Genomic DNA, 57,671 nt, shown 5'->3' with positions numbered 1-57,671 from the left:
GCTGGAGGATGCGGGCCTCCCGGCCGGCGTGCTGAACGTGATCACGACCTCCACCTCCGGGAAGGTCTCCGGGCCGATCATCGCCGACCCGCGCCTGCGCAAGCTGTCGTTCACCGGCTCGACCGAGGTCGGCCGCTCGCTGCTGAAGCAGGCGTCGGAGAACGTCCTCCGCACGTCGATGGAGCTGGGCGGCAACGCCCCGTTCGTCGTCTTCGAGGACGCCGACCTCGACAAGGCCGTCGACGGCGCGATGCTGGCCAAGTTCCGCAACATCGGCGAGGCCTGCACCGCCGCCAACCGGTTCATCGTGCACGAGGACGTCGCCGACGAGTTCGCCCGCCGCGTCACGGAGCGCGTCAACGGGATGCGCGTCGGCCGGGGCACCGAGGAGGGCGTGACGATCGGCCCGCTGATCGACTCCGACGCCGTCGACAAGGCCGCGGCGCTCGTCGCGGACGCCGTCGCCCGGGGCGCCTCCGTCCTCACCGGCGGCTCGCGGGTGGAAGGGCAGGGCACGTTCTACCAGCCCACCGTCGTCACCGACGTGCAGGCGGGCAGCGACATCCTGCGCCAGGAGATCTTCGGGCCGGTGCTCTCGATCGTGCGGTTCTCGACCGAGGACGACGCCGTGCGCATGGCGAACGACACGGAGTTCGGGCTCGTCTCCTACGTGTTCACCAAGGACCTCGCGCGCGGGCAGCGCATGATCGAGCGGTTGCAGACCGGGATGATGGGCCTGAACGTGGGCGTCCTCTCCAATGCGGCCGCGCCGTTCGGCGGCGTCAAGCAGTCCGGTCTCGGGCGCGAGGGCGGCCTCGAGGGCATCCACGAGTACCTCAGCACGAAGTACACGCTCACCCCGGACCCGTTCGGAGCCTGACATGCCGCGCAGCGAAGCCGTCATCGTCGACGTCGTCCGCACCCCGTCCGGCCGCGGCAAGCCGGACGGGGAGCTGTCGGGCATCCACCCCGCCGACCTGCTCGCCGGGGTGCTGATGGAGCTCGTCGCCCGCACCGGGATCGACCCGGCGATCGTGGACGACGTCATCGGCGGCTGCGTCACGCAGTCGGGCGAGCAGGCCGCGAACATCACGCGCACGGCGGTACTGAGCGCGGGATTCCCCGAGAGCGTGCCCGCGGTCACGATCGACCGGCAGTGCGGGTCGAGCCAGCAGGCCACGGCCTTCGCCGCCCAGGGCGTGATCTCGGGCGCGTATGACGTGGTCATCGCGTGCGGCGTGGAGTCGATGAGTCGGGCGCCGCTCGGCTCGAACGTCGGCAGCGCCTCCCGCGGCGGGGCGCTCATGCACGCCCGCTACCCGGAGGGGCTCGTCGGGCAGGGCGTCTCGGCGGAGCTGATCGCCGAGCGCTGGGACATCTCCCGGGCCGAGCTGGACGCCTTCGCGGTGACCTCGCACCAGCGTGCGGCGGAGGCGGCGGCGAGCGGGGCGTTCGAGGGCGAGCTCGTCCCCGTCCCGACGCCGGACAGCGGAAGCGTCGTCGCCGACGAGACCATCCGGCCCGGTACGACCGCCGAGAGGCTCGCGGGCCTCTCGCCGGCGTTCCGCACGGACGAGCTCGCCGCGCGCTTCCCCCAGCTCGACTGGCGGATCACGCCGGGCAACTCCTCCCCGCTCACCGACGGCGCCTCGGCAGCGCTGATCATGAGCCAGGAGGCCGCGGCCCGGCTCGGCCTGCGCCCCCGCGCCCGGTTCCACTCGTTCGCGGTCGCCGGGAGCGACCCGCTCTTCATGCTGACCGGCATCCTGCCCGCCACCCGCAAACTGCTCGACCGCAGCGGGGTGCGCTTCGGCGAGATCGACGCCTACGAGGTGAACGAGGCGTTCGCCTCCGTCCCGCTGTTCTGGCAGCGCGAGTTCGACGCGGACCCCGCCCGGCTCAACCCGCGCGGCGGGGCCATCGCCCTCGGGCACGCGCTCGGCTCCTCGGGTACGCGTCTGCTCGGGACGCTGCTGAACGAGTTGGAGGCGACCGGCGGCCGGTACGGCCTGCAGACCATGTGCGAAGGCGGAGGGACCGCCAACGCGACCCTGATCGAGGTGCTGCGCTGACGCGCGCACCGGAAGGAGAACCATGCTGATCGACGGATGCTCGGCCCTCGTCACCGGAGGCGCGAGCGGCCTCGGCAACGCCACGGCGCGCGCGCTCACCGACGCGGGCGCTCGCGTCGTGCTGCTCGACCTCCCCAGCTCGCAGGGGGAGAAGGCCGCGACCGCCCTCGGCCCGACCGCGCGGTTCGTGCCCGGGGACGTGACCGACGGCGACCAGGTGCAGGTGGCGGTCGACGCGGCGTCCGAGCTCGCTTCGCTCCGCATCGTCGTCAACTGCGCCGGTATCGCGACCGCCGCCCGCATGCTCGGCCGCGACGGCGTCCTCCCGCTCGAGGACTTCGAGCGCGTCGTGCGCGTGAACCTGATCGGCACCTTCAACGTCACGCGCCTCGCCGCCGCGGCCATGGTGACCACCGAGCCGCTCGAGGGCGAGTTCGGCCCGGAGCGCGGCGTCATCGTCAACACCGCCTCCGTCGCCGCGTTCGACGGGCAGATCGGCCAGCCCGCCTACGCGGCGTCCAAGGGCGGGGTCGCGGCCATGACCCTCCCGATCGCCCGGGAGCTCGCCCGCAGCCTCGTGCGCGTCGTCACCATCGCCCCGGGCATCTTCGAGACCCCGATGATGGCGGGCCTGCCGCAGGCTGCGCAGGACTCGCTCGCCGCCCAGGTCCCGCACCCCTCCCGCCTCGGCAAGCCCGCCGAGTATGCGGCCTTGGTGCGTCACATCGTCGAGAACGCCATGCTCAACGGCGAGACCATCCGCCTCGACGGCGCGATCCGCATGCAGCCGAAGTAGCCCGCGGCCGGCTTGCCGCCGCGCCGCCGCGCGACTGCGGCCCCGCGGTACGACTGCACTCGCTCGCCGGCGCGCAAACGTACCCACGCACCGCAGTCGCGGCCGCCGGCGCTACGCCCCGGAGTGCTGCTGCAGGAACCGGTACACGTCCGAGTCGTCGACGCCCGGGAACGAGCCGGACGGCAGCGGCGACAGGATGTGCGCGTGCAGCCGGGCGCTGGGCCACGCCTTGCCCGACCAGCGGCCCGACAGCTCGGACGGCGCCCGCTTGCAGCACGATTCGTCCGGGCAGCGGGACTCGGCCCGCACGGTCGTCTCGCGCCCGCGGAACCATTTGGCCTGGTCGAAGGGCGCGCCGACACTGATCGAGTAGCCGCCCTCGGCGGTCGAGCCGACCTGGGTCGCGCACCAGTAGGTCCCGACCGGGGTGTCGGTGTACTGGTAGAGCTCGGTGGTCCGGTTGGTGTGCGTGAACGCCCCGCGCGCGCCCCACTTGCGGCAGACGACCTGCCCCTCGATGGAGCCGGTGACGTCGGTCGGCAGCGGCAGGCCGTCGTTCTCGTAGCCCTTGTAGAGGGCGCCGTCGTCGCCGACCCGCAGGAAGTGGAGGGTCATGTCGAGGTGGGCGGTGGCGAGGTTCGTCAGGCGCAGGGCCGCCGCCTCGTGGGTGACGCCGAACGCGTCGCGGAAGTCCTCGACGGCGAGGTCCTTCTCCTTCTTGGCCTCCGCGAGGAACGCGACGGCGGCATCCCGCGGCATGAGGCAGCAGGCGGCGAAGTAGTTGATCTCGAGCCGCTGCCGCAGGAAGTCCGCGTAGCTGTCCGGCCGCTCGTGGCCGAGGAGGCGGTGCGCCATCGCCTGCAGCGCCATCGACCGCAGCCCGTGGCCGCCCGGGATGGAGGCCGGCGGCAGGTAGATGCGGCCGTTCTCCAGGTCGGTGATGGAGCGGGTGGAGCGCGGGAGGTCGCTGGCGTAGATCAGCTCGAAGCCCAGCTGCTCCGCCATCACGCTCACCTCGCGGTGCGTGAGGGCGCCGCGGGTGTGCCCGGAGGCGCGCACGCGCTCCTCGGCGAGCTCCTCGATGGCGGGGATGTAGTTGTTCTGGGCGCGCATCCGCTCCCGCAGCTCGGTGTTGGCGCGGCGGGCCTCCTCCGGGGTGGCGATCGCCTCGGACGCGCGGCGGGAGAGCTCGCGGTGCAGGCCGACCAGGGCCTCCAGGGTCTCGGTCGGGGTGCCCTTGGTCGGCTTCACCGCGGGCAGGCCGAGCGAGCCGTAGAGGGTGCCGCGCTGCGCCCGGGCGAGTTCGATCTCGAGGGCGGCGCGCTCGTCCGGCGGCTCGGCCGACAGCAGATCGGCGAGCTGGACGCCCAGGGCGTTCGCGAGCGTGACGAGCAGCGTGACCCGCGGTTCGCGCTTGCCGTTCTCGATGAGGGAGAGCTGGCTCGGCGCGACACCGACCTCCGCCCCCAGCTCGTCGAGCGTGAGCCCGCGGTTCGTGCGGAAGTGGCGGATGCGGTGGCCGAGGGTGGCGATGTCGGCGCCCGATTCGGCGGTGAACGGCTCCATGCGTTCACGATAGCGAAAGAATCGCGATTCTTTCCACCCTTTCGACCCGCTCGACCCCCAGAAGGTCGCGGAAGCTGGATTCACAGCACTTCTTTCCGACCGAGAGGACGACGGGAATGACCATCGCCGAGCTTCCGCTGACCGAGACCGGCCGCACCGACGCGGACCGCGACGCCATCCGCGACGACGCCACGTACGACGCCACCGCCGGCCTCGCCGCCCTGCACGCCTGGGTGGCCGACATCGCGGCGCTCACCGAGCCGGAGGAGATCGTCTGGTGCGACGGCTCCCTGGGGGAGGCCGACCGCCTCACCAAGCAGCTCGTCGCCGAGGGCAAGCTCATCCGGCTGAACCCGGAGTGGCGCCCGAACAGCTTCCTCGCGCGCACAGACCCCGGCGACGTCGCCCGGGTCGAGGACCGCACGTTCATCTGCTCGGTCGACGAGGCCGACGCCGGCCCCACGAACAACTGGCGCGAGCCCGAGGGGATGCGCGCGGAGCTGCGCGACGTCTTCGCCGGCAGCATGCGCGGCCGCACGATGTACGTCGTCCCGTTCTCCATGGGCCCGGTCGGCGGCCCCATCTCGCAGGTCGGCATCCAGCTCACCGACTCGGCATACGTCGCGGTCAGCATGGGGATGATGACCCGCGTCACGAACACCGTCCTCGACCTCATCGCGGCCGGGCAGCCGTGGGTGCCGACCGTGCACAGCGTGGGTGCTCCGCTCATCGACGAGGCCGGTCACCGCCGCGACGACGTCGCGTGGCCGTGCAATGAGACCAAGTACATCGTGCAGTTCCCCGAGACGCGCGAGGTCTGGTCGTACGGTTCCGGCTACGGCGGCAACGCCATCCTGGCCAAGAAGTGCTTCGCCCTGCGGATCGCCTCGGTCATGGCGCGCGACGAGGGCTGGCTGGCCGAGCACATGCTCATCGTCAAGGTGACGTCGCCCGAGGGGCGCGCGTTCCACTTCGCCGCGGCCTTCCCGTCCGCGTGCGGCAAGACGAATCTCGCCATGCTGAAGCCGAGCATCCCGGGCTGGACGGTCGAGACCGTCGGCGACGACATCGCCTGGCTGCGCCAGGGTCCCGACGGCCGCCTGCGCGCCATCAACCCCGAGGCGGGCTTCTTCGGCGTCGCGCCCGGCACCGGCGAGCTCACCAACGCGACCGCGGTCGAGACGCTCTGGGGCAACACGATCTTCACGAACGTGGCGCTCCGCGACGACGGCGACGTGTGGTGGGAGGGGCTGACCGAGGAGCCGCCCGCGCACCTGATCGACTGGGAGGGCAACGAGTGGACGCCCGAGTCCGGTCGCCCCGCGGCACACCCGAACTCGCGGTTCACCGTGTCCGCCGCCCAGTGCCCGGCGATCGCGGACGACTGGGACGCCTTCGACGGCGTGCCGATCGACGCCATCCTCTTCGGCGGGCGCCGCGCGACCAACGTGCCGCTCGTGGCGCAGGCCCGCGACTGGAAGCACGGGGTCTTCATCGGCGCGACGATCTCGTCCGAGCAGACCGCCGCCGCCGAGGGCGCGGTCGGCGAGCTGCGCCGCGACCCGTTCGCGATGCTCCCGTTCTGCGGTTACAACATGGCCGACTACTGGGGTCACTGGCTCGAGATCGGCGAGAAGCTCGGCGCCGACGCCCCGGCCGTGTTCCAGGTCAACTGGTTCCGCAAGGGCGAGGACGGCGGCTTCCTCTGGCCCGGGTTCAGCGAGAACGCCCGGGTGATCGAGTGGATCGCCCGCCGCGTGGAGGGCAGTGCCGGAGCCGTGGAGTCTCCCATCGGCCGCCTCCCGCGCATCGACGAGCTCGATCTCGACGGACTCGACCTCCCGGCGAAGGACGTCGAGGCGCTGTTCGAGGTCGACCGCGACAGCTGGCTGGCCGAGTGCGACCTCACCGACGCGTTCTTCGACCGCTTCGGCAACCGCGTCCCCGCGGCCCTGCACGCCGAGCTCGCCTCCCTCCGCTACCACCTGCGCGCCTAACCCGCCCCGCCAGCCGCCGAGCACAGGAAAAGGGTCCGTTTCGATCGTCGAAACGGACCCTTTTCCTGTGCTCGGCGGCTGCTGGCCGCGGCGTGAGTCGGGTTAGACGAGGAGTTGGTGCTTGGCGAGGTCGCGGTAGAGCGGGGTGCTGGCGACCAGCTCGGAGTGCGTGCCGACGCCGACGACCCGGCCGTGGTCGAGCACGACGATCTGGTCGGAGTCGACGACGGTGGAGAGCCGGTGCGCGATCACGAGCAGGGTGCGGTCCTCCGCGACGGCGTCGATGGCCTCCCGCATCAGCTGCTCGTTGCGGCCGTCGAGGCTGGAGGTCGACTCGTCGAGCAGCAGCACGGGCGGCGCCGCGAGCAGGGCCCGTGCGATCGCGAGACGCTGGCGCTCGCCGCCGGAAAGCATGATCCCGTCCTCGCCGACCGGGGCCGCCAGTCCGAGCTCGCTGCGCTCGAGCACCTCGGTGAGGTTGACCGCGTGCAGCACATCGATGCAGGCCTGGTCGGTCGCGTACGGCGCCGAAAGGGTGAGGTTGTCGCGCAGCGAGCCGGCGAGCACGGGGGCGTCCTGCTCCACGTAGCCGATCTGCTCGCGCAGGGGAGTGCGCTCCAGGCTCCGCACGTCGAGGCCGCCGAACCGCACCTCGCCCGCGTCGACGTCGTAGAAGCGCTCGATCAGCGCCAGGATGGTCGACTTGCCCGCACCGGACGGCCCGACCAGCGCGGTGCGCTTGCCGCGCGGCACGGTGAAGCTCACGCCGTGCAGCACACCGCCGTGCGGGGCGGCCGACTCCCCATCGGCCCCGGCGCCCGCGGCGACCTCGGCCTCGGCGACGACGTCCACACCGCCGAACGCCTCCACGGCGACGCGCTCGACCGACTTCGGAGCGGAGGCGGGCGACCCGGCGTCACCCGTCGTCGCCTCGTCGTGCTCGGGATACGCGAAGTGCACGTCCGCGAACTCGATGGCCGGGGCCTCCGGAGCGAGGCCTTCGTTCGCGGCTCCGACGGTCCAGGCCAGCGGCGCGATCTCGCGGTCGCGCTGGTCCTCGGTCGGCAGGTCGAGGATCTCCTGGATGCGTCCCAGCGCGCCGAGGGCCGAGTTGACGGCGGCGATGGCGCCGAACGCCTGGCCGAGCGGCAGGATCATCATGAAGAGGAAGAGGATGAACGCCACCAGGTTCGCGACCGTGATCGCACCGCTGGCGACGCGGAACCCGCCGACGCCGAGCACGACCAGGAACGACACCTGCATGGCGATCCCGGCGACGGGCACGACGAGCGCCGAGATCTTCGCGACCTGGATGCCCATCTTGTAGGCGCCGGTGGCGTTCTCGTCGACGGCGGCGATCTCCCGGTCGGTCGCGTTGGCCGCGCGGATGGTCCGCACCGAGCTGATCGCCCGCTCGACCGCCGCGGCCAGGTCGCCGACCTTGTTCTGCGCCTTCTGGCTGGCGACCCGGATGCGGCCCGAGAGCAGCGTGACGACCACGATCGACACCGCGACCACGAGCACCGTGAGCCCGAGGAGCACCGGGTCGATGATCAGCATCGCGATGAGCGCGCCGACGAAGGCGAGCGCCCCGCCGATCGCCTCGACGAGGCCCTGGGTCAGCACCGCGCGCAGGAGGGTGGTGTCCGAGCCGACCCGGGAGACGAGGTCGCCGGTGCGGCGGGTGTCGAACTCGCTGATCGGCAGGCGCAGCATCCGCCCGACGAGCTTGCGGCGGGAGGAGAGCACGACGCCCTCGCCCGTGCGCTGGAGGAGGTAGTGCTGGTAGCCGGAGATCAGGCCCGAGACCACCACGAGCGCGACCAGGCCCCAGACGATGCCGCCGAGGGCCTGGCCCTTGCCGACGATGTCGATCACCTGGCTGACGAGCAGCGGCTGGGCCAGGCTCGCCGCTGCGCCGAGCACGCTCAGCACGACGACGAACGCGAGCACCTTCTTGTGCTCGAGCAGGTACGGGAGGAGCTGGCTGAAACGGGCGCGGGGGCCGGCGTCGTCGGGGCGCCGGGAGAAGGGGGAGCGGCGTCGGGGGGACGCGGTGGGCTGCTCGGTGGTCATGGTCTTCCGTTCGGGGTGCTTCGGTTGCGACGAGGGGAGGGCAGACGGGTGGCGGTCTACATCCGACCGTACTTCTTGTGGACTGCCTGTTTGCTGACACCGAGGGCCAGGGCGATGAGCTGCCAGGTGGCGTTGGCGTTGCGTGCGCGCCGCACGGCGACCGCCTCGATCTGGTCGAGTTCGCGGTGCATCCGGGAGATGGCGCGCAGGGCGACGATCGGGTCGTCGGACCCGGCGTCGCCGGCGAGGGTGCGGAGGGTGCTGCTGTCCATGCGGTCAACCATAGTTGACGTCGGCTCCATCGTCAACCTAGATTGACTCCCTTGGATCGCCGGGATGTCCCCGGCCGGGGCTACAGTGCTGAACTATGCCGACGCCCGTCATCACCGCCACCGACCTCGTCAAGACGTACAGGGACTTCCCCGCGGTCGACGGCATCAGCTTCCAGGTGGAGGCGGGGGAGTCGTTCGGGCTGCTCGGCCCCAACGGCGCCGGCAAGTCCACGACGATGCGGATGGTGGGCGCCGTCTCCACCCGCACGGGCGGCGACCTCAGCATCCTGGGGCTCGACCCCGACCGGTACGGCCCCGAGATCCGCTCGCAGCTCGGCGTCGTGCCGCAGGCGGACAACCTCGACACCGAACTGCGCGTGCGCGACAACCTCATCGTCTACGGCCGCTACTTCGGCCTGCCGTCCGCCCGCGTGCGCCGTCGCGCCGACGAGCTCCTCGAGTTCGCCCAGCTGGAGGACAAGGCGAAGGCCAAGGTCGACGACCTCTCCGGCGGCATGAAGCGGAGACTGACGATCGCGCGGGCGCTCATCAACGACCCGCGCATCCTGCTGCTGGACGAACCGACCACCGGCCTCGACCCGCAGGCGCGGCACATCCTCTGGGACCGCCTCTTCCGCCTGAAGGAGCAGGGCACGACGCTGGTCCTCACCACGCACTACATGGACGAGGCCGAGCAGCTCTGCGACCGGCTGGTCGTCGTGGACAAGGGCAGGATCATGGCCGAGGGCTCGCCGGCCGCCCTCATCCGCGAGTACTCGACCCGCGAGGTGCTGGAGGTGCGGTTCGGCTCCGAACGCAACGCCGAGGTCGCCGGGCAGCTCGGCGGCATCGGCGAGCGGGTGGAGGTGCTGCCCGACCGCATCCTGGTCTACAGCGAGGATGGCGAGGCCGAGCTCGCGCGGATCACCGACCGCGGCCTCCATCCCCTCACGAGCCTCGTCCGCCGGTCGAGCCTGGAGGACGTGTTCCTGCGGCTCACCGGCCGGAGCCTGATCGAATGAGCGCCGAGACCGGTGTGGGAACGTCCGGCGACGCGCGGGAGGCGCTCGCCGCAGCCGTGCGTCCGCGGCGGTTCGGCGCCTGGTACGTGGCCGAGCACCGCTTCCGTGTCATGCGGTCGTACCTGCAGACGCTGCTGGTCACCGGCTTCGGCAACCCGCTCGTGTACCTCTTCGCGATGGGCGTCGGCCTCGGGAGCCTGATCAGCGCGAACACCGGGCCGAACGCCATCGACGGCGTCAGCTATCTCGCGTTCGTCGCGCCCGCGCTGCTCTGCACCGCCGCGGTCACCGTCGCGAGCGAGGAGTTCACCTACCCGGTGATGCTCGGCTTCAAGTGGAACCCCACCTTCTTCGGCATGAACGCCGCTCCGATCGCCCCGGGTCAGATCATCGACGGCATCGTCATCTCCGTGATCGCGCGCCTGCTCGGCACGAGCATCGTCTACTACGCGTTCATGCTGCTCTTCGGCGCCGTCCCCGGGCCGTGGGGGTGGGTGACCGTGTTCGTCGCGACGCTCGCCGGCCTGGCTTTCGGCGCCCCGGTCATGGCCTACGTCGCGACCCTCGAGCAGGACACCGGCCAGATCGCCATGCTGATGCGCTTCGTGCTGCTGCCGATGACGCTGTTCTCCGGCACCTTCTTCCCGCTGACCAACATGCCCGACTACCTCCAATGGATAGGCTGGATCTCCCCGCTCTGGCACGCCACCGAGCTCTCCCGCGTGTTCGCCTACGGCTCGCCCGAGCCGCTGTGGCTCACGATCGTGCACGTCGTCTACCTGGCCGCGCTCGCGGTCGTGTTCTGGCTGTGGGCGCGCCGGATCACCGGGCGGAGGCTGAACAAATGACCGCGACCGACGACCGGATGACGGCGACCGTCTCCCGCTCCCGCCCGCTGCGCGCCCTCTACGCCGGCAACGCGACCTCGGTGATGCAGCGCGGCTGGCGCGCGACCCGCAGCACGAACTGGCTCGTCATCGTGTCCGGCTTCTTCGAGCCGATCTTCTACCTGCTCTCGCTCGGCATCGGGCTCGGAAAGCTCGTCGGCGACGTGCACACCTCGACCGGGCAGCCGGTCTCGTACGCCGCCTTCATCGCCCCGGCCCTCCTGGCGACCGCCGCCATGAACGGCGCGGTGTACGACTCCACCTGGAACGTCTTCTTCAAGATGCACTTCGCCAAGCTGTACGAGGGGATGCTCTCCACCTCCCTCGGGCCGCTCGACGTCGCCCTCGGCGAGATCCTGCTCGCACTCGCCCGCGGTGCCCTCTACGCCCTCGGCTTCATGCTCGTCATGCAGGCGCTCGGCCTCAACCTGTCGTGGTGGGCGCTGCTCGCGCTCCCGGCCGTGCTCCTCATCGCCTTCGGCTTCGCCAGCTTTGGGATGGGCGTCACCAGCTACATGAAGACCTTCCAGCAGATGGACTGGATCAACTTCGTGCTGCTGCCGATGTTCCTGCTGTCGGCGACCTTCTACCCGATCACGGTCTACCCGGAGGCGATCCAGTGGGTCATCCGCTGCCTCCCGCTCTGGCACGGCGTCGAGCTCGTCCGCGGGCTCACGACCGGAGCCGTCGACCTCGGGATGCTGTGGCACGTCCTCTACTTCGTGGTGATGGTCGTCCTCGGCCTCATCCTCACCACGCGACGACTCCGCGCGCTCTTCCTCGACTGAGGATCGCTGCGGGACGCTGTCGGTCCTCCGCGTCAGAACGCCCGGTCGATCGCGCGCAGATCCGTCGCGCTCTGCTGGTCCGCTCCGAGCAGATCGTCGACGGTCGCGACGATGGCGTCGGAGGTGCTCTTCATCAGCGACGCGACCGACGGCAGCGTGTTCGCGATCGCGCTCGTCGCGTCGTTGAACGCCCCGTCGAAGTCCTCCGTTCCTTCTACGCCGGCGGCGATACCCCCGGGGAAACGCGTCGCCGACTCCCGCACCAACGGCAGGGTGTCGGCGATTCCGCTCGCCGCCTCCGCCGCCGTGCGGCGATCAGCCGTGATCCGCCTCATGCCCGCGCCTCAGAACTTGTCCAGCGCCGACATGCCGTCGGGCAGGAGGAAGCAGGGGGACCAGGCATCGATGGTCAGTTTGGTCAGGTCCTTCGAGGCGGGCGCGACGAGATATCCCTCGCCGTCGACACCCGTGAGGTCCACGCGGCGGTACCCGGAGGGATTCTTGCCGATCGAAACGGTGAATCTTGAATCTTTGTAGTGCTCGGCGATCGAATCGACCAGTTCGTCGGTGTCACGGGGGGACGTGAACGTCAGGGAGGTCAGCCCCATCCAGGAGTAGGCGTCACTCGGCCCGCACTTGCGAACGTGCGATACCTGCTCGGTCGAGCGTTTCGCGATCCAGTCCGAGGGGATCAGGCCGACGAGTTCGTCCTGCATCTCCAGCGACTGGGCCTTGCCCTCCTGCGGCGTGCGCGCCGAATCGAATGTCTCCATCGGTGTCAGACCCTTTCCTGTGTTGCCGGTGCAAGCAGTCATGGTGGTGGCAAGCACGAGAACCATCAGTAGTTTCGATACGCGTTTCATCACCCGAAGATCTCCCACCTGACGTCGTTCAGAAGGGACTTGTTCGCTTGCGAGTCCGTCGTGATCAGGTTGTGGTTGCCGAAGAAGTCGAACGCCGAAGGTGCTTCGTAGTACGGGTCGTAGGAGAAGCCGCTGTCCGGTCGGCGCGGGACGTGGTTCTCACCGACGACGCCGAACTCCTGCGCGTACTGGAGGATGTCCGGGTAGGAGTAGTCCCGGTACGTAGTGGACGGGTCAGGGGTCCATCCCTTCGGCATCCAGGCGCCGGAGAGGGAGATGACCTGGTCGTAGTGCGCTCCCGCCTCTTCCGAGGCGGTGATGTTCGCCAGTCCCCAGCTGTGGCCGATGGCCGTGGCCTGCGCGTACGTGTACTGCGGATTCGCGGTGACGCCGCGTTGCAGCGATGCCAGCCGTTCCGCGGTCGTCGTGGTGGATGTCGCCGAGTTCGCTTCCAGGATGCGCGTCATGTCCGGTTCACCGAGGTTCGTGTCGTTTTCGCCGGGGAAGGCGCCGTCCTTGGTGACGAAGACGAGAGCTCCCGGATGGTCCTGCACGAGCGACCCCGCCATCGCCTGCACCCCGCCCTTCCAGAAGTCCGGCATCCCGGTGAACGTCCCGGGGTTGTAGTAGATCACGTTGGTGGGCGTCTGCGAGAGATCGCCGACCACTTCGATCACCCGCGAAGCGTCGCGGTCGTAGAGGTACAGCTGCACCGAGCCGTCGACCGCGCGCTTCAGGTAGTCGTTCTCCGTCTCGAGCAGGGCGATCTTGTGAGTGTTCTCGGGGCTTCCGGGAAGCGCGCGAAGCCGAGCCAGCTCCGCTTCGTTGGCCGCCAGATCGGTCCCGGCATTCGTCCGGTTCGCCGCCACGCGCACCGCCGGCGGCAGCCCGTCGAGCCGGCCGAGGAACGGGGCGAGGTGTGTCAGGAACGTGGCGCGCTGGGCGTCGCTCAGGGTGATCCACCATCCCCAGACCTTGTCCGGGTCTTTCGACAGCATCGCAGCCAGCCGGATCTGCTGGGCCGTCGACAGCGCTGCCAGCTGAGCGGGTGTGAGCTGACTGAGCGCGCGCAGGCCCCCGGGAGCGTTCGCCTGGCCCGCTTGGGTCGTGCCAGGGAACGAACCCGACGACAGGTCCGCGACCAGCGGTTTCAGCTCCGCCGCCAGAGCGCGCAGCTCCTTCACGACCGCCGTGTACGCGCGCTTGGCATCCTGTTCGTTGGAGCGTTCGAGCGCGGCCTTCGCCGCAGCCGCAGCTTCGGCGCGCATCGGCGGCGCCGTGCGGGCGCCGATCTCGTTCGCGACACGGCGTGCATGGTCGAGTTGGTCGTTCGCCCGGGTGATCAGTGCCGGGACCTTCGACGCCCCGTCGGCGATCGTGATGAGCGCCCGGCGGCGGCTCTCCAGCAGTGACTCGGCGGCGTGCCCCGCCTCTCCGCTGAACCCCACATCCGAGCGTGCGCGTTGCGCTGCGTGAGCGACCTCCCCGAGAGCCTCGCCGGCCTTCGTGAACGCCGACCCCATCCCGTATCGCGGAGCGCCCGCGAGCGCCGCGAGCTTTGCAACGTATTCCCCCATACGCCCCGACGATACCGACGCCCGGAAGCTCCCACCACCGTGCCCGCACCCTATTCCGGCCGCCCTCGGTGGCCGATTGCGATCGTGCCGTCCGGGCGGTCTTTCGGAAGCGTCCGCGCGCTCGTCCTCGATTGAGCCCGGTTGGTCCGCTCCATGATTGGCGGTAGACGAACCATCCGTGATACTTGTGGGTGGAGTCTCGGGGGATGCCGCCGGCGCCGACGCTGCGAGACCCGAAAGGCAGTGGCCGCACGGATGCGCGGTGTGCGCGACGGTTGCAGGATGGGGTGCGATGAAGTCGAGGGGAGCCCTGCGGGGCATGTTCGCGGGCGTGCTCGCTGTGGCGTTGGCGACGGTTCCTGCGGTTTCGGCGATGGCCGATACCGGGTCGAGCTGGTGGTACGACTTCTACAAGGTCGGCCAGGTCCAGTCCGAGGGGTGGACGGGCAAGGGGGTGAAGGTCGCGGTGATCGACAGACAGATCAATCCGGACCTCCCCGTGTTCCAGGGAACGTCGTTGACCGTCTCCGACGCCATGTCTTGTGCGTCGCCGGTGACCACGACGACGGTGACCAGTAACTCCCGGCACGGCACGAACATCACCTCGCAGCTCATCGGCAACGGGCAAGGTCCGAGCGCGGTGAAAGGCATCTCCCCGAAGGCCGACGTCACCTTCTATGGTCTTGGCGACGGACAGAAATGCTCCACGGAGGTCGTCGACGGACGTGATCTGAGCGACTTCGGTCAGGCGCTTCATGCGGCCGTCGCCGATGGGAACAGCATCGTCACCACCTCCGTCGCCTGGGATTCGCTTACCTCGGGCGACGTCACGGAGCTTGCGAAGGCGATTGCGCATGGGGTCGTCGTCGTCGGCTCGACCAACAACGATCCCAGCCAGAACACCGCTTTTCCGGCAGCCTCGAACGGGGTGGTCGCCGTGAACTCGGTCACCAGCACAGGCGCAATCCAGCCATCGGAGAACAATCCGAGCGTCCCCAACATCGTCGACGAGGTGACTGTTGTCGCTGCAGGCGAGGGGCTTGCAGGAATCGGCGACGTCGAAGCCGGCAGCTGGACTGCGACCTCGACGTCGGGCGCTTCTCTCGCGACTCCTATCGTCGCGGGCATGTTGGCGGTTGCGAAGCAGAAGTATCCGAAGGCGACGGCGAACCAGTTGATCCAGTCGCTGATTCACAACACGACGCCGGAGGATCACCCGCTCGCGCGGGACGAGACGGGCGGGTTCGGCTACGGGCCGGTCTCACTTACTCATCTCTTGGCGGTGGACCCGTCGCAGTATCCGGACAAGAATCCGCTGCTGGACAAGGCCTCGGGTGAGCCGACGGCGAAGCAGATCGCGGATGCGGGCACGGCGGCGACGGCTGCCCCGTCGGCGACACCCGGGGCGGCGGTTCAGCCGCAGAGCGGCGGCGGGGTTTCTGTCCCGCTTATCGTGGGGATCGTGGTCGGTGTGCTCGTCGTCGCGGGTGTGATCGTGGTGGTGGTCGTCCTCGGCGGCCGACGCAAAAAGAAGACAACAGGGGGTATCGCATGAGCAACGGAACCTGGGAGACACGCCTTCGCGCGCTTTCCACGACGGCGACGGATGTCCAGCTGCCAGCAGCGGACCGGATCAGGCAGCAGTTCGACGATCTGAAGTCGGCGTTGGATAAGGCGGCGAGCCAGAGCGGACTCCAGGGGCAGGCCGATGAGGCGGCGACTACGGCGCTGTCGAGCGTGTCGACCAGGGCCGCCAACGTGAGCGCGTCTCTCGAATCCGTCCAGAACGCGGTCGAGCACGCAAACGAGCGACGGCGTGATCTGGCCCACCACGAGATCAACTCTCTCGATCAGAAGGCCCCTGCATCGCTGTCGGGCACCGAGGCGAACATCCTCCAGTCCGCGGTGAGCGGCGCACTTTTCACCTTCGGTCCGCTGTCGATCGTGGCCGGGGCCGGCGCAGTGGGGATCGTCAACAACTTTCTCGCTGCGAACCGCGAGAGCCACGCGCGAGAGGCGGTCCAGCGCATCGGCGAGGTGATGGACGACATGGCACCGGAGCCCCCGGCCCGAGTCCCGGCGCCCGAGAACAATCGCGACAAGGACGGGACGTCTTCGAGCTCGTCGACATCGCGCGACAGCACTGGTGGCGGCCCCCGCGGCGGCATCCCCGCCGGCGGCTCCTTCAGCACCTACCCCGGCGCGCACATCGAGCCGCTCTCGCAGGTCGACACCGGCGGCGTCATCAGCTTCCCGCACACCGGCGGTTCGACCGGTGGCGGGCACACCGGGACCGGCGTGACGCCGGGTACCGGCATCGACGGCTCCATCACGCCGGACGGTCCGATCTCGGGCGGTTCGACGACGCCCGGGTTGGGTTCGGGTGGCAGCGGCAGCGGTCTCGGCGGCGGCAACGGCGGCGGTCTCGGCTCGACTCCTGGCCTGGCGGCCGGTGCGGGCGGGGCGCTCGCGCTCGGCGGGGCGAAGCTCGTCGCCGCGCGCGGTGGATCGATGCTCGGCTCGGGTCTCAACGCCAAGGTGGGCTCGCTCGGCGCCGGTGGCGCGGGCGGCAAGCTCGGCGGTCTGAGCGGTGCGGCGGAGTCCGCTGCGGCGCGCTCCGGCTCGCTCGCGGGCGCGGGACGCGCCGGAACCGGCGGACTGCTCGGATCCGGTTCGGGCTCGGGCGCTGCCGGAGCGGCAGGCGAAGGGGCCGCCGCGCGCGGTGGTGCCGGCGCGGGCATGATGGGCGGCGCGGGCGGGGCGGGCCGATCGGACGAGAAGCGGCAGGGCCGCGGGCTCGGCGGTCCCATCGCTCCAAAGATCGACGAGGACCAGGAGCGCGGACCCCGGTCGGCGTCGGCCGGTCCCGGCGGCCGCGGCTGAGCCGCGGACGTCGACCGACCAGGTGCTGAAGGATGCGGGCGTGAACACGATCTCGACTGAACCGTGCCGACGGGCGTGACCGAGCGGCGTCGTCTCGCGATCGTCGACGGTGCACGCGTGCACGAGATCGTCGTCCCCGCGGGCACGCTGCTCGAGACGGCGCTCGACGGGATCGGCCTCCGCCTGCAGGCCGGACAGCAGGTCCTCGTGGAGCGCACGGGACGCGAGGTCGCCATCGACCAGCCCGCGTGGCGCCTCGACGACGGCGCGCTCCTCTCGGTGGTCGACCTCCGTGACCGCCCGCAGCCGGGCAGACGCAGCGCTACCGCCTCCGGCGCCGCCGTCACGACCGAGACGGTCGCCTGGTGGATTCTCGGCGCCGTCGGCGTGCTGGTCAGCGCACTCGTGCTCGGGGGTGCGGACTCCCTCCCGGCCGGCATCCGGATCGGCGGCGCCGTCGGGCTCGGGGTCGCCGCCCTGATCGTCGGGATCACCTGGTCCGTGCGCACGCGGGACGACCTCGCCGACCCGAAGGCGACCACGACCGCTTCCCCCGCCGCCGCACTCGGACCGCTCGCACTCGCGTTCGCGGCCGGTGCCGCGGCCATCCCGGCCTCGGCTCACAGCATCCCGCTCGTGGTCCTCACCGGCCTCGCGGCGGCCGCGGTGCTCGCCGCCGTCATCGCCCTCGTGGCCTCCTCCGAGCAGGTAAGGGACTCCGCGGGCGCCGCCGCCGTCGTGCTGCTCATCCTCGGGGCGATCTGGGCCCTGGCTCTGCTGCTCGGGATGCCCGCGCAGGGCGCCGCGGCGATCACCCTCGGCGCCGCGCCCGTCGCGCTGCGCGCCCTCCCGACGATGCTCCTCGACGTGCCGCCCGGGATGTTCATCGACTACCAGCGCTATCAGTCGACCCGCTGGGCCGTGCGCGAGCGCGTGCCCGAGCCGGGGGAACCCGTCACCCTGACCGGTGCGCGTCGCATCGCGGGCCAGTCGACGGCACGCCTGCGGACGGCGACGGTCCAGATCGCCGGGATGGCGGCGATCTCCGCCCCGGTGGCGCTCATCCCGCTCCAGCCGGCCGATCCGCTGCGGTTCTGGGGCCAGCTCGTCCTGGCCGCGACCGCCTCCCTCGCCCTCGTGCTCGGCGCCCGCCGCTCGTCGGTGCGGCTGCTGCGCTGGGTTCCCCGCGCCTCGGCCGCCGTGGTCGTGCTCTCCGTCGTCGTCGCGGCGATGCTCGCGTCCGGCGCGCTCGGCCTTAGCGTCGCCGCGGCCGGTCTGCTCCTGATCGGGATCGCGACCTCGGCCGTGCTCGTCGCGGTCGGCCGCGGGGCGAGCTCGCTGTTCTGGTCCCGCCTCGCCGATCTCGTCGAGGCGCTGTGCGTGGTCTTCGCGCTTCCGGCCGGCCTCGTCGCCGCCGGCGTCATCGACCTGATGAGAGGGGTGATGGCGTGATGAGCGCTGTCTCGTGCTGGAACTGCGGGCAGACGCTTCCCGACGGGACCGCCCGCTGCCCGTCCTGCGGCGTGCCGCAGGACCGCCGCCCGTCCGCGCCCGCCCCGGCAGGCGCACCTGCCACGGGAGACGTGCCGGCCGTGGGCGCGCTCCCCACGGCATCTCGCGTCGTCGCCCGTGACGCGTCCCCGCTCGGCCCGGAGTTCGCCGGCAACCCGGCAGCCGTCGGCGCTCGACTCGCGGCCTTCACGATCGATGTCGTCGCGGTCGCCGTCGTCGCCGTCGTCGTCGCCGCGCTGACCCGCTCCGCCGTCCTGACCGCCCTCGCCGTCGTCGAGCTCGCCGCCGGGCTGCTCGTCCTGCAGGCGCGCACCGGCCTCGGCCTCGGGAACGCCCTCCTGCGCCTGCGCGTCTCGCGCAGCGACGCCCCGTTCTCCCCGGGACTGGGTCGCGCGTTCGTGCGCTCCTTCCTCGTCGGCGCGGGCTCGCTCGCCCTGGGGGTCGGCGCGTGGATCGTCGAAGCATCGTCGGCCTGGGACCGGGGTGCGAAACGCCGCTCCTGGGCGGACCGCGCCGCGGGCACCGTCGTGGTCGCCGTCCCGCGCCGCGTCGCAACGGAGTCCGCTGCCCCGGCCGCGCCGTCGATCGTCGCGCCTCCACTGCCCGGAGGCGTCTCCTTCGATCTCTCCGAGCAGGTGACGGTGCTCCCCGGCGCCGCGCCGACCATCGCTCCGGCGCCGCCGGCCGCCCCTGCGGCGCCGTCCGCGCCCGTCCTCGCACCGCCCCAGGTCATCCCGTCCCGCGACGTGCGCGGTGTCGTCGGCGACACCGGCCGGTCCGCAGACACGGGCACCGGGACGGGAACGGGGACCGGCACACCGGGTGCACCCGGCCCCGTGCCGGTGGAGGCGGCAGGAGGCGTCGTCGGCGGCGAGACCGGCGGCGAGCTCCTCCTGATCTTCGACACGGGGCAGCGGGAGCAGCTGCCCGTCCCGGTGGCGGTCAACCTCGGCCGTGCCCCCGCGGGAACCGATCCCGGCGATCGTCTCGTCGTCGTCCGCGACCCCGAGCACACGGTGTCCAAGACGCACGCGCGCCTCGAGCACTCATTCTCGGGCACGTGGATCACGGACGGCGGATCGACCAACGGCACCGAGCTCCTCGACGAGACCGGAGCCTCCCGGCGCCTGGAGCCCGGCGTGCGGACCCTCGTCGAGGACGGCGTCCGCGTGCAGCTCGGCAACCGCGTCTTCACCATCAGCAGACTTCTCGGAGGTGCGTCATGAGCGCTGGTCCCCGGCTCGCACCCCCGCGCGTCCCCGGCGGCAAGATCGTCGTGCAGGCTCCACCCGAGCTCGTCCCGAGCGAGAGCGGCGGCCTCATCACGTCGCTGCTGCCCATGCTCGGCAGCATCGGCGCGATCGTGATGGTCACCATCTCGAACGCCGGCCCGACCGGCTTCATCACCGGCGGCATGTTCCTGCTCTCCTCCCTCGGCTTCGTGGCCGTGAACGGCTGGCGTCAGCGGTCGCAGCGCACGTCGCAGGTGCTCGGGAGCCGGCGGGAGTACCTGGCGTACCTCTCCGAGCTGCGCGACACCGTCCGCACGGCGGCCCGTCAGCAGCGCCGGTACGGCAACTGGGTGAACCCGGCCCCGTCGGCGCTCCCGTTCATCACCGAGGACCGCACGCGCGTGTGGGAGCGGATCGCCTCCGACGAGGACTTCCTGCTCGCCCGCATCGGCGTCTCGGACCAGCCGCTGTGCGTGACGCTGGAGGCCCCCGAGCTGCCGCCGCTCGCGCAGCTCGACCCGGTCGCGGCCTCCGCCGCGCACCGCTTCATGCTGACGCACGAGGTGCAGCCGCGCCTGCCGCTGGCCGTGCCGCTCACCGACTACTCGCGGGTGGAGATCACCGGCGGCGACGAGAACGCCGTGCGATCCCTCGCCCGCTCGATGCTGCTCGGGATCGCCACGATGCAGTCGCCCGACGACGTGCGCATCGCGGTGCTCGCGGGCGACGGCCAGCTCTCGCAGTGGGAGTGGGCCAAGTGGCTCCCGCACGTCCAGTCCGTCCGCGTGGAGGACCGGCTCGGCCCGGCGCGCGCGATCTCCTCCTCCATCGACGAGCTCGCCAGGATGCTGCCCGCCGAACTGCGCGAGCGCCCGCGGTTCTCGCCGGGGGCGAAGGCCGCTCCGCACGTCATCCTCGTGGTCGACGGCGCACGCGTGCCGGCGGGCGATCCGCTCGTGGGCGGCGACGGCGTCGCCGGGGTGACCGTCATCGAGCTGCCGACCCGCTGGGGCGCCCTGGAGGACACGGACGTGCTCCGGCTCGCGCTGCCCGGCGACCCGGCCGCGCCCGCCGACCGGGCCGAGGCCATCGACCTCCAGTCCGACACGCGCGTGTTCACCCCGGACACCGTCTCGGTGGTCGAGGCGGAAGCCACCGCACGCCGGCTCCTGCCCCTCTACGCCGGGCCGGTCGCCGCCACCGACGGCGGCACCACCCGGGCGCAGCTGGAGCTCGTCGAGCTGCTCGGCCTCCCGGACGTGCGCGAGGTCGACCTCGACCGCGCCTGGGCGGGGCGCCTGGAGCGCGACCGCCTGCGCGTCCCGATCGGACAGGACACCGACGGCGCCACCCTGGTGCTCGACCTCAAGGAGGCCGCGCAGCAGGGCATGGGACCGCACGGTGTGCTCATCGGCGCCACCGGTTCCGGCAAGTCCGAGGTGCTCCGCACCCTGGTGCTCGCGCTCGCCCTGACCCACTCTCCCGAGCAGCTCAATTTCGTGCTCGTCGACTTCAAGGGCGGCGCGACCTTCGCCGGGATGGCGGGGATGCCCCACGTGTCGGCCATCATCACCAACCTCGGCAGCGAGCTCGCCCTCGTCGACCGGTTCCAGGACGCGCTGCAGGGCGAGGTCGTGCGGCGGCAGGAACTGCTGCGCGCCGCCGGCAACTTCGCGAACGTGTCGGACTACGAGAAGGCGCGCCGCAACGGCCGCACCGACCTCGAGCCGCTCCCCGCGCTCCTGATCGTGGCGGACGAGTTCTCGGAGCTGCTCGCCGCGAAGCCGGAGTTCGTCGAGAGCTTCGTGAGCATCGGCCGCGTGGGCCGCTCGCTCCAGATCCACCTCCTGCTCGCCTCGCAGCGGTTGGAGGAGGGCAAGCTCCGCGGCCTCGACACCTACCTCTCGTACCGGATCGGTCTGCGCACGTTCTCCGCGGCCGAGTCGCGCACGGTCCTCGGCGTCCCGGACGCGTACACGCTCCCGCAGGAGCCGGGCGTCGGCTACCTCAAGGCCGACACCGAGTCGATGACGCAGTTCCGCGCGGCCTACGTCTCGGGTCCGCCGAAGACGCGCCGCCGTGCCGGCGGCGGCGACGGCCCCGTGACGGCGACCGCCGCGGACGTCGCCCTCTTCACGGCGGCCGCGCAGCCGCTCGAACTGCCGGAGTCCACCGACGCTCCGATCGTGACGACCGCCGTCGAGCCGGTGGAGGAGCGCAGCACGTTCCAGATCGCGGTCGAGCGGATGAGCGGCCGCGGTCCCGCGGCGCACCAGGTCTGGTTGCCGCCGCTGCGCGATCCCGAACCGCTCGACCGGCTCATGCCCGACCTCGCGGTCGACCCGGCCCTCGGGCTCGTGTCGCCGTCGTGGCGCGCGGCGGGTTCGCTCACCGTCCCGCTGGGCGTCGTCGATGTGCCGCTGGAGCAGCGGCGCGAGCAGCTCGTCGTCTCCCTCGGCGGCGCGGGCGGTCACGTGGCGATCGTCGGCGGACCGCTCAGCGGCAAGTCCACGCTCGTCAGGACGCTGGTGGCGTCCCTCGCTCTCACCGGAACGCCGCTCGAGCTGCAGTTCTACGTGCTCGACTTCGGCGGCGGCAGCTTCGTCGGCATGCAGCGGCTGCCGCATGTCGCCGGCGTCGCGACCCGCACCGAGGAGGAGTCCGTGCGCCGCACGGTCGCCGAGGTGGAGTCGATCCTGGATGCCCGCGAGCTGTACTTCCGCCAGCACGGCATCGACTCGATCGACACCTACCGGCAGCGCCGCGCCGAGGGCCTGGTCGACGACGGCTGGGGCGACGTGTTCCTCGTGGTGGACAGCTGGTCGACGCTGCGGACCGAGTACGAGGCGCTCGAACCGCGCATCCAGGCCATCGCGGCGCGCGGACTCAGCTTCGGCGTGCACCTCGTCGTCACCACGAACCGGTGGCTCGAGATCCGCTCGAGCCTGAAGGACCTCCTGCAGACCCGCGTGGAGCTGCGCCAGGGCGACGCGAGCGACTCCGAGATCGACCGCAAGGCCGCCGCGAACGTCCCCGCCGACGCCCCCGGCCGCGGTCTCGCGCCGAGCAAGCTGCACATGCTCGGCGCCCTGCCGCGCATCGACGGCTCGGGAGACGCGTCGCGCCTCGTCGACGGCGTCGACGACCTCGTCGACCGCGTCTCGAACGCCTGGCGCGGACCGGCGGGCCCGAAGCTGCGGCTCCTGCCGGAGGACATCTCGCTCGACGAGGTGCGCGCCCAGGCGCCCGCGGGCGACCGCCGGCTGCTCCTCGGTGTCGACGAGGCCCAGCTCGCCCCCTTCGGCATCGACCTGGCCGCCGAGTCGCACCTCTACCTCTACGGCGACTCCGGGATGGGCAAGTCCTCGTTCCTGCGCGGCATCGTGCAGGAGATCGGCCGGCTCTACACCCCGGAGCAGGCCAAGATCTTCGCGATCGACTACCGGCGCGCCCTGCTGGGCGAGATCCCGAGCGAGTACCTCGGCGCGTACATCACGTCGCACGACCAGGCGATGTCGGGCGTGGGCGAGCTCGCCCAGTTCTTCTCCGGCCGCCTCCCGGGCCAGGACGTGACGACCGAGCAGCTGCGCGACCGTTCGTGGTGGAAGGGCGCGGAGGGCTTCGTGATCGTGGACGACTACGACCTCGTCGCGACCAGCCAGGGCAACCCGGTGGCGGCGCTTCGCCCGCTGCTCGCCCAGGCGGCCGACGTCGGCCTCCACGTCATCATCACGCGGCGCACCGGCGGTGCGAGCCGTCAGGCGTACGACCCGATCATCCAGGGGTTCACCGACCTCGGCGTGACCGGCATCATCCTCGGCGGCAACCCGGAGGAGGGCGCCCTGATCGACCGGGTGAAGCCCATCCCGTCGGTGCCGGGACGCGCTCAGGTCGTCAGCCGCGAGCGCGGTCTGTTCTCCGCCCAGCTCGCCCTCCCTGCGACCCGAACGGGGCGATGATCCGGCGGATGGAATCGAATAGGCTGGTGAGGACGCCGGGGTTCCGGTGGCCCTGTGACCAGACCGGGGCCGCACGATCCGGTTCGTCGGGGGAGAGGACCGTGATGCCCGGTCGTAACGAGCGGAGGGCCGAGGCGTGAGCAGACGAGCCATCGCCTCCCCGCCCGTGCTGCCCGGGTACGCCGTCATCCGACCGCTCGGATCCGGCGGCTTCGCCGACGTCTTCCTGTACGAGCAGGACCTCCCGCGCCGTGTGGTCGCGGTGAAGGTGCTGGCCGCGGAGGCGGTGAACGACGACACCCTGCGGGCGTTCAACGCCGAGGCGGACATCCTCGCCCGGCTGAGCGCGCATCCCGCGATCGTCACCGTGCACCTCGCGAGCATCTCGTCGGACGGCCGCCCGTTCTTCGTGATGGAGTACTGCCCCGACACGATGAGCGCGCGGCTCCGACGCGACTCCCTCGCGCTGACGACCGTGCTCGAGACCGGTGTGCGGATCGCGGGCGCCGTCGAGACCGTGCACCGCGCCGGCCTGCTGCACCGCGACATCAAGCCCTCCAACATCCTCATCACGGCGCTCGGCTCGGCCGTGCTCGCCGACTTCGGCATCGCCGCCGCGGACGACGAGGACGGCGACGTCGCGATGTCGGTCCCGTGGTCGGCGCCGGAAGTCCTGCAGGAGACCACGAACGGCACGATCGCGAGCGAGGTGTGGAGCCTCGCGGCCACCGTCTACACCCTGCTCACCGGGCGCAGCCCGTTCGAGTCGGACCGCCGCCAGGCGAACACGCGCGACCTGATGACCGGCCGCATCCTGAAGGCCGTCTACACGCCGACCGGCCGCGACGACGTGCCGCCGCGCTTGGAGGAGGCGCTGCGGACCGCGCTGTCGAAGGATCCGGCCCGCCGCTTCGCCTCCGCGCAGGCGTTCGCCGAGGAGCTGCGCTGGGTGCAGTACGAGCTCGGCATCCCGCCGACGGCGATCGAGGTCGCCTCGCCCGAGTGGGCGCGCGCCGCCGGCCTGATCGACCTCGACGACCGCGACCGCCGCGGCCCCGTCGTCTCCACCGTCAACCCCGACTCGCGGCGTGCGCAGCGCGAGGCCAAGCAGGCCGAGGCCGCGGCGGAGGCCAAGCGCGACCGCGACGGCCTCGTCGTGCGCGAGCGCCGCTGGGCCGGCAACCCGATCGTCCCCGCCCTCATCGGCGCCGGGGTGGCGGTCGTCGCCGTCGTCGGCGTGGGCGTCGCCCTGATCGCGGGCGGGGTGCTGTGAAGCAGCGGGCACCTCGTCGCCGCTTCGGCCGCGCCACCGCCGTGACCGCGGTCGTCGCCGCCATCGCGCTCGTGGTGACGGGCGCCGTCATCGCGCAGGGGTACGACACCCAGAAGTCGGAGGCCGTCGAGAGCTCCGTCTGGGTGACGAAGGCCTCCGGCCAGTACGCGCGCGTCGACACCGACCTCAAGCAGCTCAGCACGGTGCGGGATGCGGAGGATCCGAGCGGCGTCGTGCAGCACGGCTCCCAGGGCATCGTCTTCACGCAGGGCTTCCGCCAGGCGTGGGAGGTCGATCCGGCCGACCCGAAGGCGCTCGTCGAGGGGTCGACGGCCGAGGCCGCGTCCTCGTCCGGGGCCTCGGGATCGTCGTCGGGCGGCTCGACCGGCGCCTCCACCCCGAGCGGCACCCGGCAGGTGCTCTCGAACGGCGACTGGGCCGCGTACCTCACCGACGCGGGCACGGTGTACGTGCAACAGCTCTCCGCGCAGGGATCCGCCGGCAAGCCGGTCCCGATCGACCCGCTGCAGCAGGAGCGCACCACGAAGGGCGCCGAGGGCTACGTCGCGACGGCCGTCGCCGTGGGGGCGGACGGCACGGTCGCCCTGTACTCGGCGAAGGAGCGCGCGGTGCGCGTCTACGACGCCGCGCGCGGCACCTGGACGGGCGACGCCGCGAAGCTCGCCTCCTCGCCGCCGGCCTCGGCCAAGGTCGCGCTCGCGCTCGCGGGCGGCACCTGGGTGCTCGCCGCGCCCGCGCAGAGCAAGGCGTGGATCGCCGGACGCGATGCCGCGGTCGACGTGCGCCTCGGCAGCGACGCGATCGCCGGGAGCACCTCCGACGGCGCCGCCGCCTACTTCGCCGACGGCTCCGGGCTCGTGGCCGTGCAGGTGCGCAGCGGTCAGTCCGGCCGCACCGTCGACGCATCCGGCACTCCCGCCGCGCCGACCGAGGTGGCGGGCACCGTCTACGGCGCGTGGCTCTCCACCACCGCCGGGCGCCTCTGGTCGTCCACCGGGGGCACCACGACGCTGGAGGTGCCCCAGGGCACGCTCGAGGACGCCCGCTCGCTCGCGCCCCAGATCCTGAGCAACGGCCAGCGCGCCGTGCTCGACGAGACCGAGTCGGGGACGCTCTGGACCATCCCGGACGGAACGCTCATCCCGCCGTCCCAGTGGAACGCCGACGACGAGAAGAAGACCCAGGAGACCGAGACCACGACGCAGGTCGAGGAGGTCACCCAGGAGATGCCGCCGGTGGCGCAGCCGTCGAGTTTCGGCGTGCGCGCGGGCGCGACCGCCATCCTCCCCGTGCTCCTCAACGCGCACTCGCCCGTGAAGCGCGCCGTGCTCTCGATCGTGCCCGACTCGCTCGGGGGCGGCCTCAGCGATCCGGGCTTCGGCGACCTGTCGCTGACGGCCGACGACCAGCAGCTCGCGATCCACGTGCGCGCGCAGAGCGGCACCGCGACGTTCAGCTACGTGGTGACCGACGGACTCATGCAGTCCCAGCCGGCGACCGTCACGCTGCACGTCGTGGCGGACGCGGACAACAGCGCCCCGGCCTGGTGCGGCATCGACAACTGCATGCAGACCTGGCCGACCGTGTCGCTCGCGCCGGGCGGCACCGTCTCGGTCCCGGTGCTCTCCGCGTGGGTGGATCCGGACGGCGATCCGATCGCCCTGGCCGATGCCCGCAAGACGGACGCCGCCGCCCCGATCCGCGTCGTCGCGACCGCGGACGGCCGGGTCGCCGTCCGCCACACCGACCCGAACGCCGGCGCGGGCACCTACGCGGTGACCGTGACGGTGGTGGATGCGCGCGGCGCCCAGACGACGAAGGAGCTCGTCGTCTCGGTCGCGGCCGATCCGGCGCTCACCACGGTGCCCGCCGCCGTCGTCACCGGCGTCGGCGAGCCGCGCACGGAGGCGATCGCGGACCACGTCGAGGGCGGCTCCGGCTCGTACCGGCTCACCGACGCGGTCATCACCACCGGCGACAAGGACTACGCGACGGTGACGCCGAACGGCGCGGCCGGCACCATCCAGCTCACGGCGAAGGCCGCGGGCGAGTACTTCGTCGGCTACACCGTGCAGGACGCGCAGACCAAGGCCGAGCAGACCGGCGTGCTCCGCTTCAGCGTGGTGGCGGGAGGCCGGGCGCTCACCATCCCGCCGCTCGTCGCCTTCGCCCGCGCGCAGGAGGACACGACGCTCGACGTGCTCCCGGCCGTCCAGAACACGTCGGGCCGCGTCCTCGCCGTCCAGTCGGTCACGGCGGACGAGGACCGCCTGTCGGCGAGCGTCGTCGACAACGCCCAGGTCCGCGTCAGCGGCACCACGGCGGACGGCAGGCCCGGACGCATCGGCACCGCCACGGTGACGATCGGCGACGGCGCCGGGCAGACCGTCCAGGGCGAGATCACGGTCTTCCTCGTCGACCCGGCGACCGGCATCGGACCGATCGCGCGCCCCGACGCCGTGACGGTGCGGGCGGGCACGCAGGTCGACATCCCGGTCACCGCCAACGACATCGCGCCGCGCGGTGAGCGCCTCGTGCTCTCCTCGCAGATCGAGGGCTCGGGGGCCCCGGGCGAGCTCGTCTTCGCCGCCGGCGACACCGTGCGCTACCTCGCGCCGACCAAGGCGGGCGTCTACACGCTCCACTACTCGGACTACGTCGAATCGGACCCGAGCCGCCTCGACTCGACGGAGATCACGGTCACCGTCATCGCCGACGGCGCCAACCGCGCGCCGGAGCCGTCGACCCTGACCGCCCGCGTCCGCGCCGGCGGGACCGTCACCCTCGCCGTTCCCTCGGCCGGCCAGGACCCGGACGGCGACGCCACGGTGCTCTCGTCGCTCGCCCAGCCGAAGGCCGGGTCGGGCGCCGCGACCATCGGGCCGGACGGCCGATCGATCGTCTACACGGCGCCCGGCGGCGGCGTCAGCGGCGGCCAGGTGTCGTTCGGCTACACCCTGCGCGATCCGGCGGGCGCCACCGGAGACGGGGTCATCCGCATCGCCGTCCTCGGCAGCGCGGACGCCGACGTCGCGCCGATCACCTACAGCGACGCGGTGCGCACGGTGAAGGGCTCGACCACGCCGCTCACGGTGCAGCCGCTCCTGAACGACCGCGACCCGGCGGGCGGCATGCTCAGCCTCGTCTCCGTCGTGCCCAACGCGCCCGAGCTCCCCGGCTCCAGCGAGTACAACCGCCTGAAGGGCCTGATCGCCTCCGGCACCGACCTGAAGTCGGGGACGGTCCGCCTGCTCCCGGGCGACGTGGAGGGTGTGCAGTCGTACATCTACACCGTGAAGTCCTCGGCGACCTCCAGCACCGCGCAGGGTCTCATCGTCGTGACCGTGACGGCGGAGGCCGCGACCGACGTGCCCGTCGTGACGGACACCGTGGTCGGCACCCGCGACCGCAGCGAGCTCGCGACGGGGATCGACGTGGTCGCGGGCAAGACCGTGTGGAGCTCCGGCAGCATCTCCGACCTCACGCTCTCGATCTGGGGGCCGTCGGCGTCGTCGTACACCGTGACGGGGCACCGGATCAGCGGGCCGGTCCCTCGCGACGGCGCGCTCGTGCCCTTCGCGCTGACCGGGATCGACCAGACCGGCCGCAAGTCGGTCGGCTACGGCTTCCTGCGCATCCCCGCGTTCGACGACATGCGCCTGCAGCTCGCGGGCGGGCTCACCGCCTACAAGGTCGGAGAGGAGCAGTCGGTATCCATCCCGCTGAAGGAGGCCGTCGACCTGGTCTCCGGGGATGCCCTGCAGGTGCGCGACGACAACTCGTTCGCCGTCCAGCGCGCGAACGCCCGGTGCACGCCCGGCGGCGGTTCCAGCGCAACATACGCGGCCGGCCGCGAGGCGCCGTGGACCGACACCTGCACGGTACAGGTGCGCCTGGCCGGGCAGAGCACCTGGACCGCCCTGCCGGTGCCGGTCGTCATCCAGCCCAAGAGCCCGCAGGCCCAGCTCAACTCGGTCAGCCGTACGGTCGCTCCGGGCGCCTCCCAGACCATCGACCTGTACGCCGACCTGACCAGCTGGGAGGGCGGCCGCGTCGGCGACCAGGGCGCGCTCGACTACGCGATCGTGTATTCGGGGACCAACTTCGCCGTCACCCAGTCCGGGCGCACGCTGACCGCGACGGCGAGGGCGGATGCGCACCCCGGCGCCCGCGAGAACGTCACCGTCAAGGTGACCTCGTTCGGCGGCCTCACCGCCAACGTCACGCTCGTCGTGGGAGCGGCGCCGCCGGACGCCCCGCGCGCCGCCACCTTCACCCAGTCGTGCTCGGTGAGCGGCGGACCGTCCTGCTCCGTCACGGTCATCGGCGTGGCGGGGGAGTACGACCCGTTCCAGGGCAAGCAGGGCTCCGGCCTCAAGCTCGTGGGCCTCGGGCAGACGACCTGCGCGGTCGCGTCGATCTCCGCCTCCGGGACCAGCGCGATCACCGCCACCTGGCCGGGCGGACCGAAGCCGGCCGGCGGCAGCTGCATCGTCCCGTACACCGTCGCCGACGCGCAGGGCCGCACCGGCGGCGGCACCCTCACCCTCGACGTCCAGGGCTATCCGGCGCAGCCCAGCTCCGTGACGACCACGGGCTTCACCGGATCGAGCGTGACGCTCCTCGTCACGCTCGGCGAGGCTGCCCTCGCGCACCCCGGGCTGCGCGGCGTCGCGATCTACGAGAACGGCCAGCAGGTGCCGTCGAGCTGCTCCGCCGGCGCGGCGGGCACCTACTCCTGCACCGTCGGCGGTCTCGTGAACGGGCAGCGCCACACCTTCACCGCGCGGGCGGTCAACGCCGTGGGCGAGTCGCTCGACACGACGCCGGTGGTCACCTGGGCGTACCAGCCCCCGGTCATCAGCGGCGGCAGCAGCGGCACCGTCTACGACCCGGCGCGCACGACGGCGACGCTGGGCGTGATCTCGCTCTCGATCCAGTCGAGCGACGACACCAGCGGGTTCCAGATCAGCATCGACGGCAACCCCGTCGCCCAGGTGCCGCGCACCGGTGCGACGACCACGTGGACGGGGACGGCCTCCCCGGGATCACGGAACATCTCCGTCATCCCCGTCAGCCAGTTCCAGCCGCCGCTCGGATCGGGCAACACCGGTTCGGCGTGGGCGCAGTCCGTGCAGGTGTCGGGTGCGCCGATCGTCACGTCCAACGGATCGCTCGTCGCGTCGTCGAACACGGCGCTGCAGCTGAAGGACGTCGGGGTGGACCCGAACCACAGCGCCAAGGGCGTCAACGTGCTCTACGCGGTGTGGCGGGAGGGGGCGCCGCAGCCGTCGTGCTCGATGGACGGCAACGGCAACCCGGTGATGCCCGGAGGACAGGCCTCGAACAACTTCGGCGGACTGCAGGAGTACACCAGGTACTTCGGGCAGGCGTGCGCCGCGAACGGTTTCGGCGCGGTCGCCACCGGCACGCAGTCGGCGTACACCTTCACGATCTCGCCCGGCGGCCCCGGCGTCACCTACACGGTCGGCGTCGACCCGTCGCGCACCATCACCTCCGGCGCCTTCACCAGCGGATACGAGTTCCTCAGCGTGACGGCGCCGAACGTGCCGCCGCGGTCGCTGTTCGGCGTCTACTACCGGATCAACGGCAATCTCACCCACGACTTCGCGCTGTCGAAGGACAGCGATCCGGGCCAGATCACCTACAGCTACTGCTTCCTCGACAGCACCAGTTCGTGCGGGGCGAACGCGCCTGTGACGCCGACGACCATCCCGACGACGGTCACCGTCAACGTGCCGACGGACTGCACGGTCGCACCGACGAAGGACGACATCGTGTTCTCGGGCGCGGTCAAGTCGGCGGGGGCGTACACGACCGACGTCTCGATCGACCCCGCGACCCGGACCGTGAGCTACAAGATCACCTTCACCGGCGCGTACCAGGCGCTCGGCGAACGGACCCTGACCCGCTGCGGCGTCGCAGCGCCGACCAACCCCGACCCAGGTGCCGGCGGCACCGGCGGGACGGGCGGATGAGCGACGCCATGACATCGAGACCGCCACGACCGCGACCGACGACCGAGGAAGACGCATGACCATCACCCCCGAACAGACCGCCTGGTTCCAGTCGACCTTCGCCCAGCTCGTGGAGAACGTCGAGCAGGCGGTGCTCGGCAAGCGCCACATCGTCGAGCTCGTGTTCGCGACCCTGCTGAGCGAGGGCCACATCCTCCTCGAGGACGTCCCCGGCACCGGCAAGACGGCGCTCGCCCGCGCCCTCGGCCAGACCATCCGCGGCACGTCGACGCGCATCCAGTTCACCCCGGACCTGCTGCCCGGCGACGTGACCGGCATCACGGTCTACGACCAGAAGCGCGGCGAGTTCGAGTTCCACACCGGCCCGATCTTCGCCAACGTGGTCCTGGCCGACGAGATCAACCGCGCCAGCCCGAAGACCCAGTCGGCGCTGCTCGAGGTGATGGAGGAGGGCCGCGTCACCGTCGACGGCGTCACCCGCCCGGTCGGCGTCCCGTTCGTGGTGATCGCGACGCAGAACCCGGTGGAGCAGGCGGGCACCTACCGGCTGCCGGAGGCGCAGCTCGACCGCTTCATGATCCGCGCCTCCATCGGCTACCCCGACGATGCGTCGACCCTGCGGATCCTGCAGGGCGCGATGCACCCGCGCCGCGAGGTGCCCGAGATCGTCGACGCCCAGCTGATCGTGACGATGTCCGACCTGGTCGCCGGGGTCTACAGCAGCCCGCTGGTGCTCGACTACATCATGCGGCTGATCGCGGCCACCCGCCGGGCGAGCGAGGTCAAGCTCGGCGTCAGCGTGCGCGGCGGCCTCGCCCTGGCCCGCCTCGCCGCCACCTGGGCCGTCGCCCACGGACGCAGCTTCGTCACCCCCGACGACGTGCGCGACCTCGCGCTGCCCGTGCTCGCGCACCGCCTCGTCCTCAACCCCGACGCGGAGTTCGACGGCGTGACGCCCGACGCCGTGATCGGGCAGATCCTGCTGGACGTCGAGGCGCCCGTGGAGAACGGAGCGGCCTGAGGCGGATGGCAGAGTACGACGACACCTCCTCGCGGCTGACGCGAACCGTCACCGGCACGCGCACGCGTGCCTCGACGGTCACGAGCGTCACGAGGAGCAGCACCGGCATCGTCGAGGACGGCGTCTTCTGGGGCCGTGCGGCCGCGGCGGCCGTCGGCTCGGCGCTGCGCGCCTCCGTGCGCTGGCTGGTGGAGACCGTCACCGCGCCGGGCTGGCTGGTCGTCTGCGTGCTCGTCGCCGGAGCGATCGCGGGCTGGGTCGCCGGCTGGAGCCTCGGCTGGATCGTCGCTGCGGCCGCCGCAGCGCTGATCGTCGTCTGCATCCCCTTCCTCCTGGGCTCCCACGATTACCGGGTGCAGCTCGCCCTGGACCGGGAGCGGGTCGTCGCGGGCGACGACGTGACCGGGCGGCTCGTGGTCCGCAACGCGGGAAGCCGCGCGTCGTTGCCCGGGCGGGTGGACGTGCCCATCGGGTCCGGACTCGCCGAGGCGTACGTGCCGCTCCTCGCGGCGGGAGCCGAGCACACCGAGCGGCTGTCGATCGCGGCCGCCCGACGCGGCGTCATCGACGTCGGCCCGGTCTCGGTCTCCCGCGGCGACCCGATCGGGCTGCTGCGGCGCGAGGCGCTCTGGCCGGAGGTGCACACGCTCCACGTCCATCCCGTGACCGCGGTCATCCCGGGTACGAGCGCCGGCCTCATCCGCGACCTCGAGGGTCTCCCGACGAGCACGATCGTCGATGCGGACCTCGCGTTCCACGCCATCCGCGACTACGTGCCGGGCGACTCCCGGCGCCACGTCCACTGGAAGTCGACCGCGAAGACCGGTCGGCTCATGGTGCGCCAGTACGAGGAGGCGCGGCACTCGCGCATCGCCGTGACCATCGGCATCACCGCCGAGGAGGAATACGAGTCGGACGACGAGTTCGAGCTCGCTGTCAGCGTGGCCGCGTCGCTCAGCCTCCAGGCCGTCCGCGACGGTCGCGACCTGGTGGTGACGACGAGCGCCGAGCGCCCGGAACTGGTGCGCGGCGAGGTCGTGACGATCCGCACGCTGCCGACGCGCAACGCGGCGGCGATGCTCGACGGCTTCTCGGAGATCGAGCTGGCCGAGCGGGCGAGCCGCCTCGAGGACGTCGCGAAGCTCACCGCCCAGTCGAATCCGAACCTGTCGGTCGTCTTCCTGGTCACGGGCGCGCACACGCCGCTGGGCCGGCTGCGCGGAGCCTCCATCGCCTTCGGCCCCGACACGCAGTGCGTCGCCGTGCGTTGCGAGCTCGGCGCCGACCCGGCGTTCCGGCGCTTCGGCCCCATGAGCGTCCTCACCGTCGGCGCCCTCGACGACCTCGGCAAGCTCATCGCGCGGGGAGCGCTTCAGTGAGCGCGCCGGTGGGAGGCGACGGCGCTCGGGCGGCGGCTCGTCGGGCCCGCTCGCAGCGGGCGGCAGCGCTCCGGCTGGATGTGCCGCAGACGGTCCTGGCCGCCGCCTACGTCCTGGTCGGCCTCGCGCTCGCCTGCGCGCTCGCGTGGCCGCTGTACGAGACGCCGCGCCTCGTCGCGGTCGCGGCCTACGCCGGTGTCGTGGGAGTCGGGACCGCCGTCGTCGCACGGCTGCGGCGGTGGCCCGCGTGGGTGCACATCCTCGTCGTCGCCGGCCTCTACATCGTCGGCGTCGTTCCTCTCGCCGTGCCCTCGGCGCTGGTCTCCCCGCTCGAGGTGCTGCGCGGCCTCCTCGACGGGGTGACGGGCATCGTCCTGGGCTGGAAGCAGCTGCTCACCCTCGACCTGCCGGTCGGCCAGTACCAGGCGGTGCTCGTGCCGGTCTACGCGCTCTTCCTGATCGGATCCGCGCTCGCCGCGGCTCTGGCCCTCTCGCCCGAACGCCGCGCGGCCGCGGCGGTCCCGGTCGTGCTGGGGATGGGCGTCTTCGGCATCGCCTTCGGGGCCACCGACCCCGGCGCTCCGCTCCTCCTGCTGGGCATCCGCATCGACGCGCCCCGCGAAGTTCTGCTCGGCCTGCTGCTGGTCGCGGCGTCGCTCGTCTGGCTGACCCTCCGGGCGCGGCTGCGACGCCGCGCTGCGCTGGCCGCCGCCCGCGGCACCGTCGGCGTCGTGCGGCAGGGGTCGGCCTCGGCCGGCGCCGCGGTCCGTCGCCGGCTGCTGGGCGCCGGCCTCCTGGTGGTCGCTCTGGTCGCCGGCTTCACCGCCGGTCCGGCGCTCGCCGGCACCAGCACGCGCGAGACACTGCGCACCTCGACCGAGCCTCTGCTGGTGGTGCAGCAGCAGACCACCCCGCTCGGCCGCTACCGCGCGTCCTTCGAGAAGGGCGCGTACGACCGCGAGCTGTTCTCCGTCTCGGGAGCCGGGTCCAGCATCGACCGCCTGCGGCTGGCGACCCTGGACGACTGGGACGGCGAGCACTTCCTCGTCTCGGGGGACACCCGCTTCTCGCGCCTGCCCGGCGGCTCGCCCGCTCCCGGCGCGCGGACCATGACCGTCACGATCGCCGACGGCTACTCGGGCATCTGGCTGCCGATGCCGGCGGACGCCCGCACCTCCCCGACCTTCGGCGGACCCCGCGCGGCGGCGCTGGCCGACGCCTTCTACCTGGACAAGCAGACCGGCGCGGGAATCGACACCACTCAGGCCGCCGACGGCGCGCGCGGCGTGCGCAGCGGCGACAGCTACGAGGTGCAGGGGACCGGGACGCCGGCCGTCCCGCTGACGGATCCGGGCACCAGCAGCCTCGTCGATCTGAAAGCCCATCCCGAGCTGGCGGCGTGGTTGGAGGCGCAGGCGCAGCCGCGGACGGCCGCCGGATTCCAGGAGCTCATCTCCCGCCTGCGCGACCGCGGCTACCTCAGCCACTCCCTGGCGGAGGACGACCAGGCCGCCACCTGGATCGCCGCCCTGCGCAGCCAGTCCGCCTACCCGTTCGAGTCGAGCTTCGCCGGCCACTCGACCGCACGCATCGAGGCGCTCTTCGCTCAGCTGCTGGAGCAGCAGAACCGCGTCGGGAGCGCCTCCAGCGCGGACCTGCTGGTCGCGGGCGTCGGCGACGACGAGCAGTTCGCGGCGGCGGGCGCCCTGCTCGCGCGGGCGGTCGGCTACGAGTCGCGGGTCGTGGTGGGCGTGCGGATGGGCACGGGCGAGACCGGCGGCATCCCGGCCTGCTCCAGAAAGTGCACGGGCGCCAACCTGGCCGCCTGGATCGAGGTGCGCGCGCCGGGAGCGGGGGAGTGGACGACCGTCGACGTCGAGCCGCAGTTCGAGAAGGCCCCGACGCTGATCTCGCTCGACCACCAGCTGCCCAAGAACCCGACCGTCCCCGAGCAGCCTCAGGTCGGCACGGTGCTGCCGCCCGCCGCCCAGCACGACGACCGGGATGCGACCCGCGCGGTCGTGCAGGAGCAGCCCGAGTGGGTGACAGTGCTGCTGCGCGTGCTGGCGATCGTCGGCCTCGCCGTGGCGACCCTCCTGCTGCTGACGCTGCCTTTCCTCGTGCTCCTGATCGCCAAGCGGATGCGGCGCGGACGTCGTCGCCGTGCACCCGTGCCGGAGGTCGCCGTCGTGGGGGCCTGGGCCGAGCTGATGGATGCCCGCACCGATGGCGGCGATCCGGCCCTCCCGGGGACGCGTCGCGATGTCGCGGCCGCGATCGGCTCTCCCGCCGCCATCGAGCTGGCCGCGCTCACCGACATCGCCGTCTTCGCCGAGCACCCGCCCACGCGGGAGGCTGCCGAGCGGGCCTGGGAGCTCCTCGATACCGAGCGGGCGCGCCTGCGCGCCGACCGCGGACCGGTGCGCTCGCTGCTCGCCGCGATCAATCCCGCCTCCTTCGTGCGTGCCCTCGGGCGCCCGCGCCTGCGGCTCTCCTGGCGACTGCTCACGGCGCCCCGAACCCGGAAGGCGAGCGCATGACCGACAGCACCGCCACCCTCGTCGTCCTCGCGCTCGTCGCGGGTCTCGTCGGCCTCATCATCGGGCTGGCGGTCTTCCTCTGGTACGCCGCCGCACTCTCCCGGGTGTTCGCCCGGCGGAACGTGGAACCGTGGCGCGCGTGGGTGCCCGTGCTGAACGAGGCGGAGATCCTCCGGCTCGGCGGGCGCCCCGCCTGGACGGTCGTGTTCTTCTTCATCCCCGTCGTCTGCGTCTACGCGATCGTCCTGCGCGCCCTCGCCGCGAACCGGATCGGCCGTACGTTCGGCCGCGGCGCGGGCTCCACCGCGCTGGCCGTGCTGCTGCCGCCGGTCTGGGCCACCGTGCTGGCGTCCACCCGCGAGCCCGTGGCGACCGCGGAGGCTCCGCCCGCGCGGACCGCGCCTCCCGAGCCCGAGCCGGAGCCGGATTTCGGCGCCGTGGCGACGATCGTCGAGCCTCCCGTCGCGGTGGCTCCGGCGGTGCCTGTCGCGCCGCCGACGGCTGAGGTGCCGCCCGCGGCTCCGGCCTCGCTCGTGGAGGCCGCCGCTCCGGTCGCGGAACCTGTCGCCCCGCCAGCGGAACCCGTCGCCCTGCCCGCGGAACCCGTCTCTCCGCCAACGGAACCAGGCGCCCCGTACGCGCCTGTCGCCCCGCCGGCGGAACCCGTCGCCGATCCGGCGCCGATCCGCACGCCGTTCATGGATGCCCCCGCGGACATCCCGACCCCGGAGGTCGCCGTGCCCGATCCCGAGCCCATGCCCGAGTCGGCGCCCGAGCCCGCGCCTGAGCCGATCGAAAATGGCATCGACCTCGACGACGAGGCGGCCGAGACCATCGTGGTCGAGCGTCGCGCCGTCGCCACCTGGACGCTCGTCACCGACGACGGCGGCCGGCATCCGCTGGAGGCCGACGTGGTCGTCCTGGGTCGCCGCCCCGCGGGGGAGGAGCACGGCGTGCAGTATCTCGCCGTCCCCGACACCTCCCGCACCCTCTCGAAGCAGCACGCCTGCCTCACCCGGGACGGCGACGGCTGGGTCGTCACCGACCTCCAGTCGACGAACGGGGTGTTCCTCGACCTCGACGGCGTGGAGCGCCAGCTCGCCCCCGGCGACTCCGCCCCGGTGTCCGGGCGACTCCTGCTGGGGACCGTCGGCCTGCGCATCGAACGGGAGGACGGCCGATGACCGCCGTCGTCTCCGGCGTGCAGCTGAGCGCGGACGCCCGCAGCGACGTGGGCCGACGCCGCGCGGCCAACGAGGATTCCTGCCTCGCCGTCGCACCCGTCTTCGCCGTCGCCGACGGGATGGGCGGTCACGAAGCGGGCGCCCAGGCCAGCGCCGCGGTCATCGGGGCGCTCCGCGACACGTTGTGCACCGGCGGGGTCGTCGACCTGCTGCAGGTGTCGACGGCGATCGACGAGGCCTCGCGTCGCGCGACCGCGCTCGCCGCCACGACGGCGCGCGGGGCGGGCAGCACGCTCAGCGGCGTCATCCTGGTCGTGCACGAGGGACGGCCGCACTGGCTCATCGTCAACGTCGGGGATTCGCGCGTGTACCGCCTCATCGGCGGCTACCTCGAGCAGCTGACCGTCGACCACTCGCTCGTTCAGGAGCGGATCGACGCCGGCGTGCTCCGCGACGACGAGAGAGCCTCCGCCCCGGACAAGAACGTGATCACCCGCGCCCTCGGCTCCGTGGACGCGCGCGCAGACAGCTGGCTGATGCCCGTGACCACCGGAGAGCGCCTCCTGGTGTGCTCCGACGGCCTGCACGGCGAGCTCAGCGACGAGCAGCTCCGCGAGATCCTCGTCGCGGGAGGGCGTCCGCCGGCGACCACGGCGGCCCTGATCCAGGCGGCGAACCGCGCCGGGGGACGGGACAACGTCACTGCCGTCGTCGTGGACGTGCTCGCCGGAGGCGACCCCGGCACGGCCGGACCCGCCGACACCCGCGAGCCCGCCGGATGGACCGACGACGGGGACACGGTGCCCGTATGAGTCGCGAGGAGCAGCGCGAGCAGGAGCAGCGGGAGCAGGAGCAGCAGCCGGAGCTCGACGACCGGGTCGAGCTCGAGGAGCTGGATGAGACGGTGATCGTCCGCCGCACCGAGCCCGACCCCGATCCCGACCCCGATCCCGAACCGGTCGACGAGACGGTGGTCGTCCAGCGGCCGGAGCCTCTGGACGAGACGGTCGTGGTTGAGCGGCCGGAGTCCGCGGACGAGACTCTGGATGAGCCTCTGGATGAGACGGTCGTGGTGGAGCGTCCGGAGCCTCTGGACGAGACCGTTGTGGTGGAGCGCCCCGCCCCCGAGCCCGAGCCCGAGCCCGAGGGACTGGATGAGACCGTCATCGTGCGCCGAACGTCGAGTTCCGCGGAGTCGCCACTCGACCGGGGAACTCCCGTCGCGCCGTTCGCCCCACCGGCGCCTCCTGTCGAGCCCGTCCGCCCCGACCCGCAGACGGCCGCGCCGGCGCCGACCGAGCCCGAGCCCGCCCCTCCGTTCGACCCCGAGCCGGACAGGGAGCCTGAGCCAAATCCCGGGCCGGACAGGGAGCCTGAGCCAAACCCCGGGCCGCAGACCCAGCCTGAGCCGCAGCCCCACCCCGCGCCGCAGCCGCAGCCCCACCCCGCGCCGCAGCCGCAGCCGCAGCCGCAGCCGCAGCCTCAGCCCGAGCCGCAGCTGCAGCCCCAGCCCCAGCCCCAGCCCGATCCCGAGCCGGCGGCGGAGCTCGACGACACGATCGTCAGCCCGCGCCGTGTCGGCGACCCGGCTCTGGACGCCACCCGTGTGGTCCACCGCGACGACGACGACCCGGTCGCGGCGACGCGCGTCGTCCACCGTCCGGACGACGCGGAGGAGGCGCCCCGCGAACCCAGCAGCCCCAGCGCCGCGATCGACCCCAGCGCCCCCGGCGACGCGGACGACACCATCATCGCCCGCCCCACGCCGACCGCGGACCCCGATCACCCCGGCACCCCCGCCGTCCCGCCGCGCACGCCGGTGCCCCGCACCCGTCGCTCGTTGCGCGCACAGCGCACCCCGATCGTGCTGCCCACCGGGCTGCCGGCGTCGACCCGCGCGGTCGAGGCGGTCGGCGCGAACGCGGTCGACGTGTACGAACCGCGTCCGATCCCGGCGCCGCCCGCTCCGGGGCCGGATCTCGGCACGGGGCCGGAGGCCACCCGCGCAGAGGCGCCGTCGATGAGCTCGGTGGGCCGTGCCAGCCGGAAGGCGGGATGGGTCACCGTCGCGGGTGTCGTCGCCGCCTGCGCCGTCTCGGTCGGCGGCCTGATCGGGATCGCGGCGGTGGTCTTCGGCGGCTAGACGTCCGCCGTCGCCGCGGCCCGTCTCCGCCGTGCGAAGAGGATGCTCAGCGCGGCGATGGCCGCCAGCAGGCTCGCCCCCACGACGGAGACCGCCACGGCGATGGCCGACTGCCGGGCCTGGCTGTCGTCGTTGGCCCGCACGCTCACCGTCGAGGCCGCTGCGGGGCCTCCCGCCGACGGAGAAGCGGTGGCGAAGGGATTGACCGGGCCGGCGGTCTCGGAGCCGGGGACGAGCACGATCGCCTCGTACGGCTGCACGACTCCCCACCCGGAATCGTCGTCGCGTGCGTCCGGGTGCGCGCGGATGGCGCTCGCGGTGAGCCGGTAGGCCCACTGGGCCGGCGTCTCGTCGGGGTGGGCGGAGGCGACGAGCGCGGCCGCCGCGGACACGTAGGCGGTGGCGAAGCTCGTCGCCGGTGCACTGGAGGCGTAGACGCAGTCGCCACCGGTGTTCGCCGCCGTCAGCACGTTCTGGCCGGGCGCGCTCAGCGCCACCTGTGCGCCGTGGATGCTGTCGTCGGTCACGACGCCGCTCGCGCCGGTCGCGGCGACCCCGAGGACGCCGGGGTAGCCGGCCGGGTAGCGCACGCCGTCCTGCTGGTCCTTCTCGACCGCCAGGGACGAGTCGCGGTTGCCCGAGCTCGCGACGATCAGGCTGCCGTGCGCGGTCGCGTACGACACGGCGTCGCGGAGGGCGGCATCGTCGACCGCGGTCGACAGCGAGACGTTGATCACCTGGGCGTGGGCGTCCGCCGCGAAGCGGATGCCGGCGGCGAGGCGGGAGATGCTCGGGCCCATGCCGGCGGCGACGGCCTGGTCGTCGGTGCCGGCGAAGACCCGCACGGACAGGATGCGCGCGTCGGGAGCCAGCCCCTCCACTCCGGAGCCGGTCACCGTCTGCGCGGCGATCTCGCCCGCGATGGCCGTCCCGTGGCCGTACCCGTCCGCGTAGCCGGCCGACCCGGCTCCGTCGCCGACCAGATCGGTGCCGCCCGCGAGGACCCCGGCGAAGTGCGGATTCGCCGCATCCACCCCGGAGTCGACGACGGCGACGACCACGCCGGCACCGCGGGTGGTGTCCCACGCGAGGGGCGCCTGGAGCTGGTTCAGAGCGGGGGGACGCTGGGGGATGAAGGTCGCGGCGTCCGTGCAGCCGGTATCGGCCGCGGTGGCGACCGTCGAGAAGGCCGGGACGCCGGTGACCGCGCCGACCGGTGCGGCCAGGGCGGAGGCCGGTGCCGCGGCGAGCAGCACGGCAGCGGCACCCGCGAGGCCGGCGATCGCGAGCCGTCCGCGACGGCGGGTCATCCGGCGGACGCGGTCGAGGTCGCCCCCGCGGCGGACGTGCTCAGTTCGGGTCCGCTCTTCAGCAGCGCCACCCAGCTCTGCTCGATCGTGCCGACGTCGTCCGGCGTGTACCCCAGCCGCTTGACGGTCTCGTCGTCGGCGCCGGGCAGGGCGAAGGCCGTCCCGGTCGCGTCGACCAGGGTGAGCATCCCCGCGCTTCCGCTGCCGCGTCCCGCTGCGTCGACGAGGGCGCCGTGGCCCGCCTGCACCGCCACACCTGCACTGGCTTTCCGGGACGCCGGGGCCGTCGCGAGCACCGTGCGGGTGCCACCGGAGTCGGTCGACAGCAGGGCGCAGGCGCGGTCGCTCGCCGTGATCGACGTGAAGCCGTCGGCGGGCCAATCCGCCCCGCCGGCCGGAGCCTTGGCGGTGTGCAGGCCCGCGACGGCGGCGGCGGAGACATCGCGCACGGCCGCCATCGTCCGGCCCGACCCGAGCTGGTAGAGCTGCCAGGCCAGCGGGCTGAGGGTGGCGAGCGCCCCGTCCGGCTGCACGACGAATCGCTGCTCGGCCGGGCTGCCCGAGGTGTGGACGACCTCGCCCACCAGCAGTGGGCCGTCGTCGAGCTCGCCACCGGGGACGGGCGTGCCGGCATCGGTGATGACCAGCGGCTCCAGTGCGGCGCCCGGGGAGAACAGGTTGAGCCAGTCGGACGAGACCCGGACCGGTGCGAGGGAGTCGATGCCCGCGGCGCGCAGCACGGCATCCGCGTTCTCGTCGTCCACCCGGTAGCGGAGGCCGTCCGCGACGACCCAGCGCTCGCCGCCGTTCTCGACGACGACCGCGCGGGAGGTCGCGGTGGCCGCCGGCCGGGTGGCGATGGTCGTCGCGATGCCGCCGTCGTCGGTGACGCAGGCCGTCCAGCCGGTGTTCACGAGGGCGTCCGGCGCGGGCAGGGCGTCCGGCGCCCCTACGATCCCGACCGGGGAGGCGACCGCGATGCCGGAGAGGGCGTGCGAGTCGGTCGTGATCACGGCGAAGCTCGACGACGGGATGAGGAGCCGCGCGCTCGCCGTGTTGATGACCGGGTGCAGCACGCCCTTGACGGAGACGTAGCGCGCGCCGGTGTCCTTGGCGATGAGCATGCGGCCGTTCTGCCAGCCCTGCGGCAGGCCGGGCTGGATCAGCCCGTAGAACGCGCCGGCGAGCAGCACGGCCGCGGTGAGGACGATGGCGATGACGACCGCGCGGAGCGGACGGGCGGGCTCGAGCTCCTTGCCGCCGGGCGCCCCGCTGACGAAGGCCGTGAGCAGTCGGCGGCGCGAGAAGTTCTGCGCCTCGATGAGGTCGGTCTTGCTCGCCACGGATCAGGCCAGTCCGGCCGCGATGACGCCGATCGGGAGCAGGAGGGCCAGCACGACCACCTCAGCGGTGTCCGCCAGCCGGCCGAGCCGCACGCGCACGCGCGGATCGAGGAGGGTGATGACGATCGTGATGACGGTCACGCCCCCGAGCACCGCGAGGAGCGCAGGGATGAGCCCGGGCTGGGCGATCGCGACCGTGAGTCCGGTGACGGCGATCCCGGCCGTCCCGAGCGCCATCAGGGTCAGTACGTTGCTGCGCGAATAGCTCTGACGGGCGGGGAACATCAGACCGAGGAAGGCCAGCGCGCAGAGCACGGCGCCGAGCGGCGTCGCGCCGGCGACGACCGGCGTCGAGGCCAGCACGGAGAGGCCGAGCGCGAGCCGCAGCGCGACGAGGGCGCGGTGACCGGCCGCGGCACGGCGCCGCACGTCCTCCGCGTCGATCGGCGCGGGGTTCGCGAACACCTCGCTGTCGCTCTGCGGGCTGATCACCCGCAGACGCGTGGAGCTGAGCGCCAGCCAGGGGAGCGCGTTGGCCAGGGTGGCGACGATGGCCACCGTGAGGGAGTACGCCGCCGTCTGGGCGTCGGGGAGGAGCCCGGTGATCACGGCCGGGATGCCGACGGCCGCCCCCGTGGCGACGGGGACGAGCTGGAGCTCGGGACGATAGGGGGTCAAGGCGAGGGCCGCGCCGCCGATCACGACGGCGCCGAGCCCCGCGGCGGCGAGCGGCCAGCCCCAGAGGGCCTCGCCTCCCGGCACGGCGAGGTAGCCGCTGACGGCCCCGAACGCGGCGGCGGCGAGCCCGAGCCCGCACCCGGCCTCCGGCTGCCCGACGCGTGACAGGACGGCCGACGTGGTCAGGAGGAGGACGGCGCCGCAGATCGCGACGATCATCCCGATGGCGAGGGAGTGCCCCGCGGCGACCAGCAGCACGGCGCACACGCCGAGCATGGTCAGGCTCACGGCGAGGGCGGTGCGGGTGTTGTCGGCGGGCGTCCACGGCCGGTGCTGCTCGGCGGTCGCGTCGAGCACGGCCTCCACGATGTCGTCGTAGACGAGGGGCTCGGCGAGCAGGGCGCCGCGGGCGAGCGTCAGCAGCTCGCCTTCCTGGATGCCCTGGTCGAGCGCGCCCCGGCTGGGGTCGACGGTGCTGCCGTCCGCGCGCTGGAGGGTGTAGCCGACGTGGGTCATGGTCGGGTCGAGGACGCCGAGGCTGCGGGCGAAGCCGGGCATCAGCTCGATGAGCGGGAGGTGGGCGGGGACGCCGACGTCGAGTCGTCTGCCTTCGCTCTGGACCGAGATGCGCAGAAGCGCCCGAAGTGTGCTGACGGATTGACTCACCCGGTCCGTGCCTCCCCCTGTATGCGCGGTGGCGGTGCCGACCGCCACGCCGTCTCATCCTAGCCAAGCCGACACGCCGCCGGGCCGCATGGGTGCTAGCACTGATATCCCCCTGGAGAGGTTGCACTCCCGCACCAACGCCAATAGCGTGGCCGATGTCGACATGACCTCATGTGCACTTGCATGTCGGTGAGCTTGGGGGGTCTTGCCGTGCGTACCAGTGATGGAAACAGGAATGGAGTGTCATGGTTGATGGAGTGATCTCAGCAGAAGAGGGCGCGCTCAAGCGCGGTGCCCAAGCGGTCGGGACGGCAAAGTCCGGGATCGACCAGCAGGTCAAGTTCGTCCGCGGCGAGATCGAGCAGCTCCGCGGCTTCTGGACCGGTGAGGCGGCTGGCGCGTTCTCGCAGCTCATGGCCCGCTGGGACGACGAGACGCGCAAGCTGAACGACGTGCTCATCACGCTCGAGGACGCCCTGAGCGGCACCGAGCGCGACCAGGTCAGCACGGAGGAGTCGCACCAGCAGACGATCTCCGGTCTCTCGTCGATGATGGGCTCCTGAGCCCAGCGGCTCAGGCATAAGGAAGGTTTGAACATGCAGTCGATGTCAGTCGACCCCGGACAGCTCACCGCTCTCTCCGGTCAGATCCGCACCGGTGCCAACGGCATCAAGTCCCAGCTCGAGCAGCTCGAGTCCGAGGTCGGCAAGCTCCGCGCCTCGTGGGACGGCCAGGCGCAGACCGCGTACGACGACGCTCAGCGCAAGTGGACGCAGTCCCTCACCGCGCTGAACACCCTGCTCGAGCAGATCTCGAACAAGACCGACGAGATCTCTCAGCACTACGTGTCGTCCGACAAGTCGTCCGCCGGGCGCTTCTCGCTCTGAACGACGTCGCTCGCGGATCGGCACCGGACTCCTCCGGCGCCGGTCCGCGAACGCGTTTCCGCGTAGTCCCGAGGAGGGGAGGGAACAGATGACCGGTTCTGCGAAGAAGGTCGGAGTCGACGGCGAGACCGTGCTCGACCACGCCAAGCGGATCGATGCGGCGACCGTCGCCGATGCTCCGAAGCTCGTCACCGAGTACCAGGTCGGCGGCAGCTCGGGAGGCTCGGCCGAGCCCGCTCTCGCGGGTTTCGTGGCCCAGCTCGGCAGCACGCTCGACGCGATCGCCGCCAACGCCACGCTGCTCAACAAGACGGTGGCCTCGAACACCGACGCCTTGCGCGACGCGGTGAAGACGCTGAACGCAGCCGACGACAAGGCCAAGGAGGATGCGCAGACGCTCCAGGCCGTGATCGACGACCAGCCGAAGCCGACGGCCAGGGCCGCTGCACCGGCGACACCCGGCGCCCCGGCGGCGCCGGCGGCGCCTGCTGCGCCGACGACCATCGACGGCCAGAGCGCCAACGAGTTCTTCCGGTCGAAGCAAGGCGCCGAGCACGGCTGACGCCGTTCGCGTCCCGAGACGAGACGAGCCCCGCGGATCCAGGATCCGCGGGGCTCTCGTCGTTCGGCGACGCGTCAGCTGACGTTGTCGGTGAAATCGATGTCCTTCGTCTCCTTCGAGAGCAGCAGGGCGATCAGGGTGAGCACACCCGCCAGCGACAGGTAGACGCCGACCCAGACGGTCGATCCTCCGCCGACCGTCCACAGCCAGACCGCGATCGTCGGGGCCACGGCGGCGCCGAGCACGCTCGACAGGTTGTACGCGATGGCCGAGCCCGTGTACCGCACGTTGGTCGGGAACAGCTCGGGCAGCTCGGCCCCCATGGGGCCGAAGGTGAGTCCCATGAGCGTGAAGCCGACGATGAGCAGCGCCATCGTGCCGATCGTGCCGCCCGCGAAGAGCGGGACGAACAGCAGGCCGAAGACGATGATCCCGAGCGTCACCCAGATCAGCGTCTTGCGGCGCCCGAAGCGCTCGGCGAGCGGTCCGGCGACCAGGGTGAAGATGCCGAAGAAGACCACGCCGATGATGAGCATGATGAGGAAGTCGTTGCGCGTGTAGCCGAGGCCGGGCACGAACGTCGACGGGTCGAACGCCTTGCCGGCCTTCTCCGCCGCGGCACGCGCTGCGTCGGTGGAGGCCGCGGTGGTGCCGTAGGTGAGGGTGAACGCGGTCATCAGGTAGAAGAGCACGTAGGTCGCCAGCATGATGAACGTGCCGAGGACGATCTGCCACCAGCTGGTCTTGAAGACGCGTGCGAGGGGGAGCTTGGCGACCTCGCCGTCGTCGACGACCTTCTGGAAGGCGGGCGTCTCCACCAGCTTGAGCCGCACGTAGAGGCCCACGATGACGAGCACCGCGCTCAGCAGGAACGGCACGCGCCATCCCCAGGCCGCGAACGCGTCTGCGCTCATCGAGAGGTTCAGGATGAGGAACAGCACGTTGGCGACGATGAAGCCGATCGGGGCGCCGAGCTGCGGGAACGTCCCGTAGATGGCGCGCTTGCCGGCCGGGGCGTTCTCGGTCGCGAGGAGGGCCGCGCCGCTCCACTCCCCACCGAGCCCGAGGCCCTGGCAGAAGCGCATCACGACGAGCAGGAACGGCGCCCAGAACTCCCAGCCCGGCGTCTGCGCGGTGGGGAGGCAGCCGATCAGCACCGTCGCGATGCCCATCGTCAGCAGCGAGCCGACGAGCGTGCCCTTGCGGCCGATCCGGTCGCCGAAGTGGCCGAAGAGGATGGAGCCGACGGGACGGGCGATGAAGGCGACGCCGAAGACGGCGAACGACGACAGCAGCGCGGCGGTCGGGTCCTCGCTGGTGAAGAACAGCGAGGGGAAGACCAGGACGGCGGCGGTCGCGTAGACGTAGAAGTCGTAGAACTCGATCGACGTGCCGATGAGGCTGGCGAGGATGACGCGGCCGCGGGTGTTCGCGGGCTGCGGGGAGGGCGTTGGGTTGACGGAGGCCGTCGTTGACATGCGTGGAATCTTCCGGGACGGGAGGCGAGACCGCGAGGCGTGCCGGCGTCGATCGGGCGTCCGGAGCTGGTGAGGCGGGGAAAAGTGTGTGTGGAAGCGCTTGTGGCGCGTCTTCCAGCTTATGCGCGGACCGCGGGGCGCACGAATCCGCGCAACCGCCCGATCGCTAGGCTGGCCGCATGGATACTCTGTTCAACGTTCTGCACGTGGTCGCGGCCGTCTTCATCGTCGGTCCCATGGCCATCATCCCGATGACCGCGATGCGCGCCGTGCGGGCGGGCAACGCCGGGCAGGTCCAGGTGCTCGCGAAGTCGACGAACCTCATGTCCCTGCTGTCGCTGCTGGTGATCGTCTTCGGGTTCGGCGCGATGAGCCTGGCCGACAAGAAGTACGACCTGAGCATCGTGACGCCGTGGATCCTCTGGTCGATCATCCTCTACGTCGTCGCGCTCGCCCTCACGCTCTTCCTCGTGGTGCCGACGATGCGTCGCGCCGCTGAGGCGATCGAGGGCGGGACGGTGTCGAAGTACCCGGCCATCGCGGCCGGCTCCGGCGTCGCGACCCTGCTCCTCGTCGCCGTCGTTGTGCTGATGGTCTGGAAGCCGTAGCGGGAGGCCGTCGCCTCAGCCGCGCAGCTCGCGGAGGGTGATCGCGGTCGCGAGCGCGGCGTGAGCCGCCTCCTCGCCCTTGTCCTCCTTGGAGCCCGGCAGACCCGCCCGGTCGATGCCCTGGGCCTCGTCGTCGAGCGTGAGCACGCCGAAGCCGACCGGCTTGCCGGTGTCGAGGGCCACGCGGGTGAGTCCGTCGGTCGCCGCCGCCGAGACGTACTCGAAGTGCGGGGTGCCGCCGCGGATGATGACGCCGAGCGCCACGACCGCGTCGGCGCCGGACTCCAGCGCCGTCTTGCTGACCACCGGGAGCTCGAAGCTGCCCGGCACCCGCACCAGCGACCAGGTGGCGCCGGACGCTTCGAGGGTGCGCTGCGCTCCCGCGATCAGGCCGTCGGTGATCTGCTCGTGCCAGGTGCCGGCGACGATCACGACGTTCAGGCCGCTCCCGTCGATCGCCGCTGCCGCGTTGGGGGCTCCCGCTCCGCTCATCGTGTGGTCCTCTCCGCTGCGATCGCAGCCGTCTCGTCCGTCGGGGTCTGGTCGATGCTCCCGATCGCGTGACCCATCCGGTCGCGCTTGGTCTCCAGGTAGCCCTCGTTGAAGGCGCCGACGCCGACCACGAGCGGCACGCGCTCGTCCACGTCGATGCCGTGCTCCTCGAGCTGGCGCACCTTCTCCGGGTTGTTGGTCAGCAGGCGCACCGACTCGATGCCGAGGTCCTGCAGGATGGCCGTGGCCGCGCCGTAGTCGCGGGCGTCGATCGGCAGGCCGAGCGCCAGGTTGGCGTCGAGGGTGTCGAGGCCGTCCTCCTGGAGCTTGTAGGCGCGCAGCTTGTTGATGAGGCCGATGCCGCGGCCCTCGTGGCCACGCAGGTAGACGACGACACCGCCGTCGCGCTGGATCGTGTCGAGCGCCGCGTCGAGCTGCGGGCCGCACTCGCACTTCAGCGAGCCGAAGGCCTCCCCGGTCAGGCACTCCGAGTGCACGCGCACCAGCGTCCCGTTGGCTCCGGGCTCGCCCGCGACGATCGCGACGTGGTCGGCCCCGGTCATGCGGTCGCGGTAGGCGCGCATCCGGAACGGTCCGTGCGTCGTCGGCACCGTGGTCTCGACCTCGAAGATGACGCGGGACGACTCCGGGATGGGCGTCACCGGCTCCAGCGGCTGGTCGCAGTGGAACTCCTGCAGGTACGCGATCAGCGCCTCGATGGTGACCACGAGCACGCCCTCGCGCTCGCCGAGCTCGATGAGGCCGGGCAGGCGCATCATCTCGCCGTCGTCCGCGACGATCTCCGAGATCGCTCCCACCGGGGTCAGCCCGGCGAGGGTGAGGAGGTCGACGGCCGCCTCGGTGTGGCCGTCGCGCTCGCGGACTCCGCCCTCCACCGCACGCAGCGGCATGATGTGGCCGGGGCGGTGGAGGCTGGCCGGCGTGGAGTCCAGGTCGGCCAGCACGCGGAGGGTGTGCGCGCGGTCGGCGGCGCTGATGCCGGTCGACAGGCGGTTCGCGGCGTCGACGCTCACCGTGTAGTTCGTGCCGCGGTCGTCCTCGTTGTTGGCGACCATGACCGGCAGGTCGAGACGGTCGGCGATCTCGTTGGTCATCGGGGCGCAGATGAAGCCGGAGGAGTTCTTGACCGTCCAGGCGATCCACTCCTGGCTGGCCAGCTCCGCGGCGATCACCACGTCGCCCTCGTTCTCACGGCTCTCGTTGTCGACCACGATGACGGGCCGGCCGAGGCGCAGCTCCGCGAGGGCCTCGGGGATGGTGGCGAGGCTCATGACTCACTCCGTTCGTTCCGCTCGCCCAGCGCGAGCATGCGTTCCACGTGGCGGGCGAGGATGTCCGTCTCGATGTTGACGCGATCACCGGCGACGCGGTCGCCCAGGGTGGTCGCGGAAAGGGTCTCCGGGATGAGGGACACCTCGAACCAGCCGTCCTCGCGGCCGCCGCCGACCTCGCTGACCGTGAGCGAGACGCCGTCGATCGCGATGGATCCCTTGCGCACGACCAGAGCCGCGTGCTCCGGGTCGAGGCTGAGGCGCACCACGCGCCAGGCGCTCCCGTCGGTGACGGAGAGCACGGTCGCGGTGCCGTCGATGTGCCCCTGGACGATGTGGCCGCCGAGCCGGTCGCCGACCTGCGCGGCGCGCTCGAGGTTGACGCGGCGTCCCGGGGCGACGTCGTCGAGGGTGCTCATCGCGAGGGTCTCGGCCATCACATCGGCCGTGAACGTCTGTGCATCCTGGCCGATCACGGTCAGGCAGACCCCGCTGACGGAGATGGAGTCGCCGTGCTTCGCGTCGCTGACCGCGAGCGGCCCGCGGACGGTGATCCGCGCCGCGTCGGCGACGCGGTCGACGGCCGTGATCTCGCCGAGCTCTTCGATGATTCCGGTGAACATGTCAGCCTTCCTGGGCGGAGTCGGTGGAGGGGGACGCGGGAGCGAGCGGAACGGCCCGGATGTAGAGGTCGCCGCCGAGATGCTCGACGCCGAGGATGCGCAGGCGCCGCTGCTCGCCGATCGTGTCGACGCCGATCTCGCCGAGCGCGAGGCGGGGGCCGCCGAGGAGCGTTGGCGCGAGGTAGATCGCGTACTCGTCGACCAGGCCGGCGGCGACGAAGGCGCTCGCCAGGGTCGGACCGCCTTCGACGTAGACGCGGCGGAACCCGCGCTGGTGGAGGTCGGCGACCACGGCGTGCAGGTCGTGGGTGCCCTCGAAGACGACGGGGCGCGGGTGGCGGAACACGGCGGCGTCGTTCGGCACGGCGCGGGTGCCGACGACGACGGGGGTCGGCTGCGCGGCGAGGAGCTCGCCCGCGTCGCCGCGCGCGGTGAGGCTCGGGTCGTCGGCGAGCACGGTGCCCGTGCCGACGACGATCGCGTCGGAGGCCTCGCGCTGCTCGTGCACGCGCTGCCGGGCGGCCGTGCCGGTGATCCACTTGCTCGTGCCGTCGACGGCGGCAGCGCGGCCGTCCAGGCTGCTCGCCCACTTGACGGTGATGTGCGGCCGGCCGAGCCGGGCGGCGGTCAGCCAGTCGCCCAGGAACTCTTCGATCTCACCCGCGAGCACGCCGCCGGTGACGACGACCCCGGCCTCGCGCAGCCGTTCCGCGCCCCCGCCCGAGTTCCGGCCCGGGTCGTCCACGCCGTAGATCACCTCGGCCACGCCGGCGGCGATCAGCGCCTCGGAGCACGGACCGGTCAGGCCCCAGTGGTTGCACGGCTCGAGCGTGACGACGGCCGTCGCGCCGCGGGCGCCGCCTTCGGGCAGCTTCGAGAGCGCGTCCACCTCGGCGTGCGGGGTCCCGGCGCCGCGGTGCCAGCCTTCGGCGATCACGCTGCCGTCGGGCGCGAGGATCACGCAGCCCACCCGCGGGTTCACACCAGTGGCCGGGCCGTTCGCGGCCAGCTCGAGCGCGGTGCGCATCGCTGCTTCCCGGGTCATGGGATCGTCGTCCTGTCTGTCGAAGAGCGGACGTGTCCCGGGGTCGCGCGGGCGGCGGCCGTCACCGACCACCGCTTCGTGCTGCCTCCCATCCGGACTGAGCGCACGGGCCTGAGCCTGCACGCATTACCGTCGGTACCGGAATTCCACCGGTTCAGCAGGTGGCGTTCGCACGCCGCCCGCTCGCGGACTATGACCGCCGGTTCGGACTCTCACCGACCCCGGAGCACGTTGTTCTGTTGTCGAGTGTAGTCAACGCCCCCGTGGCGGGACTATTCCCGCGGCAACCCGGCGTCATCCTCGCGGGCCACCAGCGCGCGGGCCGTCCCCTCGTCGACGACGAGGTCGGTGATCAGGCCGGCCGCCAGGGCGCCGCGGAGGCTGTGCACCTTGGAGGGGCCGGACACGATGCAGACGCGGCGCGGGACGCGCTTGATCAGATCGATGTCGGGGCCGCTGGCGCGCTGGTTCAGCGGGATGTCATGGTGGCTGCCGTCCTCGCGGAAGAACACGGTCGCCACGTCGCCGACGACGCCGGACTCGTCGAGCGAGGCATAGTCCTCCTGACCGAGGTAGCCGCCCGCGTAGACGTGCGACCGCACCTCGGAGAACGGGGAGCCGAGGCCGAACAGGGCGACGTCCATCCGCTCCTGGATGTCGAGGATGCGCCGGGTGCTGCGCTCGCGCCACATCGCGACCTTGGTCTGCGGGTCGTCGAACAGGGCGGGCACCGGGAACTCCTGGATCGTGCCGGAGAAGGTGTCGCCGAAGCGGCGCAGGATCTCGGAGGCGTAGAGCACGCCGGTCGTGTAGGTGTTGCCGGCGCCGTTGAGCTGCACGAACTCGATGTTGTGCAGCTCCTTCGGGATGAGGTGGCGGCTGAGGGCGCTCATCGTGGAGCCCCAGGCGACCCCGACGGTCTGGTTCGAGTCGATGAAGCGGTCGAGAATCCGTGCAGCGGAGATGGCGACGCGCTCGAGCCGGTCGACGTCGCTGATCGCGCTGGGCATCGGGACGATGTGCGCGGCGATGCCGTACCGGTCGTGGATCTCCTGCTGGATCCGGGTGGCCCGCTCGTGCGGCTGGGCGATCTGGATCGTGACCAGTCCGGAGGCGCGCGCGTAGCTGAGCAGCCGCGAGACGCTCGATCGCGACGTGTGCATCTCGTGCGCGATGGCCTCCATGGTGAGGTCCTGCATGTAGTAGAGGTGCCCGGCCTTGAGGGCGTCGCGCACCTTGTCCGTGAGGGTGTCGGGTTCGGGGGAGGTCATCGGGGTCGTCTTCTCGGCTCGGGGGCCCTGCACGTATGTGCATCCGGCTTGATCGAAGTTGTGCAGGCAACCAAGACTATAGCTGCACGTTTCACCCGATCGACAGAAATACAGGAGTCTCCCGTGACAGCGACGTCGAGCGTCCGCAGCGAGGTCAAGCGCCTCCAGGACCGTCCCACCGCCCAGGTCCTCATCATCGGCGGCGGCATCAACGGCCTCGGCACCTTCCGCGACCTGGCGCTCCAGGGCGTCGACGTGGTGCTCGTGGAGCGCAACGACTTCGTGTCCGGCGCGTCCGCCGCTTCCAGCCACATGATCCACGGCGGCATCCGCTACCTCGAGAACGGCGAGTTCCGTCTCGTGAAGGAGTCGGTGACCGAGCGCAACGGCCTGCTGAAGATCGCTCCGCACTACGTGAAGCCGCTGCAGACGACCATCCCGATCTACTCCACCTTCTCCGGCATCCTCGCCGCGCCGCTGCGCTTCCTCACGCACAAGCAGGGCAAGCCGAAGGAGCGCGGCGCGTTCCTCATCAAGACCGGCCTCACCATCTACGACGCGTTCTCGCGCGACGGCGGCAGCGTCCCGCGCCACAAGTTCCACGGCCGCAAGAAGTCCCTCGAGACGCTCCCCGAGCTGAACCCGGGCCTCAAGTACACCGCCACCTACTTCGACGCCTCCGTGCACGACCCGGAGCGGCTCGCCCTCGACGTCCTCGCCGACGGTCTCGCCTCCGGCCCGCACGCCCGCGCCGTCAACTACGTGGAGGCCGTCGGCACCCGGGACGGCGGCGTGCTGGTGCGCGACCGCGAGTCCGGCGAGGAGTTCGCGATCACCGCCGACGTCGTCGTCAACGCCTCCGGCCCTTGGACCGACCTCACCAACGAGGCGCTGGGCCAGGGCACGACCTTCATGGGCGGCACCAAGGGCTCGCACATCGTCCTCGACAACGAGCGCCTGCTCGAGGCCTGCCAGGGCCGCGAGATGTTCTTCGAGAACAACGACGGCCGCATCGTCCTCATCTACCCGCTCAAGGGCCGGGTCATGGTGGGCACGACCGACATCGACGCCGACATGAACGTGCCGGCCGTCTGCACCGAGGACGAGATCGACTACTTCATCGAACTCGTCTCGCACGTTTTCCCATCGATCCCGGTCACTCGCGAGCAGATCGTCTACAGCTTCTCCGGCGTGCGGCCCCTCCCGCACCACGACGACACGGCGCCGGGGTTCGTCTCCCGCGACTACCGCATCGTCCCCGGCACCCTCGCGGGCCTGGGCGACACCACGGTCCTCAGCCTCGTCGGCGGCAAGTGGACGACGTTCCGCGCCCTCTCCGAGCACCTGGCGAACGAGACCCTCGCCGCGCTGAAGACGGAGCGCCGGCTCTCCACCCTCGGCCTCGCCATCGGCGGCGGCGTGGGCTTCCCGACCACCCCGCAGGCCGAACGCGACTGGATCGCCCGCTACGGCGCCGACGTCGGAGCCGAGCGCGCCGCCCAGCTCCTGCACCGTTACGGCACCACGGCGACGTTCGTGATCGACGCGATCGCCGGCGCCGACGGTGACGACGCTCCGCTCGCCGCTGCTCCCGACTACTCGCGCGCCGAGGTCGACTACCTCGTGCGAACGGAGCACGTCGCGCACCTCTCCGACGTCTTCCTGCGCCGCACGAGCCTGGCGTTCACCGGTTCGGTCAGTGGCCCGCTGGTCCGCGAGATCGGCGAAATCACGGCAAACGCGCTCGGATGGTCGCCAAACCGGCGTTCCGAGGAGGAAGATGCGTTCATAGCGGAACTGGCCGCCGCCCACCGGGTGCACCTCGTATCCGGGGACGGGAGCGAAGCCGCGGCGCTCCGATAATGCACGAACGTGCATAGCACGGTCCTTGTCCGGGTCGGCACGGCCCAATAGCGTTCAAGTGCCCACCCTGACTTGGATCACACCTCATCGCACAACAGGGTGCGGGTCAACCGAACAACTGGAAGGTCAACGTGGACAATATCGGTGTAGATTTCCTGTCTGAGTTGGTGGGCACGGCAATGCTGGTCCTCCTCGGTACCGGTGTCGTGGCTAACGTCGCACTCATCAAGAACAAGGGCTTCAACGGCGGGTTCCTGATGGTGAACATCGGCTGGGGCATCGCGGTGTTCTCGGGCGTCGTCGTCGCTTACAACTCCGGCGCACATCTGAACCCGGCGGTGACGCTCGGCCTCGTGGCCAACGGAGCGACCGAGTTCGGATCGAAGTCGGCCCACACGCTCGTAGACGTCAACTTCGGCACGGTGTCGCTGTACATCCTGGCGCAGCTCCTCGGTGCGATCATCGGTGCCGTCTTCACCTGGCTGGCGTACAAGAAGCACTTCGACGAGGAGCCGGACCCGGCCAACAAGCTCGGCGTCTTCTCGACAGGCCCGGCCATCCGCAGCTACGCGTGGAACCTCGTCACCGAGATCATCGGCACGTTCGTGCTGGTCTTCGTGGTGATCGGCTTCGGCCACAACGGCGACGCCTCCGGCCTCGCGTCGCTCGGTGCTCTGCCCGTCGCCCTCCTCGTGATCGGCATCGGCGCGAGCCTCGGTGGTCCGACGGGGTACGCCATCAACCCAGCCCGTGACCTCGGCCCGCGCATCGCCCACGCCATCCTCCCGATCAAGGGCAAGGGCAGCAGCGACTGGTCCTACGCCTGGGTCCCGGTCCTCGGTCCGGTCATCGGCGGTCTGCTCGCCGGCTGGCTCGCGATCATCCTGCTCCCGATCATCAAGTAGCACTCCGGGGGCCGGCCCGGGAATCCGGGCCGGCCCTTACCTTCACAGCACCACCCCCAAAGAACAAAGGAGTTACCTATGGCCGACTACGTCGTCGCTATCGACCAGGGCACGACCAGCACCCGCGCCATCATCTTCGACAAGTCCGGGTCGATCGTCTCGACCGGCCAGCTCGAGCACGAGCAGATCTTCCCCAAGGCGGGCTGGGTCGAGCACAACCCCGTCGAGATCTGGAACAACACCCGTGAGGTCATCGGACAGGCGCTCTCGAAGGCCGACCTGACCCGCCACGACATCGCCGCGGTCGGCATCACCAACCAGCGCGAGACCGCGGTGGTCTGGGACAAGAACACCGGCGAGCCCGTCTACAACGCCATCGTCTGGCAGGACACCCGCACCCAGCCGATCGTCGACCGTCTCGCCGCAGACGGCGGTGTCGAGCGCTTCAAGCCCATCGTCGGCCTCCCGCTCGCCACCTACTTCTCCGGCACCAAGATCGTCTGGATCCTGGAGAACGTCGAGGGCGCCCGTGAGCGCGCCGAGCGCGGCGACCTGCTCTTCGGCACCACCGACAGCTGGGTCCTCTGGAACCTGACCGGCGGCGTCGACGGCGGCGTGCACGCGACCGACGTCACCAACGCCTCCCGCACCCTCTTCATGGATCTCGAGACGCTGACCTGGCGCGACGACATCCTCGAGGCGTTCAACGTCCCGAAGTCGATGCTCCCGGAGATCAAGAGCTCCTCCGAGGTCTACGGCACCGTCGAGGCGTCGAGCCTGCTCCGCGAGGTGCCCGTCGCGGGCATCCTCGGCGACCAGCAGGCCGCCACCTTCGGCCAGGCGGCGTTCGACACGGGCGAGTCGAAGAACACCTACGGCACCGGCAACTTCCTCATCTTCAACACGGGTGAGGAGATCGTCCACTCCAAGAACGGCCTGCTGACGACGCTCGGCTACAAGCTGGGCGACGAGAAGCCGCACTACGCCCTGGAGGGCTCGATCGCCGTCACCGGTTCGCTGGTGCAGTGGCTGCGCGACAACCTGGGCCTCATCTCCAGTGCACCGGAGATCGAGGAGCTGGCCAAGACGGTCGAGGACAACGGCGGCGCGTACTTCGTGCCCGCGTTCTCCGGCCTGTTCGCGCCGTACTGGCGGTCGGACGCGCGCGGCGCGCTCGTCGGCCTCACCCGGTACGTCAACAAGGGACACATCGCCCGCGCGGCGCTGGAGGCCACGGCCTTCCAGACCCGCGAGGTGCTCGACGCGGTCAACGCCGACTCCGGTGTCGACCTCACCGAGCTGAAGGTGGACGGCGGCATGATCGCCAACAACACCCTGATGCAGTTCCAGGCCGACATCCTCGGCGTCCCCGTCATCCGCCCGGTCGTCGCCGAGACGACCGCGCTGGGGGCCGCGTACGCCGCCGGTCTCGCGGTGGGCTTCTGGGAGAACCTGGACGACCTCCGCAAGAACTGGCAGGAGGACAGCCGCTGGGAGCCGAAGATGGAGGCCGCCGAGCGCGACCGCCAGCTCCGCCTGTGGAAGAAGGCCGTCACGAAGACCTTCGACTGGGTCGACGAAGACGTCGAGAACGCCTGATCCGCCCACGCACGACAAGCGCCGCCCGGTCCGCCGGGCGGCGCTTGCGCGTTGCGGGGGAAGGCTCGTTCCCAGGATCGTCTCTCGGTTTCCTCATGGGTCCGAAAGCCTGCGCGCAGGTGGGGCGGCTAGCGTCCTGATGTGAGACATTCCTCGAACGCGGTCGCCGTGCGTCATGGCCGCCTCGCCGCCCGCTCGGCGCGCGGCCCGCTGGCACGCCTGATCGCCGCTGTCGTGGCCGTCGCGGTCGTGTCTGCGGGGGCCGTCACGGCCTACGCCGTCGGGGATACGCTGCACTCGCTGAAGCCGTCGATCCACCTCGTCTCCGCGTCCGGCAAGACGGTCACGCCTCCGACGGTGGGGGCCGAGTCCGGGGCGGTCAACATCCTGCTCGCCGGCACGGACACCCGCACCGATCAGGGCGGCCAGTTCTCGACCTCGGACGAGCTCGCCGGGAGTTCGGGCGCCGGTAACAACGACGTGACGATGGTGCTCCACCTCTCCGCCGACCACCAGCACGCCACCGTGATCAGCATCCCGCGCGACCTGATGGCGCCCATCCCGTCGTGCCCGACGTCCAACGGGCCGAGCTCGGCGGTCTCGAGCGGGCAGTTCAACACGACGCTCTCGATCGGGGGACTGTCGTGCGTCGTCCTGGCGGCGCAGCAGCTCACCGGCCTGACCATCCCGTACGCCGCCGAGATCTCGTTCGACGGCGTGATCGCGATGTCGAACGCCGTCGGCGGCGTCACCGTCTGCCTGGCCACGGCGGTGACCGACCCGTACGTCGGGCTGGACCTGCAGGCCGGGGAGCAGACCCTGGTGGGGGCGCAGGCGCTCGCCTTCGTGCGCAGCCGCCACGGCGTGGGCGACGGCAGCGACCTCGGCCGGATCAGCGACCAGCAGCTGTTCCTCTCGGCGCTCCTGCGCAAGGCGACCAGCGCCGGCGTGCTGAGCAACCCGCTCACGCTCTACAGCCTCGCGAAGTCGGCGACCTCGAACATCCAGCTCTCCGACACCCTCGACTCGCCGACCACCCTGGTCTCCATCGCGCTCGCACTGAAGAGCGTCCCGCTCTCCGACTTCGTCTTCGTGCAGTACCCGACCATGACCGACCCGGACGACGCGAACCGGGTCGTCCCCGAGCCGACCGGCGTCGACGCGCTGCAGCAGGCCCTCACGACCGACACCCCGATCCAGCTCACGGGCACCACCGGGTCGGCGACCGAGGCCGCACCGGCCGCGACGCCCACGGCGACACCGACGGCCACGCCCGCCCCGACCGCTTCGGCGTCGACACCGAGCGCCACCTCCACGCCGGCTCCGACGTCCACCGCCGTCGCGCTGCCGTCCGACGTCACCGGTCAGACGGCCGCCGAGCAGACCTGCACGAAGGGCAACTGACCCGGCTCAGAGCGGGTCGCGGCCGACGCGCAGGCCGAACGGATGCGGGCCGAGCGCGAACCAGACGAGAGCGGCCGGCAACGGCGCGACGAGGACGGCGCCGATCCAGATCCGGCGTTCCGTCGTGGACAGGGACCGCTCCCGGGCGACGGTGGCCAACGCGAAGACGATGGCGGCCGTCCACACCGCCGCGACGGGGATGACGACCAGAACCCAGGCGTCCATTGCGACCTCCAGCACTGAGATGTGCCGCCAGTCTGCCACAGGAGTCCGCCCGTGCCGAGACCGCTCGTGCCCGATCGCGACTGGATTCGGGGGGTAGCCCCACTGCGCGCCGCCCGGGCGCCCCGTTGGATGGAAGGACGATCCTGGAGGTGTCGACCATTTCAACGGCTGTTCCGACCGACCGCGGCTCCCGCCGCATCGTCCTGCTCATCCTGACCCCGAGCCTGGTGATCGCCGCGCTGCTGGTCCTTCTGTACTGCGTCGCGATCCCGCTGTGGCCGGTGATCAACACCTACTACTTCCCCGAGCAGGTCCAGACCTACGCGACCTACCGGCTGCCCCTCTACCTGCACATCGT

At 71.8% G+C, this 57,671-nt stretch carries 45 protein-coding genes (1 of these 45 running past the window's edge); 29 read left to right on the top strand and 16 right to left on the bottom strand.

The genetic code is table 11. The features are described from left to right. The 3 genes in view from BGO91_RS14375 to BGO91_RS14365 are tightly spaced (at most 22 nt apart) and all read left to right on the top strand, a layout consistent with a single transcriptional unit that may run on beyond the window. Nucleotides 1–880, top strand: partial view of an NAD-dependent succinate-semialdehyde dehydrogenase gene (locus BGO91_RS14375; protein ID WP_290473422.1) — the 3' portion only. The gene continues 584 nt to the left of window position 1, outside the view; 880 of the gene's 1,464 nt are visible here — the last part of the coding sequence; the start codon falls outside the window, past its left edge; it ends in the stop codon at nucleotides 878–880. Nucleotide 881: 1 nt separating this feature from the next. Then, the gene (locus BGO91_RS14370; RefSeq protein WP_290473421.1) at nucleotides 882–2,072 is read left to right on the top strand and encodes a thiolase family protein; all 1,191 of its coding nucleotides are present in this window, start codon (nucleotides 882–884) and stop codon (nucleotides 2,070–2,072) included. Between the two features lie 22 nt (nucleotides 2,073–2,094). Next, nucleotides 2,095–2,868, top strand: coding sequence for a 3-hydroxyacyl-CoA dehydrogenase (locus BGO91_RS14365; protein ID WP_290473420.1), 774 nt, complete (start codon nucleotides 2,095–2,097; stop codon nucleotides 2,866–2,868). A gap of 111 nt (nucleotides 2,869–2,979) precedes the next feature. Here BGO91_RS14365 and BGO91_RS14360 read toward each other — a convergent pair whose 3' ends face one another. Then, nucleotides 2,980–4,434: an XRE family transcriptional regulator gene (locus BGO91_RS14360; RefSeq protein ID WP_290473419.1), complete on the bottom strand. Its 1,455-nt coding sequence runs from the start codon at nucleotides 4,432–4,434 to the stop codon at nucleotides 2,980–2,982. Nucleotides 4,435–4,550: 116 nt separating this feature from the next. On the opposite strand from BGO91_RS14360, the gene BGO91_RS14355 reads away from it, so the two are divergent. After that, the gene (locus BGO91_RS14355) at nucleotides 4,551–6,431 is read left to right on the top strand and encodes a phosphoenolpyruvate carboxykinase (GTP) (protein WP_290473418.1); all 1,881 of its coding nucleotides are present in this window, start codon (nucleotides 4,551–4,553) and stop codon (nucleotides 6,429–6,431) included. A 102-nt stretch (nucleotides 6,432–6,533) separates the two neighbouring features. Here BGO91_RS14355 and BGO91_RS14350 read toward each other — a convergent pair whose 3' ends face one another. Beyond that, the gene (locus BGO91_RS14350) at nucleotides 6,534–8,507 is read right to left on the bottom strand and encodes an ABC transporter ATP-binding protein (protein ID WP_290473417.1); all 1,974 of its coding nucleotides are present in this window, start codon (nucleotides 8,505–8,507) and stop codon (nucleotides 6,534–6,536) included. Between the two features lie 56 nt (nucleotides 8,508–8,563). After that, nucleotides 8,564–8,779 carry a hypothetical protein gene (locus BGO91_RS14345; RefSeq protein ID WP_039923107.1) on the bottom strand — a complete coding sequence of 72 codons (216 nt, stop codon included), beginning with the start codon at nucleotides 8,777–8,779 and terminating at the stop codon, nucleotides 8,564–8,566. Nucleotides 8,780–8,874: 95 nt separating this feature from the next. On the opposite strand from BGO91_RS14345, the gene BGO91_RS14340 reads away from it, so the two are divergent. Genes BGO91_RS14340 through BGO91_RS14330 form a run of 3 tightly spaced genes read left to right on the top strand, consistent with a single transcriptional unit; the run spans nucleotide 8,875 to nucleotide 11,476 of the window. Then, on the top strand, nucleotides 8,875–9,801 hold the full coding sequence (locus tag BGO91_RS14340) for an ATP-binding cassette domain-containing protein (protein ID WP_290473416.1): 927 nt from the start codon (nucleotides 8,875–8,877) through the stop codon (nucleotides 9,799–9,801). Next, nucleotides 9,798–10,649, top strand: a complete 852-nt coding sequence (locus BGO91_RS14335) for an ABC transporter permease (protein WP_290473415.1) — start codon at nucleotides 9,798–9,800, stop codon at nucleotides 10,647–10,649. The genes BGO91_RS14340 and BGO91_RS14335 overlap by 4 nt, the downstream gene beginning before the upstream one ends. After that, nucleotides 10,646–11,476, top strand: a complete 831-nt coding sequence (locus BGO91_RS14330; RefSeq protein WP_290473414.1) for an ABC transporter permease — start codon at nucleotides 10,646–10,648, stop codon at nucleotides 11,474–11,476. The genes BGO91_RS14335 and BGO91_RS14330 overlap by 4 nt, the downstream gene beginning before the upstream one ends. A 32-nt stretch (nucleotides 11,477–11,508) precedes the next feature. Here BGO91_RS14330 and BGO91_RS14325 read toward each other — a convergent pair whose 3' ends face one another. From BGO91_RS14325 to BGO91_RS14315, 3 genes are read right to left on the bottom strand one after another with little or no spacing between them, the layout of a single operon-like run. Further along, nucleotides 11,509–11,811: a hypothetical protein gene (locus BGO91_RS14325; RefSeq protein WP_290473413.1), complete on the bottom strand. Its 303-nt coding sequence runs from the start codon at nucleotides 11,809–11,811 to the stop codon at nucleotides 11,509–11,511. A 9-nt stretch (nucleotides 11,812–11,820) separates the two neighbouring features. Beyond that, entirely contained in the window at nucleotides 11,821–12,315 is a 495-nt protein-coding gene (locus tag BGO91_RS14320; protein ID WP_290473412.1) for a hypothetical protein, read from the bottom strand. Between the two features lie 23 nt (nucleotides 12,316–12,338). Next, entirely contained in the window at nucleotides 12,339–13,916 is a 1,578-nt protein-coding gene (locus BGO91_RS14315; protein WP_290473411.1) for a hypothetical protein, read from the bottom strand. A 292-nt stretch (nucleotides 13,917–14,208) separates the two neighbouring features. Between BGO91_RS14315 and BGO91_RS14310 the strand changes: the two genes are divergently transcribed. The 13 genes from BGO91_RS14310 (at nucleotide 14,209) to BGO91_RS14250 (ending at nucleotide 39,062) form a co-directional block, all read left to right on the top strand. Then, on the top strand, nucleotides 14,209–15,471 hold the full coding sequence (locus BGO91_RS14310) for a S8 family serine peptidase (RefSeq protein ID WP_290473410.1): 1,263 nt from the start codon (nucleotides 14,209–14,211) through the stop codon (nucleotides 15,469–15,471). Next, nucleotides 15,468–16,799: a hypothetical protein gene (locus tag BGO91_RS14305; RefSeq protein ID WP_290473409.1), complete on the top strand. Its 1,332-nt coding sequence runs from the start codon at nucleotides 15,468–15,470 to the stop codon at nucleotides 16,797–16,799. The genes BGO91_RS14310 and BGO91_RS14305 overlap by 4 nt, the downstream gene beginning before the upstream one ends. A gap of 75 nt (nucleotides 16,800–16,874) precedes the next feature. Continuing rightward, nucleotides 16,875–18,251, top strand: coding sequence for a hypothetical protein (locus tag BGO91_RS14300; protein ID WP_290473408.1), 1,377 nt, complete (start codon nucleotides 16,875–16,877; stop codon nucleotides 18,249–18,251). Next, entirely contained in the window at nucleotides 18,251–19,537 is a 1,287-nt protein-coding gene (locus BGO91_RS14295; RefSeq protein WP_290473407.1) for an RDD family protein, read from the top strand. The genes BGO91_RS14300 and BGO91_RS14295 overlap by 1 nt, the downstream gene beginning before the upstream one ends. Beyond that, nucleotides 19,534–23,502, top strand: coding sequence for a type VII secretion protein EccCa (gene eccCa / locus BGO91_RS14290; RefSeq protein WP_290473406.1), 3,969 nt, complete (start codon nucleotides 19,534–19,536; stop codon nucleotides 23,500–23,502). Before BGO91_RS14295 ends, eccCa begins: the two co-directional genes overlap by 4 nt. 136 nt (nucleotides 23,503–23,638) lie before the next feature. Further along, complete coding sequence (locus BGO91_RS14285) at nucleotides 23,639–24,775, top strand: serine/threonine-protein kinase (protein ID WP_290473405.1); 1,137 nt, start codon at nucleotides 23,639–23,641, stop codon at nucleotides 24,773–24,775. Then, nucleotides 24,772–30,795, top strand: coding sequence for an Ig-like domain-containing protein (locus tag BGO91_RS14280; protein WP_290473404.1), 6,024 nt, complete (start codon nucleotides 24,772–24,774; stop codon nucleotides 30,793–30,795). Before BGO91_RS14285 ends, BGO91_RS14280 begins: the two co-directional genes overlap by 4 nt. A gap of 55 nt (nucleotides 30,796–30,850) precedes the next feature. Further along, on the top strand, nucleotides 30,851–31,816 hold the full coding sequence (locus tag BGO91_RS14275) for a MoxR family ATPase (protein ID WP_290473403.1): 966 nt from the start codon (nucleotides 30,851–30,853) through the stop codon (nucleotides 31,814–31,816). A 5-nt stretch (nucleotides 31,817–31,821) separates the two neighbouring features. After that, complete coding sequence (locus tag BGO91_RS14270) at nucleotides 31,822–33,195, top strand: DUF58 domain-containing protein (RefSeq protein ID WP_290473402.1); 1,374 nt, start codon at nucleotides 31,822–31,824, stop codon at nucleotides 33,193–33,195. Further along, nucleotides 33,192–35,735, top strand: coding sequence for a transglutaminase domain-containing protein (locus BGO91_RS14265; protein ID WP_290473401.1), 2,544 nt, complete (start codon nucleotides 33,192–33,194; stop codon nucleotides 35,733–35,735). The genes BGO91_RS14270 and BGO91_RS14265 overlap by 4 nt, the downstream gene beginning before the upstream one ends. Then, a complete protein-coding gene (locus BGO91_RS14260; protein WP_290473400.1) occupies nucleotides 35,732–36,919 on the top strand; it encodes a DUF5684 domain-containing protein in 1,188 nt (395 codons plus the stop codon). The genes BGO91_RS14265 and BGO91_RS14260 overlap by 4 nt, the downstream gene beginning before the upstream one ends. Continuing rightward, on the top strand, nucleotides 36,916–37,731 hold the full coding sequence (locus BGO91_RS14255) for a protein phosphatase 2C domain-containing protein (RefSeq protein ID WP_290473399.1): 816 nt from the start codon (nucleotides 36,916–36,918) through the stop codon (nucleotides 37,729–37,731). Before BGO91_RS14260 ends, BGO91_RS14255 begins: the two co-directional genes overlap by 4 nt. Continuing rightward, entirely contained in the window at nucleotides 37,728–39,062 is a 1,335-nt protein-coding gene (locus tag BGO91_RS14250) for a hypothetical protein (RefSeq protein ID WP_290473398.1), read from the top strand. The genes BGO91_RS14255 and BGO91_RS14250 overlap by 4 nt, the downstream gene beginning before the upstream one ends. Here BGO91_RS14250 and BGO91_RS14245 read toward each other — a convergent pair. From BGO91_RS14245 to eccD, 3 genes are read right to left on the bottom strand one after another with little or no spacing between them, the layout of a single operon-like run. Continuing rightward, nucleotides 39,059–40,372: a S8 family serine peptidase gene (locus tag BGO91_RS14245; protein WP_290473397.1), complete on the bottom strand. Its 1,314-nt coding sequence runs from the start codon at nucleotides 40,370–40,372 to the stop codon at nucleotides 39,059–39,061. The genes BGO91_RS14250 and BGO91_RS14245 overlap by 4 nt on opposite strands. Further along, entirely contained in the window at nucleotides 40,369–41,715 is a 1,347-nt protein-coding gene (gene eccB, locus BGO91_RS14240) for a type VII secretion protein EccB (RefSeq protein ID WP_290473396.1), read from the bottom strand. The genes BGO91_RS14245 and eccB overlap by 4 nt, the downstream gene beginning before the upstream one ends. Before the next feature lie 3 nt (nucleotides 41,716–41,718). Continuing rightward, nucleotides 41,719–43,059 carry a type VII secretion integral membrane protein EccD gene (gene eccD, locus BGO91_RS14235; protein WP_290473395.1) on the bottom strand — a complete coding sequence of 447 codons (1,341 nt, stop codon included), beginning with the start codon at nucleotides 43,057–43,059 and terminating at the stop codon, nucleotides 41,719–41,721. 245 nt (nucleotides 43,060–43,304) lie between these two features. Here eccD and BGO91_RS14230 point away from each other — a divergent pair, with 245 nt between their 5' ends. The 3 genes from BGO91_RS14230 (at nucleotide 43,305) to BGO91_RS14220 (ending at nucleotide 44,508) form a co-directional block, all read left to right on the top strand. Further along, nucleotides 43,305–43,622, top strand: a complete 318-nt coding sequence (locus tag BGO91_RS14230) for a WXG100 family type VII secretion target (protein ID WP_021765177.1) — start codon at nucleotides 43,305–43,307, stop codon at nucleotides 43,620–43,622. 33 nt (nucleotides 43,623–43,655) lie between these two features. Beyond that, the gene (locus BGO91_RS14225; RefSeq protein ID WP_021765178.1) at nucleotides 43,656–43,946 is read left to right on the top strand and encodes a WXG100 family type VII secretion target; all 291 of its coding nucleotides are present in this window, start codon (nucleotides 43,656–43,658) and stop codon (nucleotides 43,944–43,946) included. A gap of 88 nt (nucleotides 43,947–44,034) precedes the next feature. Continuing rightward, nucleotides 44,035–44,508, top strand: a complete 474-nt coding sequence (locus BGO91_RS14220) for a hypothetical protein (RefSeq protein ID WP_290473394.1) — start codon at nucleotides 44,035–44,037, stop codon at nucleotides 44,506–44,508. Between the two features lie 74 nt (nucleotides 44,509–44,582). On the opposite strand, the gene BGO91_RS14215 is transcribed toward BGO91_RS14220, so the two are convergent. Then, entirely contained in the window at nucleotides 44,583–45,986 is a 1,404-nt protein-coding gene (locus BGO91_RS14215) for an MFS transporter (protein ID WP_290473393.1), read from the bottom strand. Nucleotides 45,987–46,165: 179 nt separating this feature from the next. On the opposite strand from BGO91_RS14215, the gene BGO91_RS14210 reads away from it, so the two are divergent. Beyond that, nucleotides 46,166–46,594, top strand: coding sequence for a DUF2269 family protein (locus tag BGO91_RS14210; protein WP_290473392.1), 429 nt, complete (start codon nucleotides 46,166–46,168; stop codon nucleotides 46,592–46,594). A gap of 15 nt (nucleotides 46,595–46,609) precedes the next feature. Here the strand turns inward: BGO91_RS14210 and ribH are convergent, their stop codons facing one another. The 5 genes from ribH to BGO91_RS14185 all read right to left on the bottom strand — a co-directional run bounded on the left by ribH (nucleotide 46,610) and on the right by BGO91_RS14185 (nucleotide 51,317). Then, nucleotides 46,610–47,086, bottom strand: a complete 477-nt coding sequence (gene ribH / locus BGO91_RS14205; RefSeq protein WP_290473391.1) for a 6,7-dimethyl-8-ribityllumazine synthase — start codon at nucleotides 47,084–47,086, stop codon at nucleotides 46,610–46,612. Continuing rightward, entirely contained in the window at nucleotides 47,083–48,378 is a 1,296-nt protein-coding gene (ribA, locus tag BGO91_RS14200) for a GTP cyclohydrolase II (RefSeq protein ID WP_290473390.1), read from the bottom strand. Before ribA ends, ribH begins: the two co-directional genes overlap by 4 nt. Next, entirely contained in the window at nucleotides 48,375–49,001 is a 627-nt protein-coding gene (locus BGO91_RS14195) for a riboflavin synthase (protein WP_290473389.1), read from the bottom strand. Before BGO91_RS14195 ends, ribA begins: the two co-directional genes overlap by 4 nt. Nucleotide 49,002: 1 nt before the next feature. Next, complete coding sequence (ribD, locus tag BGO91_RS14190; RefSeq protein WP_290473388.1) at nucleotides 49,003–50,046, bottom strand: bifunctional diaminohydroxyphosphoribosylaminopyrimidine deaminase/5-amino-6-(5-phosphoribosylamino)uracil reductase RibD; 1,044 nt, start codon at nucleotides 50,044–50,046, stop codon at nucleotides 49,003–49,005. A gap of 272 nt (nucleotides 50,047–50,318) precedes the next feature. Then, nucleotides 50,319–51,317, bottom strand: a complete 999-nt coding sequence (locus BGO91_RS14185) for a sugar-binding transcriptional regulator (protein ID WP_290473387.1) — start codon at nucleotides 51,315–51,317, stop codon at nucleotides 50,319–50,321. A 123-nt stretch (nucleotides 51,318–51,440) separates the two neighbouring features. On the opposite strand from BGO91_RS14185, the gene BGO91_RS14180 reads away from it, so the two are divergent. The 4 genes from BGO91_RS14180 to BGO91_RS14165 all read left to right on the top strand — a co-directional run bounded on the left by BGO91_RS14180 (nucleotide 51,441) and on the right by BGO91_RS14165 (nucleotide 57,088). Further along, the gene (locus BGO91_RS14180) at nucleotides 51,441–53,180 is read left to right on the top strand and encodes a glycerol-3-phosphate dehydrogenase/oxidase (protein ID WP_290473386.1); all 1,740 of its coding nucleotides are present in this window, start codon (nucleotides 51,441–51,443) and stop codon (nucleotides 53,178–53,180) included. A gap of 131 nt (nucleotides 53,181–53,311) precedes the next feature. After that, entirely contained in the window at nucleotides 53,312–54,085 is a 774-nt protein-coding gene (locus BGO91_RS14175) for an MIP/aquaporin family protein (protein ID WP_290473385.1), read from the top strand. 78 nt (nucleotides 54,086–54,163) lie between these two features. After that, nucleotides 54,164–55,684, top strand: a complete 1,521-nt coding sequence (gene glpK / locus BGO91_RS14170; RefSeq protein WP_290473384.1) for a glycerol kinase GlpK — start codon at nucleotides 54,164–54,166, stop codon at nucleotides 55,682–55,684. A gap of 141 nt (nucleotides 55,685–55,825) precedes the next feature. Then, a complete protein-coding gene (locus BGO91_RS14165) occupies nucleotides 55,826–57,088 on the top strand; it encodes an LCP family protein (protein ID WP_290473383.1) in 1,263 nt (420 codons plus the stop codon). A gap of 6 nt (nucleotides 57,089–57,094) precedes the next feature. On the opposite strand, the gene BGO91_RS14160 is transcribed toward BGO91_RS14165, so the two are convergent. Continuing rightward, nucleotides 57,095–57,313 (bottom strand): hypothetical protein, encoded by a 219-nt coding sequence (locus BGO91_RS14160; protein WP_290473382.1) that lies wholly within the window; start codon nucleotides 57,311–57,313, stop codon nucleotides 57,095–57,097. A 149-nt stretch (nucleotides 57,314–57,462) separates the two neighbouring features. Between BGO91_RS14160 and BGO91_RS14155 the strand changes: the two genes are divergently transcribed. After that, on the top strand, nucleotides 57,463–57,671 hold a 209-nt coding region (locus BGO91_RS14155), incomplete at its 3' end, for a hypothetical protein (RefSeq protein WP_290473381.1).

Origin of the sequence: Leifsonia sp. 71-9 (genome assembly GCF_001898805.1) — a bacterium.
Taxonomy (GTDB): Bacteria; Actinomycetota; Actinomycetes; order Actinomycetales; family Microbacteriaceae; genus Leifsonia.
Note: the sequence above shows the minus strand (reverse complement) of the source record. Positions and strands in the feature narration are given on the sequence as shown.

Excerpts from the sequence above, each read along its gene's own strand:
- BGO91_RS14320 (WP_290473412.1), bottom strand. The coding sequence starts at position 12,315 with ATGGTTCTCGTGCTTGCCACCACCATGACTGCTTGCACCGGCAACACA.
- BGO91_RS14275 (WP_290473403.1), top strand. The coding sequence starts at position 30,851 with ATGACCATCACCCCCGAACAGACCGCCTGGTTCCAGTCGACCTTCGCC.
- BGO91_RS14355 (WP_290473418.1), top strand. The coding sequence starts at position 4,551 with ATGACCATCGCCGAGCTTCCGCTGACCGAGACCGGCCGCACCGACGCG.
- glpK (WP_290473384.1), top strand. The coding sequence starts at position 54,164 with ATGGCCGACTACGTCGTCGCTATCGACCAGGGCACGACCAGCACCCGC.
- BGO91_RS14245 (WP_290473397.1), bottom strand. The coding sequence starts at position 40,372 with ATGACCCGCCGTCGCGGACGGCTCGCGATCGCCGGCCTCGCGGGTGCC.
- BGO91_RS14270 (WP_290473402.1), top strand. The coding sequence starts at position 31,822 with ATGGCAGAGTACGACGACACCTCCTCGCGGCTGACGCGAACCGTCACC.
- BGO91_RS14210 (WP_290473392.1), top strand. The coding sequence starts at position 46,166 with ATGGATACTCTGTTCAACGTTCTGCACGTGGTCGCGGCCGTCTTCATC.
- BGO91_RS14160 (WP_290473382.1), bottom strand. The coding sequence starts at position 57,313 with ATGGACGCCTGGGTTCTGGTCGTCATCCCCGTCGCGGCGGTGTGGACG.
- BGO91_RS14220 (WP_290473394.1), top strand. The coding sequence starts at position 44,035 with ATGACCGGTTCTGCGAAGAAGGTCGGAGTCGACGGCGAGACCGTGCTC.
- BGO91_RS14185 (WP_290473387.1), bottom strand. The coding sequence starts at position 51,317 with ATGACCTCCCCCGAACCCGACACCCTCACGGACAAGGTGCGCGACGCC.
- ribA (WP_290473390.1), bottom strand. The coding sequence starts at position 48,378 with ATGAGCCTCGCCACCATCCCCGAGGCCCTCGCGGAGCTGCGCCTCGGC.
- BGO91_RS14225 (WP_021765178.1), top strand. The coding sequence starts at position 43,656 with ATGCAGTCGATGTCAGTCGACCCCGGACAGCTCACCGCTCTCTCCGGT.
- eccCa (WP_290473406.1), top strand. The coding sequence starts at position 19,534 with ATGAGCGCTGGTCCCCGGCTCGCACCCCCGCGCGTCCCCGGCGGCAAG.
- BGO91_RS14250 (WP_290473398.1), top strand. The coding sequence starts at position 37,728 with ATGAGTCGCGAGGAGCAGCGCGAGCAGGAGCAGCGGGAGCAGGAGCAG.
- ribH (WP_290473391.1), bottom strand. The coding sequence starts at position 47,086 with ATGAGCGGAGCGGGAGCCCCCAACGCGGCAGCGGCGATCGACGGGAGC.
- BGO91_RS14350 (WP_290473417.1), bottom strand. The coding sequence starts at position 8,507 with ATGACCACCGAGCAGCCCACCGCGTCCCCCCGACGCCGCTCCCCCTTC.
- BGO91_RS14295 (WP_290473407.1), top strand. The coding sequence starts at position 18,251 with ATGAGCGCTGTCTCGTGCTGGAACTGCGGGCAGACGCTTCCCGACGGG.
- BGO91_RS14315 (WP_290473411.1), bottom strand. The coding sequence starts at position 13,916 with ATGGGGGAATACGTTGCAAAGCTCGCGGCGCTCGCGGGCGCTCCGCGA.
- BGO91_RS14330 (WP_290473414.1), top strand. The coding sequence starts at position 10,646 with ATGACCGCGACCGACGACCGGATGACGGCGACCGTCTCCCGCTCCCGC.
- BGO91_RS14215 (WP_290473393.1), bottom strand. The coding sequence starts at position 45,986 with ATGTCAACGACGGCCTCCGTCAACCCAACGCCCTCCCCGCAGCCCGCG.
- ribD (WP_290473388.1), bottom strand. The coding sequence starts at position 50,046 with ATGACCCGGGAAGCAGCGATGCGCACCGCGCTCGAGCTGGCCGCGAAC.
- BGO91_RS14255 (WP_290473399.1), top strand. The coding sequence starts at position 36,916 with ATGACCGCCGTCGTCTCCGGCGTGCAGCTGAGCGCGGACGCCCGCAGC.
- BGO91_RS14345 (WP_039923107.1), bottom strand. The coding sequence starts at position 8,779 with ATGGACAGCAGCACCCTCCGCACCCTCGCCGGCGACGCCGGGTCCGAC.
- BGO91_RS14340 (WP_290473416.1), top strand. The coding sequence starts at position 8,875 with ATGCCGACGCCCGTCATCACCGCCACCGACCTCGTCAAGACGTACAGG.
- BGO91_RS14335 (WP_290473415.1), top strand. The coding sequence starts at position 9,798 with ATGAGCGCCGAGACCGGTGTGGGAACGTCCGGCGACGCGCGGGAGGCG.
- BGO91_RS14305 (WP_290473409.1), top strand. The coding sequence starts at position 15,468 with ATGAGCAACGGAACCTGGGAGACACGCCTTCGCGCGCTTTCCACGACG.
- BGO91_RS14360 (WP_290473419.1), bottom strand. The coding sequence starts at position 4,434 with ATGGAGCCGTTCACCGCCGAATCGGGCGCCGACATCGCCACCCTCGGC.
- BGO91_RS14365 (WP_290473420.1), top strand. The coding sequence starts at position 2,095 with ATGCTGATCGACGGATGCTCGGCCCTCGTCACCGGAGGCGCGAGCGGC.
- BGO91_RS14310 (WP_290473410.1), top strand. The coding sequence starts at position 14,209 with ATGAAGTCGAGGGGAGCCCTGCGGGGCATGTTCGCGGGCGTGCTCGCT.
- BGO91_RS14230 (WP_021765177.1), top strand. The coding sequence starts at position 43,305 with ATGGTTGATGGAGTGATCTCAGCAGAAGAGGGCGCGCTCAAGCGCGGT.
- BGO91_RS14195 (WP_290473389.1), bottom strand. The coding sequence starts at position 49,001 with ATGTTCACCGGAATCATCGAAGAGCTCGGCGAGATCACGGCCGTCGAC.
- BGO91_RS14260 (WP_290473400.1), top strand. The coding sequence starts at position 35,732 with ATGACCGACAGCACCGCCACCCTCGTCGTCCTCGCGCTCGTCGCGGGT.
- BGO91_RS14325 (WP_290473413.1), bottom strand. The coding sequence starts at position 11,811 with ATGAGGCGGATCACGGCTGATCGCCGCACGGCGGCGGAGGCGGCGAGC.
- BGO91_RS14370 (WP_290473421.1), top strand. The coding sequence starts at position 882 with ATGCCGCGCAGCGAAGCCGTCATCGTCGACGTCGTCCGCACCCCGTCC.